Source organism: Nostoc sp. CALU 1950, from assembly GCF_051172895.1.
Classification (GTDB): Bacteria; Cyanobacteriota; Cyanobacteriia; order Cyanobacteriales; family Nostocaceae; genus Nostoc; species Nostoc edaphicum_A.
This window is the reverse complement of sequence record NZ_JBDNJQ010000009.1, coordinates 1-57,671: the sequence shown is the minus strand read 5'-3', so window position 1 is coordinate 57,671 and position 57,671 is coordinate 1. Positions and strand designations below refer to the sequence as shown.

At 42.2% G+C, this 57,671-nt stretch carries 47 protein-coding genes and 1 pseudogene (1 of these 48 running past the window's edge); 26 read left to right on the top strand and 22 right to left on the bottom strand.

Translation table 11 applies throughout. The features are described from left to right. From ABF638_RS04770 to ABF638_RS04755, 4 genes are all read right to left on the bottom strand, one after another. Nucleotides 1-744 carry the 5' end (the start) of an SDR family NAD(P)-dependent oxidoreductase gene (locus ABF638_RS04770; RefSeq protein WP_435020687.1) on the bottom strand. It extends 6,099 nt beyond the left edge of the window, so the window shows 744 of its 6,843 coding nt (coding positions 1-744); it begins with the start codon at nt 742-744; its stop codon lies off the left edge, out of view. A gap of 193 nt (nt 745-937) precedes the next feature. Next, nucleotides 938-1,438 (bottom strand): DUF302 domain-containing protein, encoded by a 501-nt coding sequence (locus ABF638_RS04765; protein WP_435020685.1) that lies wholly within the window; start codon nt 1,436-1,438, stop codon nt 938-940. Between the two features lie 246 nt (nt 1,439-1,684). Next, nucleotides 1,685-3,610, bottom strand: a complete 1,926-nt coding sequence (gene asnB, locus ABF638_RS04760; protein WP_435020683.1) for an asparagine synthase (glutamine-hydrolyzing) — start codon at nt 3,608-3,610, stop codon at nt 1,685-1,687. Nucleotides 3,611-4,420: 810 nt separating this feature from the next. Further along, nucleotides 4,421-5,257 (bottom strand): helix-turn-helix domain-containing protein, encoded by an 837-nt coding sequence (locus tag ABF638_RS04755; protein WP_435020681.1) that lies wholly within the window; start codon nt 5,255-5,257, stop codon nt 4,421-4,423. Nucleotides 5,258-6,844: 1,587 nt separating this feature from the next. Here ABF638_RS04755 and ABF638_RS04750 point away from each other — a divergent pair. The 4 genes from ABF638_RS04750 to ABF638_RS04735 all read left to right on the top strand — a co-directional run bounded on the left by ABF638_RS04750 (nt 6,845) and on the right by ABF638_RS04735 (nt 10,530). Beyond that, on the top strand, nt 6,845-7,309 hold the full coding sequence (locus tag ABF638_RS04750; protein WP_292725383.1) for a MarR family winged helix-turn-helix transcriptional regulator: 465 nt from the start codon (nt 6,845-6,847) through the stop codon (nt 7,307-7,309). Nucleotides 7,310-7,361: 52 nt separating this feature from the next. Then, complete coding sequence (locus tag ABF638_RS04745; RefSeq protein ID WP_435020679.1) at nt 7,362-8,483, top strand: ABC exporter membrane fusion protein; 1,122 nt, start codon at nt 7,362-7,364, stop codon at nt 8,481-8,483. Between the two features lie 105 nt (nt 8,484-8,588). Next, nucleotides 8,589-9,776 carry an ABC transporter permease DevC gene (devC, locus tag ABF638_RS04740; RefSeq protein WP_435020677.1) on the top strand — a complete coding sequence of 396 codons (1,188 nt, stop codon included), beginning with the start codon at nt 8,589-8,591 and terminating at the stop codon, nt 9,774-9,776. A gap of 22 nt (nt 9,777-9,798) precedes the next feature. Then, nucleotides 9,799-10,530 (top strand): DevA family ABC transporter ATP-binding protein, encoded by a 732-nt coding sequence (locus ABF638_RS04735; RefSeq protein ID WP_435020675.1) that lies wholly within the window; start codon nt 9,799-9,801, stop codon nt 10,528-10,530. Nucleotides 10,531-10,601: 71 nt separating this feature from the next. On the opposite strand, the gene ABF638_RS04730 is transcribed toward ABF638_RS04735, so the two are convergent. Together ABF638_RS04730 and ABF638_RS04725 are read right to left on the bottom strand one after the other, a co-directional pair. Next, the gene (locus ABF638_RS04730) at nt 10,602-10,985 is read right to left on the bottom strand and encodes a beta-lactamase hydrolase domain-containing protein (protein WP_435020735.1); all 384 of its coding nucleotides are present in this window, start codon (nt 10,983-10,985) and stop codon (nt 10,602-10,604) included. 201 nt (nt 10,986-11,186) lie between these two features. Beyond that, nucleotides 11,187-15,452: a PAS domain S-box protein gene (locus tag ABF638_RS04725; RefSeq protein ID WP_435020673.1), complete on the bottom strand. Its 4,266-nt coding sequence runs from the start codon at nt 15,450-15,452 to the stop codon at nt 11,187-11,189. A gap of 564 nt (nt 15,453-16,016) precedes the next feature. Here ABF638_RS04725 and ABF638_RS04720 point away from each other — a divergent pair. After that, nucleotides 16,017-16,268: a hypothetical protein gene (locus ABF638_RS04720; RefSeq protein ID WP_420761151.1), complete on the top strand. Its 252-nt coding sequence runs from the start codon at nt 16,017-16,019 to the stop codon at nt 16,266-16,268. A 453-nt stretch (nt 16,269-16,721) separates the two neighbouring features. On the opposite strand, the gene ABF638_RS04715 is transcribed toward ABF638_RS04720, so the two are convergent. Together ABF638_RS04715 and ABF638_RS04710 are read right to left on the bottom strand one after the other, a co-directional pair. Next, entirely contained in the window at nt 16,722-17,579 is an 858-nt protein-coding gene (locus ABF638_RS04715) for an SDR family NAD(P)-dependent oxidoreductase (RefSeq protein ID WP_435020671.1), read from the bottom strand. A 34-nt stretch (nt 17,580-17,613) separates the two neighbouring features. Continuing rightward, a complete protein-coding gene (locus ABF638_RS04710) occupies nt 17,614-17,844 on the bottom strand; it encodes a hypothetical protein (RefSeq protein WP_435020669.1) in 231 nt (76 codons plus the stop codon). Between the two features lie 588 nt (nt 17,845-18,432). Here ABF638_RS04710 and tatC point away from each other — a divergent pair. After that, nucleotides 18,433-19,227, top strand: a complete 795-nt coding sequence (gene tatC, locus ABF638_RS04705) for a twin-arginine translocase subunit TatC (protein ID WP_435020667.1) — start codon at nt 18,433-18,435, stop codon at nt 19,225-19,227. Nucleotides 19,228-19,300: 73 nt separating this feature from the next. Further along, nucleotides 19,301-19,633 carry a tRNA-binding protein gene (locus tag ABF638_RS04700; protein WP_181929779.1) on the top strand — a complete coding sequence of 111 codons (333 nt, stop codon included), beginning with the start codon at nt 19,301-19,303 and terminating at the stop codon, nt 19,631-19,633. A gap of 72 nt (nt 19,634-19,705) precedes the next feature. On the opposite strand, the gene ABF638_RS04695 is transcribed toward ABF638_RS04700, so the two are convergent. Beyond that, a complete protein-coding gene (locus ABF638_RS04695) occupies nt 19,706-20,014 on the bottom strand; it encodes a DUF3067 family protein (RefSeq protein WP_435020665.1) in 309 nt (102 codons plus the stop codon). Nucleotides 20,015-20,244: 230 nt separating this feature from the next. Between ABF638_RS04695 and petC the strand changes: the two genes are divergently transcribed. The 5 genes from petC to ABF638_RS04670 all read left to right on the top strand — a co-directional run bounded on the left by petC (nt 20,245) and on the right by ABF638_RS04670 (nt 23,735). Continuing rightward, entirely contained in the window at nt 20,245-20,784 is a 540-nt protein-coding gene (petC, locus tag ABF638_RS04690; protein WP_181929777.1) for a cytochrome b6-f complex iron-sulfur subunit, read from the top strand. A 207-nt stretch (nt 20,785-20,991) separates the two neighbouring features. Continuing rightward, nucleotides 20,992-21,993 carry a cytochrome f gene (gene petA / locus ABF638_RS04685; RefSeq protein WP_435020662.1) on the top strand — a complete coding sequence of 334 codons (1,002 nt, stop codon included), beginning with the start codon at nt 20,992-20,994 and terminating at the stop codon, nt 21,991-21,993. A gap of 99 nt (nt 21,994-22,092) precedes the next feature. Then, a complete protein-coding gene (locus ABF638_RS04680) occupies nt 22,093-22,251 on the top strand; it encodes a hypothetical protein (protein WP_435020660.1) in 159 nt (52 codons plus the stop codon). A gap of 79 nt (nt 22,252-22,330) precedes the next feature. Further along, nucleotides 22,331-22,933, top strand: coding sequence for a hypothetical protein (locus ABF638_RS04675; protein WP_435020658.1), 603 nt, complete (start codon nt 22,331-22,333; stop codon nt 22,931-22,933). A 94-nt stretch (nt 22,934-23,027) separates the two neighbouring features. Continuing rightward, nucleotides 23,028-23,735 (top strand): Uma2 family endonuclease, encoded by a 708-nt coding sequence (locus ABF638_RS04670; RefSeq protein WP_435020656.1) that lies wholly within the window; start codon nt 23,028-23,030, stop codon nt 23,733-23,735. 57 nt (nt 23,736-23,792) lie between these two features. Here the strand turns inward: ABF638_RS04670 and ABF638_RS04665 are convergent, their stop codons facing one another. The 8 genes from ABF638_RS04665 to grpE all read right to left on the bottom strand — a co-directional run bounded on the left by ABF638_RS04665 (nt 23,793) and on the right by grpE (nt 33,712). Further along, nucleotides 23,793-25,382 carry a glycoside hydrolase family 57 protein gene (locus tag ABF638_RS04665; RefSeq protein WP_435020654.1) on the bottom strand — a complete coding sequence of 530 codons (1,590 nt, stop codon included), beginning with the start codon at nt 25,380-25,382 and terminating at the stop codon, nt 23,793-23,795. Nucleotides 25,383-25,983: 601 nt separating this feature from the next. Beyond that, nucleotides 25,984-26,553: a Uma2 family endonuclease gene (locus ABF638_RS04660; RefSeq protein WP_435020652.1), complete on the bottom strand. Its 570-nt coding sequence runs from the start codon at nt 26,551-26,553 to the stop codon at nt 25,984-25,986. Between the two features lie 44 nt (nt 26,554-26,597). Beyond that, complete coding sequence (locus tag ABF638_RS04655) at nt 26,598-27,338, bottom strand: Uma2 family endonuclease (protein ID WP_435020650.1); 741 nt, start codon at nt 27,336-27,338, stop codon at nt 26,598-26,600. Between the two features lie 123 nt (nt 27,339-27,461). Then, nucleotides 27,462-28,601: a small ribosomal subunit biogenesis GTPase RsgA gene (gene rsgA / locus ABF638_RS04650; RefSeq protein ID WP_435020648.1), complete on the bottom strand. Its 1,140-nt coding sequence runs from the start codon at nt 28,599-28,601 to the stop codon at nt 27,462-27,464. Next, a complete protein-coding gene (locus ABF638_RS04645) occupies nt 28,598-28,855 on the bottom strand; it encodes a sulfurtransferase TusA family protein (protein ID WP_069070283.1) in 258 nt (85 codons plus the stop codon). The genes rsgA and ABF638_RS04645 overlap by 4 nt, the downstream gene beginning before the upstream one ends. After that, nucleotides 28,855-29,985, bottom strand: a complete 1,131-nt coding sequence (dnaJ, locus tag ABF638_RS04640; RefSeq protein WP_069070215.1) for a molecular chaperone DnaJ — start codon at nt 29,983-29,985, stop codon at nt 28,855-28,857. Before dnaJ ends, ABF638_RS04645 begins: the two co-directional genes overlap by 1 nt. Nucleotides 29,986-30,776: 791 nt before the next feature. Further along, the gene (dnaK, locus tag ABF638_RS04635) at nt 30,777-32,735 is read right to left on the bottom strand and encodes a molecular chaperone DnaK (RefSeq protein ID WP_435020646.1); all 1,959 of its coding nucleotides are present in this window, start codon (nt 32,733-32,735) and stop codon (nt 30,777-30,779) included. Between the two features lie 227 nt (nt 32,736-32,962). Next, nucleotides 32,963-33,712, bottom strand: coding sequence for a nucleotide exchange factor GrpE (gene grpE, locus ABF638_RS04630; protein ID WP_435020644.1), 750 nt, complete (start codon nt 33,710-33,712; stop codon nt 32,963-32,965). Between the two features lie 559 nt (nt 33,713-34,271). Between grpE and ABF638_RS04625 the strand changes: the two genes are divergently transcribed. The 8 genes from ABF638_RS04625 to ABF638_RS04590 all read left to right on the top strand — a co-directional run bounded on the left by ABF638_RS04625 (nt 34,272) and on the right by ABF638_RS04590 (nt 46,515). Then, nucleotides 34,272-36,275, top strand: coding sequence for a GspE/PulE family protein (locus ABF638_RS04625; RefSeq protein WP_435020642.1), 2,004 nt, complete (start codon nt 34,272-34,274; stop codon nt 36,273-36,275). Between the two features lie 152 nt (nt 36,276-36,427). Beyond that, the gene (locus tag ABF638_RS04620) at nt 36,428-37,558 is read left to right on the top strand and encodes a type IV pilus twitching motility protein PilT (RefSeq protein WP_435020640.1); all 1,131 of its coding nucleotides are present in this window, start codon (nt 36,428-36,430) and stop codon (nt 37,556-37,558) included. A 220-nt stretch (nt 37,559-37,778) separates the two neighbouring features. After that, nucleotides 37,779-39,002 carry a type II secretion system F family protein gene (locus ABF638_RS04615; RefSeq protein WP_435020638.1) on the top strand — a complete coding sequence of 408 codons (1,224 nt, stop codon included), beginning with the start codon at nt 37,779-37,781 and terminating at the stop codon, nt 39,000-39,002. Nucleotides 39,003-39,129: 127 nt separating this feature from the next. After that, nucleotides 39,130-39,690: a hypothetical protein gene (locus tag ABF638_RS04610; RefSeq protein ID WP_435020636.1), complete on the top strand. Its 561-nt coding sequence runs from the start codon at nt 39,130-39,132 to the stop codon at nt 39,688-39,690. Between the two features lie 798 nt (nt 39,691-40,488). Continuing rightward, entirely contained in the window at nt 40,489-41,553 is a 1,065-nt protein-coding gene (locus ABF638_RS04605) for a protein kinase domain-containing protein (RefSeq protein ID WP_435020634.1), read from the top strand. Between the two features lie 439 nt (nt 41,554-41,992). Next, nucleotides 41,993-44,029: a protein kinase domain-containing protein gene (locus ABF638_RS04600; RefSeq protein WP_435020632.1), complete on the top strand. Its 2,037-nt coding sequence runs from the start codon at nt 41,993-41,995 to the stop codon at nt 44,027-44,029. Between the two features lie 235 nt (nt 44,030-44,264). Continuing rightward, on the top strand, nt 44,265-45,869 hold the full coding sequence (locus ABF638_RS04595) for a sensor histidine kinase (protein ID WP_435020630.1): 1,605 nt from the start codon (nt 44,265-44,267) through the stop codon (nt 45,867-45,869). After that, nucleotides 45,847-46,515, top strand: coding sequence for a response regulator transcription factor (locus tag ABF638_RS04590; protein ID WP_435020628.1), 669 nt, complete (start codon nt 45,847-45,849; stop codon nt 46,513-46,515). The genes ABF638_RS04595 and ABF638_RS04590 overlap by 23 nt, the downstream gene beginning before the upstream one ends. Nucleotides 46,516-46,623: 108 nt before the next feature. On the opposite strand, the gene ABF638_RS04585 is transcribed toward ABF638_RS04590, so the two are convergent. Beyond that, nucleotides 46,624-47,163: a cold shock domain-containing protein gene (locus ABF638_RS04585; protein ID WP_435020626.1), complete on the bottom strand. Its 540-nt coding sequence runs from the start codon at nt 47,161-47,163 to the stop codon at nt 46,624-46,626. A 77-nt stretch (nt 47,164-47,240) separates the two neighbouring features. Between ABF638_RS04585 and ABF638_RS04580 the strand changes: the two are divergent. Continuing rightward, nucleotides 47,241-47,402: pseudogene (locus tag ABF638_RS04580) on the top strand (two-component system sensor histidine kinase RppB); the annotation flags it as partial. Between the two features lie 389 nt (nt 47,403-47,791). Here ABF638_RS04580 and dnaA read toward each other — a convergent pair. Continuing rightward, nucleotides 47,792-49,183 (bottom strand): chromosomal replication initiator protein DnaA, encoded by a 1,392-nt coding sequence (gene dnaA, locus ABF638_RS04575; RefSeq protein WP_435020624.1) that lies wholly within the window; start codon nt 49,181-49,183, stop codon nt 47,792-47,794. A 311-nt stretch (nt 49,184-49,494) separates the two neighbouring features. Here dnaA and ABF638_RS04570 point away from each other — a divergent pair, with 311 nt between their 5' ends. From ABF638_RS04570 to ABF638_RS04555, 4 genes are all read left to right on the top strand, one after another. Beyond that, nucleotides 49,495-50,742 (top strand): HhoA/HhoB/HtrA family serine endopeptidase, encoded by a 1,248-nt coding sequence (locus tag ABF638_RS04570; protein ID WP_435020622.1) that lies wholly within the window; start codon nt 49,495-49,497, stop codon nt 50,740-50,742. 101 nt (nt 50,743-50,843) lie between these two features. Continuing rightward, a complete protein-coding gene (def, locus tag ABF638_RS04565) occupies nt 50,844-51,371 on the top strand; it encodes a peptide deformylase (protein ID WP_435020620.1) in 528 nt (175 codons plus the stop codon). 155 nt (nt 51,372-51,526) lie between these two features. Then, a complete protein-coding gene (locus ABF638_RS04560; protein WP_435020618.1) occupies nt 51,527-52,603 on the top strand; it encodes a D-alanine--D-alanine ligase family protein in 1,077 nt (358 codons plus the stop codon). 357 nt (nt 52,604-52,960) lie between these two features. Next, a complete protein-coding gene (locus ABF638_RS04555) occupies nt 52,961-53,455 on the top strand; it encodes a hypothetical protein (protein WP_435020616.1) in 495 nt (164 codons plus the stop codon). An 843-nt stretch (nt 53,456-54,298) separates the two neighbouring features. Here ABF638_RS04555 and ABF638_RS04550 read toward each other — a convergent pair. From ABF638_RS04550 to ABF638_RS04540, 3 genes are all read right to left on the bottom strand, one after another. Then, nucleotides 54,299-55,231: an alpha/beta fold hydrolase gene (locus ABF638_RS04550; protein ID WP_435020614.1), complete on the bottom strand. Its 933-nt coding sequence runs from the start codon at nt 55,229-55,231 to the stop codon at nt 54,299-54,301. Nucleotides 55,232-55,417: 186 nt separating this feature from the next. Beyond that, nucleotides 55,418-55,924 carry a DUF4112 domain-containing protein gene (locus ABF638_RS04545; protein ID WP_181929757.1) on the bottom strand — a complete coding sequence of 169 codons (507 nt, stop codon included), beginning with the start codon at nt 55,922-55,924 and terminating at the stop codon, nt 55,418-55,420. Nucleotides 55,925-56,011: 87 nt separating this feature from the next. Next, nucleotides 56,012-56,911, bottom strand: a complete 900-nt coding sequence (locus ABF638_RS04540) for a YihY/virulence factor BrkB family protein (protein WP_435020612.1) — start codon at nt 56,909-56,911, stop codon at nt 56,012-56,014. Between the two features lie 203 nt (nt 56,912-57,114). Here ABF638_RS04540 and ABF638_RS04535 point away from each other — a divergent pair, with 203 nt between their 5' ends. Beyond that, the gene (locus ABF638_RS04535; protein ID WP_435020733.1) at nt 57,115-57,594 is read left to right on the top strand and encodes a hypothetical protein; all 480 of its coding nucleotides are present in this window, start codon (nt 57,115-57,117) and stop codon (nt 57,592-57,594) included. Nucleotides 57,595-57,671 lie beyond the last annotated feature (77 nt).

Genomic DNA, 57,671 nt, shown 5'->3' with positions numbered 1-57,671 from the left:
GTCTAGACTAATATCTACACCACCAGCCAGAGCCAAATCAAGGTCGCCGTTGCTTAAAGCGTTAGCAGCAGTGGCAACCGCAATTAGGGACGAAGAACAAGCTCCATCTACTGTATAACCACCGCCATGAAAGTTAAAAAAGTTACAAATTCTCCCAGCAATAGTATTAGAAAGGTTGCCGGATAATGTGTCTTCGGTAAATGGTGAGAATACTGACTTGTAGTATTCTTCCATTGCTATTGCCAGTTCATCTATGACTTGCAATGGTAAACCTTTCGCCTTTGCCGCTGCATGTATTACCCGTTGGATAAATGGCCAGCGTAGTCGCATGTTGTTAGAGCGTGTTTGTTCTCCTGTTAAGGAATTACCGAGGATTACACCTGTACGTTCGCCCGGAATATTTGCTCGTGTATAACCTGAATCCTCTAAAGCTGCGATCGCTACTTCTAATGCCACCCAGTGAGCGATATCTGCTGTCTCTACTACAGTTTTAGGAATGCGTTTACTTGCCCAATCGAACTCAAAACCCTCAATCACAGCCATACGTTTACCGTAGGTCTTGTCTGGAACCGTCGGGTCTGGATCGTAATAATCTGCAAGTGGTAGCCGCCGATCTGGGGATTCCCTAAATTGTCGTCGTCGCGAAAGTATGTTTTCCCAAAGCTGTCGTAAATCCCTTGCACCAGGATACCAACACCCCATACCAATAACCGCAATTCTAGGTTGAGATCCTTCTATGTACATATCTTTAATAACTTTGCTTCAAACACAAAATTGAATAAATTAAGAAAAATTTGATTCTGATGCTCAAATTTGATTGTCAAGTTAATGCTATTGACTTGGAAGCAGAAAGTAGAAATCTTGTCTTCCCTACTCCCAACTCTGTAGTTACTTTTTCATGCGTTGATCGCAGTTTAGGATGGTTACACAATACTTACTAAGTAGCTATCCTGACCATTTCTTCAAACTTTTGATCGAGCATTTGCATAATTGTTGAAATCTTTTCGTTGGGGAATTGCCCAAGCAGCGATGATGGTTGGTCGTAAGCAACATGGGTCTTGCCATTGTAGTCATCGTAGACAAATAGTCTTAATGGGACATAAAGACCAACGGCAGGATTTTGTTCAAACATTTGGTTAGCTATTAATGGATTACCAATTATGTAGAGCTTGGCCTTTTTGTTTTTGCCGGCAAGAGACATGAGTTTGCCATGTTCAACTTGTGAAAATATCATAAAACCACTTTGACCAATCATCGATTCAATTCCACTTTTGATTTGTTCAAACGATTGCTTGGCACCAATCATTTGCTGAAAAACTGTGCTGTCACTTTTACCATTAATGGTTTCGATCTTATTGGTTACTTCTTCAAAGGACTTTTCGGAAGTAACAATTACACGAGTTGCTGTGAAATTGACAGTTTCTATTACGGTTTCCATGACTCTTTCTCTTTCTCTACTCTATAAATGTGCAATCAATTCCTACAGTTCCCAGGTCAGATTACCAGTACTTTATTCATTTGTATAAAAGGTACTGGTAGCTTTATGATGAAGCGATTAGCGTAGTAAGGTTTTAGACAACAGACCTAATCTTAAAACATCCTCCTATATTAGTTTTCAGCCTCTCTAAGATCGATTATGCAAAAAACCTGATATTTTTTGTTTATCACAGCCTCAAACAATACTTTATGTGAGGCTAAACCGCTCTTGGAGAATACAAGTACTGAGCATCTTCATCAATGTGGGATCTATAGAAGCAAGTTGGTGTTCATTCATCTCTGGTATTTGGTCAAGGAATTGAACTACTGCTGGTTGGTCATAAAAGGGAACAGAAGCGAATGCTGAACTACGTAGGGTGTCTTGAATGAGTTGGTGTAGAGGTTCACTCTGCTTCAATGTAGAAGGCGGTGCAAAAAATGGATGCTTTTTGCGGTTATAGACCATATCTGGAAGGTAAGGTTTGACTGCTTCTCGCAATATATACTTGACATTCATGCCGCGAATCTTGAATGAAACAGGAATATTACGGACTGCTTCCACAACTAAATGATCTAAAAATGGCAGTCTCCCTTCGGTAGAATGGGCCATCTCTGCGCCATCTCCCAAAATTCTAAATAGGTAGGGTAGAACAGTTTTAGACCACAAATAAAGAGATTGATGAACAGGCTCTCGCTTTGCAAGTTGTCCTTGTACATCAATTTCATTGAAGAACATGCGATATGCATCTTGCTGGCCAAAGTGAGCCATAAATGCGGGCGAGTATAGAGAAAGGGATTTAGCATATCCTTTGGCATTAGCTTCAATCCAGGTGGGTACAAAGCCTAAAAGGCGTTCGACATTAGCTAAAGGTTTAGATATTTCTTCAGGTAAGAAACCTGCTGCGGCAGAGACTTGGTTGTTACGCTTTAATTCTTCTAAGATATGCTTGATAGTCTGCTCATCTTGACCCTTGGTGTTGTAACGCAACATGTCCATCAGCGAATGCACATAGCCTCCAAAGATTTCGTCAGCGCCTTCACCTGTGAGGACAACTTTGTAACCTGCATTCTGTACTGATCGGCTCAAAAGGTACTTAGCAGCAGCACCAGCATTGATACAGACCATTTCACAGTGCCAAATAGCATCTGCAAAATGTTCAGCTAAGTCAGATTGAGTAATGGGAATAATTTGATGGTTTGCTCCAGCTTTTGCTACTGCTTCACGAGCGAAAGCTTCTTCGTTGTAGTCTTCGTGATCGAAGGCGAGGGTAAATGCTGTAATTGGTTCTGTTGTATGAGTAGCTGCAATTCCTAACACCGCAGATGAATCAATTCCTCCACTCAAGTGACAACCTACAGGTACATCTGCTCTTAAACGCAGTTTTACAGACTCGTTTAAGCTATGGCGAACTTGTTCAATGTAATCTTCTACGCTTTGTTGGGGTTGTGCATCCCCAGTGATGGGGTAATCAAAATCCCAGTAACGATGCAGTTGGATATTGGTATCGGACGCGAGTAAAAAATGTCCAGGTGGTACTTGATATATGTTCTTGAAGAAAGTCCGGTCTGGGCTAAAGAGTCCGAGATCGGCTCGAAACCAAAATTCATGATCCCAGTTAGCCGGAACACCGGCAGCAAGCAAAGCTTTGACTTCTGAAGCCAAGTAGAGTGTATCACCATGCATGGTGTAGTAAAGAGGCTTGATGCCAAAGCGATCGCGAGCGGCAAAGAGTGTTTGATTGCGCTCATCCCAGATTACAAAAGCAAACTCACCCCGTAAATGATGCAGACATTGAGTCCCAAACTCGTTATATAAATGAATAGCAATTTCGCTGTCGGAGTGTGTTCGCAGGTTATATCCTTTTTGCTTCAAGTCCTGCTGTATCCGCTCAAAATCATAAAACTCTCCATTAGCAATAATATGCAGTGTGTCATCTTGATTGCTAATTGGTTGGTCTCCACTAGTAAGGTCAATAATACTAAGTCTTTTATGTCCTAAGCCAACTCTGCCATTATCAGAAATCCAAATTTTCTGTGCATCGGGCCCTCTATGATGCAGGCTATCGATTCCCCGCTTCAAAGAAGTCTCGGAAATTGGTTCTTGTCTTGAGAATAATGCCACAATGCCACACATTTGCTGGTTCTCCTTTGAAAAGTTTTGAGATATTTTTAATGTTTTGGTGTCAAAACACTATTAGCTGATGAAATTACATATTCACAAAAACATCGGGTGTTAAAACGATGGTTTTGCAAGGCTCTGGTAAAAGCTTTAGTTTTTGTGAAATTTTATGGCTATGACTGAATCTAGAGTTATTGTGTTTACGGTATCGAACCGAGATAAGTAAATTTGCACAATAAAAGCAAACTATGTGAAGAAAAATAAACTAGACTAAAACTTTCTTCACTCCTGCCTCATTCCTTATCCCAAAAACAAATTTTTACGCCGATCTACTCACGTGTAATTTTAGGAAACATGGTCTGGAAAAACCTGCCCTGTATAGATTTTACCGATTTTAATAGTTTCGCATGATTTGAGAATGAGTAGAAATTGGATTAGTAATCTTTTAACGTGATTTAGTACGTCTTTGTATTGACGATTTTCATATAGCTTGAGAGCAAAATATTGCTAACAAACGTAATGCTCACTAAGAGGGCATAGATAAATAGAAATGTTAATAGCTAATAGCTAATGCTAAAAATATAGTTGCCAGAAACGCAACTTATCGCACCTTTACATTTATTTATGCCCACACACTTAAGAATAGGTAAAACGCATTTTCCCCATCAGCAGAACTGTAACTTACTACCAGTTTATAAGACTTAAAACGAGGTAACAATAACTTATACTTTGATAGAACTATAAGACTCCTGTGTAATTTATGAACAATATTTCAAATTAAACCCTGATAAAACGGGCTTTTCAGCCTCAGTATGTTTGCAAAAATCAAATCGGAGTCCTATAACAATTACTTCGCTCATGGTTCTGAAGTGAGCTAGTTGCACCAGTCTTTCTCCAGGCTTGGGGAGTTGTACCGTGATGTTGGCGAAACTGGCGGAAGAAATGAACCATACACTGATAGCCTACCAATGTAGCGATCGCCTCAATTTTCTGATCGGTTTCTAAGAGCAAGGAACGTGCTGCTACCATTCGGCGTTGAATAATCCAATTTTGCACAGTTTGTCCCGTTTGCTTTTGCACCAAGTTAGTCAAGTAAGTTGGGCAGTAACCAACTGCAACAGCAACGTCCTTCAGGGTAATCGGGCGGTGATAATTGGCCTCAATGAAGCTGAAGACCTTATTTAACTGGTGGTCGGATGGAAACATGCGCTCAAAGGCAGTGGGTTGTATTATGTCAGGTACTGCTGGTTCTGCGACTATCTGGGGCTGTACAGCGTAGTGCTGTTGGAGGGAGGCTCGTTTTTCTAAGCAGACGGCGATCGCCCTCAATAATTCCTCTACTGTACAGGGCTTAGTAAGATAGTCATCTGCTCCCAATTCCATACCTTTGCGAATATCAGTCCGTGTCATTCTGACAGTGACAAAAATAAAGGGGATAGTTGCTGTAAGAGGATTTTGGCGCAACGTGGTCAGGACGCCATAACCATTGAGTTTTGGTATCATAATCTCGCTGACAATCAAATCGGGTAACTCTTCGTTTGCCCGCTGGACACCAATAAGACCGTTTTCAGCACCTATAGTATAGAAACCTTTAGCTTTTATGCCTTCTAAAAAAAGGTTTCGGGTGGAGGCTGTATCTTCAATCACCAGAATTTTTTTCATACTCTTCTCCGAAAATATTGTAATTAGTAATGCTGGCTTTGCTTGACATAGGGTTATACAGCAGATTTCAAGTTGGTGAGGTACACAACGATTCGTCTGTTACCCAGGTATAAAGCGTGTTTTACTCCTGTTAGCGCAGCAGGACGTAGCCATTCTGAATTCAGAATTCTGTTGTATGTCATCACTAATTGCACTTGTGCAGTTATGATGCAGGCAAAAGTTAAGTGTTATGGGCTTAATCTGCCATGCCTATATGATTAATCAGTTCCCTCCATTAGTTTTCCGCAAAATCAGTAGACCAAAAATAATACAGAGATGGATGATTTTATTTTTAAAATAGATAAATTCCTTTCAAATGAACAATTATTTTGGCTATTTGAATCCGATTTTTAAAGCATTATCCAAACATAAATAAAACCGGAATAAATTCAACTCCGGTCGAGTTTAGGAAAATATTAGCTTGCCAAAAAAATCGATTAAAGAATTGAAATTGTACTTTGCTATAATCATATTTATGTATATTTTGATTATTCGTCAAAGTTTTTGTGTGTTTCCCTTAAAGCTTTAGCATTGCCAATTGGTTTAATAGATAGGTATTTTTCTGTATAATTTAATTAGATTGTCGGACAATTTGATGTGCTTATTGCATGTATTTTAAATACTTCATCAAATACGGCTATATTAGAAATATTTAGAACGGTTAATGTATCTGCAAGCTTTATATAGAAGGCTTTTCTTCTTGTTATACCGCACAAAGCTCAAGCAGGATTACTATAAAAAAAGGTTTAGCATTAATAGTAAATTTATGAGAGTGAATAATGACTAGATTATCTTTCAAAAGGACGATTTTGAATCAATTCTATCTATTTATTTATTAAAGTTTTTCCTCATTTAACTTTTGCAATTGAATAATACGACAGTTTTAGGCTTAGTAAATTTAGGAAAGGTTAACATTAAGTAAATTTTGGTTGGTTTTTTATAAACAAATCTAAACTAAATATTAATTTATGTAAATTTTTTAGTCTCATCCCATTTTTGACAGGTTCATGCTTAAAAAATAGCCGAAAATGAGCGTGTAAAATATAATTTTTGTGTTACTAATCGCGTTATGTTAAAAACATTACTCATTTTTGTCTTTAAACTACCGTATACTATTTAATTGCGATAGTAATGACCACAACATCGACAATTACAAAGTATCAATCAATACCTAGTTTTTACGTAACTTAATTTTCTTTCCTGAGTGCATACCCAGTTTCCTTGAATACCATTGTTGTCGCAAGGAACTATAATACTTGAGTAGTTTTTATACTTGCAGGATACCAGCACACAAGCTTTCTTACTTTTCAGATATCTTCTAAGCTCGACTTTATCCAAAATTAAGAACTCGGTTTTCTTTCTCCGGCGAAAACCCTGGCTTTTTGGCAGATATTTTTTCCATGTCACAGATTATGTGATGAAGTTAAAAAGTACAACTACTGTCCCACAAAGGTTTCATCTGAAGCGATCGCGTTGCAAAGTAAATATTAACTTGACAAGCTAGAATTAATTGTATATACACTTAATTTATGATTAAAAAATTCATTTATGGAAAAGCAAGCTACTGAGTTAGATTTGACTCAGTTGATTACTATTGAGGATACCTGCGCCTGCTTTAACCTTCGTAAAGCATCTAGAGCGGTTACACAACTTTTTGATGAAAAGCTAGAGCCAAGTGGTCTGCTGGTTACTCAGTTGACAATTCTAGTTGCCATCTCAATTCTCGGCTCAGTAGCAATCAGTGATTTAGCTGAAGGTTTAGTCATGGATCGAACTACGCTGACGCGAAACCTCAAGCCTCCCGAAAGAGAAGGATTGATTCAAATTAATCCTGGTGAGGATCGACGGGTGCGAGTAGTAACCTTGACGGATAAAGGACGCTCTGTTTTGGCGCAAGCCTTACCATTATGGCAACAAGCGCAAGCTCATATAGTGGAAAGCTTAGGTCAAGAACGCTTTAATCTATTGCTTTCAAGCTTAACTACTACGGTTTCAATAGCCCGAAACAGCTAAATTTTTTTGAAAAAACGTGTATATCCACCTAATAATAAAGTGGGGTATTTTTATGTTTGAACAAGAAGTTTCTTTAATTACAGAGAAAAAGCATAGACCATTGATTAAATCTATAGTTCAATGGGCTGGCATATTGGGAGCGACAGCAGCAGTGGGAATAGGTGGATTTGTGGTTTGGAAACAGGTGAGTTCCCAAACCGGGGTTGAGAATCAGACTGGCATACAGATCCCTTTACCTCAAGCACAAAAAGTTGTAGAGACGATAACTGCTTTAGGACGCTTGGAACCTCACGGAGAAGTAATTCAAGTTTCAGCGCCCACTTTCTTAGAAGGCGCACGAGTTGAGAAACTATTGGTGGAAGACACAGATTGGGTGAAATCTGGTCAGGTGATCGCAGTTCTCGATCGCCGCGAACGATTGCAAGCTGCTTTGAAACAGGCTCAAAGACAAGTTGAAGTAGCCCAAGCACGGCTAGCCAAAGTCAAAGCCGGAGCGAAAGAGGGAGATTTAGGAGCGCAAAAAGCAACAATCGCTCGCTTGGAGGCAGAATTACGAATTGCCCAAACAGAACATCAACGGTACAAATATCTACAGGAAACTGGAGCCATTTCTGCTTCACTCCTAGACTCAAAACGCCAAATTGTCGAAACAATTCAGGGACAACTCAATCAAGCTAAATCTACCCTAACTAGTATTGCAGAAGTTCGTCCGACTGATATCCAGGAAGCTGAAGCAGAAATTGCTAGTGCTGTAGCATCTGAGCAGAAAGCCAAAGCAGACTTAGAAACTGCCTTTGTCACCGCACCCCAGAATGGTCAAGTTTTAAAAATTCATACTCGTGCGGGAGAGATGGTTGGTACTAAAGCGATCGCAGATATTGGACAAACTAGGCAAATGGACGTAATCGCTGAAGTTTACGAAAATGATCTTGCCAAAGTGAAGATAGGGCAAAAAGCTACTATCACCAGTCTTAACAAAGCCTTTGTTGGAAAACTACAAGGAACTGTATACCGCATCATTCCCCAAATTGGTAAGCGGGATGTCCTCAATGACGATCCAGCAGCAGCAGTTGATGCCAGAGTTGCGGAAGTCAAAATCAGTTTGTTACCGAAAGACAGTCAGCGAATTATGAGTTTGATCAATCTCAAAGTAGAAGTAGCAATCAATCCTTAATTTTGGAATGGGGAGTTGGGAGTGGTATATTTTATCAATTTAGAAGAGTAGAAGTTATCAATTTTAAGTTCTAAACATTACACTCAACTTAACTTATGTGATGCAATGATAGGTTTTAATTTATCCTTTCTTGGTGGTAATAAAATTCCCCTGGCATGGTTGCAATTGATCCGGGAGAAGACGAGGCTATTCGTGGCCATTTCAGGTATCAGCTTTGCCGTGGTACTAATGTTCATGCAGATGGGATTTCTAACTGCTCTATTTGATAGTGCAGTTGGTATGCACAGCAGTCTACAAGGCGATATTGTGCTGATTAGTCCACGCTCAGTGGCCTTAATTGCCATGAAACAATTTTCCCAACGGCGGCTATACCAAGTATTGGGCTTTCAAGGAGTAGAATCTGTCAGCCCTATCTATGTAGATTCTGGAATCTGGAAAAACCCGCAAAATCCTAGTATTACCCGCAATATTCGGATCTATGGAATTAATCCTGACAATCAAGTATTCAACATGCCAGGGGTAGCTGAAAATCTAGATAAGATTAAAAAGCCTGATGTAGTTTTATTCGATTGGGGTTCACGTACTGAATTTGGGCCGATTAGCACTTTGTTTAAGCAAGAAAAAAGTGTAATTACAGAGGTAGAGGAACGCCGAATTAATGTTGGTGGTTTATTTGAATTAGGAGTTACTTTTGGTTCTGATGGCACTTTAATCACTAGCGATTTGAATTTTTTAAGGATCTTTGAAGAGCGTAGAACCGCAGGATTAATTGATATTGGTTTGATTAAATTAAAACCAGGTGTAGATGCAGTAAAAGTGTTGCAAAATTTGAGGGCAAACTTACCCAAAGATGTAAAGGTACTATCTAAACAAGAATACAAAGACTTTGAAGTAAACTACTGGAGTGGCAGCACGCCTATTGGTTTTACTTTTATACTTGGTACAGTTATGGGCTTTTTTGTCGGGACGATTATCGTCTATCAAGTACTTTATACTGACGTTAACGATCATCTACCTGAGTATGCCACACTCAAAGCGATCGGATACAAAGATTCCTTCTTCTCTGGTGTTGTATTTCAAGCAGCAATGATTTTAGCCACGCTAGGATTTTTACCTGGAGTACTAATTGCTTGGGGTTTATATGAACTCACTCGCACTGCCACACTCTTGCCGATGTTTATGCAGCTTGATAAAAACTTGCTAGTGCTAGTTTTGACGTTTGTCATGTGCTTTGTCTCTGGTAGCATCGCAATACGCAAGCTTCGAGAAGCAGACCCGGCTGACATATTTTAATATCCTTTCCTATAGTTTCATTATGCGGTCAGAACCTCTTGTCAATATTGAAAACCTCAGCCATTACTACGGTCGAGGAGTCTTGCGTAAACAAATTCTGTTTGATATTAATCTAACAATTCAACCAGGCGAAATTGTAATTATGACCGGGCCATCAGGATCTGGTAAGACTTCTTTACTAACTTTGATTGGTGCTTTACGTTCAGTCCAAATGGGTAGTCTAAAAGTTTTTGGGCAAGAGCTATGCGGAGCTACTCAAGACCAATTAGTGCAGGTGCGACGTAATATTGGCTATATTTTTCAGGCACATAACTTGCTGAGTTTTTTAACAGCTCAACAGAATGTCCAAATGTCGCTTCAAATCCAGCCTGGGATGACTAAGCAGAAGGCTCAACGCCGAGCAAAATCTATACTTGAAGCTGTTGGATTAGGACAAAAAATTAATAGCTATCCAGAAAACCTCTCTGGCGGACAAAAACAGCGGGTTGCAATTGCTCGTGCTTTGGTAAACTCTCCTAGTTTAGTTCTGGCTGATGAACCTACTGCTGCTTTAGATAGTAAGACTGGTCGCGATGTCGTAGATTTAATGCAAAAACTAGCCAAAGAACAAGGGTGTTCCATCTTGCTAGTGACTCATGATAATCGTATTTTAGATATTGCCAATCGTATTGTGTACATGGAAGATGGTCGAATAGATAGAAGTCGGACAGGAACTTTTATTGGGGAAAATGCTGTACATTTCCGCAATCCTTGAAACTCCAAAATTACGAATTACGTTAGCGCAGCGTTAGTGACGTAGAAGCGTCATTACGAATTACGAATTACTTATATTAAACCTAAGCTAATAATTTTTTCTAGTGCTTTTTCAAATGTCATTCCCTGTTTGATGGCGATATACAACAATACTATTGCGGCTGAACGAATTGAATTATCACAATGTATCAGAATTGGTTTGGGTAATTCAATTATGGTCTGATATATCTGGAGCGTACCTTGATTATTAATATCTTCAGATTTAGTTGGGAGATTAACGTAGTACAATCCCAAAAGCTCAGTCTTCTCCTGTTCATCAACCAGTAAGCCTGTTTCGTCGGGCAAGCGTAGATTAAGTACAGATTTATAACCCTCATCAGCTATTTGTTTTAGCTGATCTAGTGTAATTTGCCCTGCGATCGCTAACTCATCATTAATTTTCCTAACAATATTCATCAGCCGGATTAACCCCATTTTGCCGACGTTGCCCACATTTTAATCTTAGGAAAACAATTTGAGGAACTTGTGAGGGATTTGTCATTTGTCATTTGTCATTGGGCATTGGGCATTGGGTAAAACAGTTCCGAGTAAAGAAGTGAGATTTCCCACTCAGCACTCAACACTCAGCACTCAGCACTCAGCACTCAGCACTCAACACTACCCTCTGAATAGATTGTGTAAACTGCTCAATAATTCTCTGGCCGTATAGGGTTTTGATAAAACTGCTTGCACATTAGTATCAGTGGCTTGGGCAAACACCTCCATTGAGTTCAGTCCGCTACAAGCAATAATTTGAACCTGGCTGTTCATTTTTTTCAAGGTGCGAATAGCGGTAATTCCGTCCATCTCCGGCATCATTATATCCATCAATACAGCATTGATTTGATGCTTGTGTTGGGCATAAAGTGCGATCGCTTCTATGCCATTACTGGCAGCCAGTATCTTATAGTTATGGTTTTCTAAGATGATTGTGGCAATCTCCCGAATTTGCGCTTCATCATCTACAACTAAAATCAATTCTCCCTGTCCTGGGAGCAGTTCCATCTCTTCTATCTTGAACTCTTGGATTGCTTCCACAGCTGGTAAGAACAGGTTAAATTTGCTGCCTTTACCAACATTGCTAGACACTTTGATAAAACCATCGTGGCTTCTAATAATACCCAGCACTGTTGAAAGGCCGAGTCCCGTACCTGCATTGACTTCTTTTGTGGTGAAAAATGGCTCAAAAATTCTATCTAATATTGCTGGTGGTATGCCAATTCCGTTATCAGCAACGGTAATCACAATATAATGCCCGACTTTGGCATCGAGATTCATTCTGGCATAAGCTTCATCTATAAACTTATTTTCCGCAGAAATTTTGATTTTACCGCCATCTGGCAAAGCATCGCGGGCATTTACTACCAGATTCATCAGCACTTGATGCAGTTGTGTGGTGTCCCCAGCGATCGCCCGAATGTCTTCTGCAATAACTGTGGAAAATTCAATCGATTTGGGAAATGTTTGTTGAGCAATTTGGATAATTTCTGAAATCAGGTACTCGATTTGGATAATTGTCCGCTCTCCTTTATATCCTCGCGCAAAAGACAAGACTTGCTTTACTAAAGCTGCTCCGCGTCTGGCATTGCTTTCTACAAGTGCCAGCAGTTGCCCAGAACGCTCCTCGTCTTGGAAAAATTTTCCCTGTACCAATTGAGCCGCTGCCAAAATTGGTGTCAATACATTGTTCAAGTCGTGGGCAATACCCCCTGCAAGGATACCAAGGCTTTCCAATCGCTGGGTACGAAAAAACTGTTCTTCGAGTTGTTTCTTTTGGGTGATGTCAGTATCAACAGTCAGGATAGATTTGGGTTCTCCCGCAGCATCGCGCATCAATGTCCAGCGGCTTTCCACAATAATTTTTTGACCGGATTTTGTAATTTTATGTAACTCACCTTGCCACGAGCCACTCTCAATTACGCTTTTTAGCGGTTCTTCTAGTTGCTGCTGAGTTCCTGCTGGATATAAAATCTCCTGGATATCTTGTCCTATAACCTCTGTAGACAGCCAACCGTACATCCGCTCTGCACCTTGATTCCAGAATAAGATTTGAGACTGGAAATCTCGAACCAAGATGGCATCGGTGGCGATATCAAGTAGAGCGGCTTGTTCAAAGATTTTTTGTTCCGCTAGCTTGCGCTCTGTGACATCCCGATTTGTGCCGATCATCCGAATCGGCTGACCGAGTTCGTTATAGTAGACTTGACCTTTGGAGTTTAACCAGTGCAAACTGCCGTCGGGCCAGATAACTCGATACTCTGTAGATCCCTTTCCTTGCTCAATCATGCGAGCGATATTCGCAGCCACAGATTCGCGGTCTTCTGGATGGATGAAATTGAAATAGTCTTCAAAGGTTGGACACAAGGTGTTGCTCGGCAGACCATAAAGTGGCCCCATATTGGCAGACCAAATACAAGTATTGGCGATCAGGTTCCGATCCCAGATGCCCATTTGGGCTGCTTCGGTAGCTAAACTCAATCGCGCTTCACTTTCTTGCAGTGACTCTTCGGACAGTTTGCGCTCGGTGATATCTTCGGCGATGCCACCATAGTGCTGAACTTTTCCTTGGTGATCATAGATAGCAAAGCCTCGATCCCAGATCCAGCGCATCGATCCATCAGATCGCAAAATTCGATATTCTATTGAAACCGACTCACTAATAAGCTGTTGCTTTGCTGTAAAGGTTAAGCGATCGCGATCGTCTGGATGAATGGTGTCTATCCATAACTCAGGTTGCTCTAATAGACTTTGGCAAGAACGACCCCAAATCTTCTCATAGGCAGGACTAACATATAAGGTTTGGAATGAATCTATGCTGGCAATCCAGATAACTGCCTGGGTATTTTCGGCAAAAGTGCGAAATTTCTCCTCGCTCTGGCGCAGTGACTCTTCGGCGAGTTTACGCTCTGTGATATCTTCGGCAATGCCACCATAATAGTTAATTTTTCCTTGGTCATCATAGATAGCAAAGCCCCGATTCCAAATCCAGCGCACTGATCCATCAGGTCGCAAAATCCGATATTCTGCTGAAGTAGTTTGACTACCACTAAGCAGTTGCTCGATTGATTGGGTAGCGCGATCGCGATCGTCTGGATGAACGTTGTCTATCCAGGAATCTTGCTGCTCAAATAAATGCTGGGAAGAACGACCCCAAATCTTCTCATAAGCAGGACTAATGTACAAAGGATGAAATGAATCTGGGCTACCAATCCAGATCATTGCGTGGGTGTTTTCGGCAAAAGTGCGAAATTTCTCCTCACTTTGGCGCAGTGCTGCTTCGGCAAGTTGGCGTTCGTGTAGCGCGGCTTGCTGTTCGGTAATATCTCTACCTACCCCTTGGATTTCAATAACCTCTCCTTTGTCATCATGAATTGCGATCGCATTCCATTGAAACCAGCGGATACCATTGACTGTAAATGCACGTCGCTCACGATTAGTCAAGGGATGGAATGAAGATCCTAAAATTGCCATATCTTCCATCGCTTTAGGCAAGTCATCTGGATAAATAAACTGGAAAAATGACTGGCCACAAAACTCATCTTCTTTCCAGCCGAAGGTTTGACAAGCAGCCACATTGGCAAAGGTAATCTGCCCCTGCAAATCAAGGCGGATAATTATGTCAGTTTGACTTTCCACGAGTTGGCGATAGAGGTTTTCGCTGTGTCGTAATGCAACTTCTGCGCGTTGGCGTTCGGTAATTTCTTGTTGCAACAGAACGTTGGACATGACAAGTTCTGCTGTCCGTTCCGCCACTCGTTTTTCTAATTCCTCGTAAGCTTGGCGCAGTGATTCCTTTGCCTGTTGGCGATCGCTAATATCGCAGATTAACCAGCGCCAACCAACAAGATCCCCCTTTGAATCGTACATGGCAGCAGCTCTAATGCTAGCCGGGAAAATTCTACCTCCCCGTGGTTTGAGGTAAACTTCCCACTCCTGTATCTGCTGCCAATTATTCAGTCGGGTGGTAAAAGTCTGGTGATCTTGGCGAGAAATAAATAAAATTAATGGTTTGTTGACTAAATATTTTTGGCGGACAGCCAGCAACTTTGCTGCTGCTTGGTTAGCCTCTTGGATAATTCCTGCGGCATCAGTTACCAAGTAACCATCTGGAGCGAACTTAAACAAATCTTGGTAACGCTCTCGTTCCAATTCTATTTGCTCACGGGCAACGGCTAACTCTTCGTTTTGTTCGCGCAGTTCTTCTTCTATTACCTGGAGTTCTTCAAGGGCTTGCTGAAGTTCCTGATTAACTTCCATGATTTCAGTCGATTGTGCCTCAACCCATAGTTTTAAGTTATTTTGAGTTTGGCAGCGGACTTGCTCTATCTCAATTGGCTGATTAACCGGCTGGAATTCATCTGTGGATTTTTGTAAATATTGCTGTAAACCGTCAACCACCCCAACCATTTTGATCAGGTCAAAGGCTTGTAGCAAGCTAGTCTGGGTAATAATCCCCAGCACTTGCCCGCGATCGTCCAAAACTGGCAAATAGTGAGTTTGATGCTGACGCACTAACGATAAAGCGGTGAAAATATCTTGAGAATCTGATTGTATAAGGGTAGCTACTGGCTGTGTCATCACTTCAGCCATTGTCATCGTGGATAGGTTTATTCCCGAAGCTATAAGACTAATTACATCTTTTTCAGTAAAAATGCCTAATAATTTCCCTCTCTCCAGAACCAAGACACAACCAGTTAATGTTTGATTTCTGGGGTTTAAATCCAATGAAAAGTTGAAGCTTGTAGGGGCATAATTACTACATCTTTCCTGACTCATCAAGATAATAGCTTCAATTACAAAACTATCAGGGCTAATCGTTAATGGAGAACGATTAATAACATGATTTAAGCTAGGTAAGTTAATCAGTTGATCGTTGAATCGCATGGTTAATTTGTCAATTCTAATGATCTTTTTGATATCAGGACAAACTAGTAGAAGCTAGCGTTCGCTAGAGGAAGTAAATTGTTGAAAATAGGGAACTATTCGGCTCTAATAGAGAATAAATCACTTATATTGATAAATCTGCCCTGTAAATCTTATAAGACTAAATACAGGGTATATAGAACAAGTTAGTAGCTAAACCAGGAAGTAGATAGAATTTTAGAGTCGCCAAACTCATTCTATTGTCAAATTAGAGATAGATGATCTGTTATCTCAAGAGATTACCTTAATTCATAGTCTTGTTAGGATGAAATCTTTGAAATTAATCGATGATACGAAAAATAATTTGAGGATCTTGTGAAGAGATAGATCAATAAGCCTGAGAGCATTACTTAAGAAGTGTGTATAACTTTTGTATAAATATTAAGTATTTTAACTTTCCTCACAAGTTCCTCATATTCAAAGACTATAGTCAAAATATAGACAGATTGTTTTAGATATCTACGGGCTTCTCAACTGGCTCTCTAATTTGCAATAACACTTTTATTCACAGGATTTGAGAAAAATATGAATTACTGTCCTTGCTGTTCAAGCGTACTTTTAGAACATATACGCGGTGCAGAAACTTACTGGTTTTGTCGCCACTGCTGGCAAGAGATGCCTATTTATAAATGGAACGAATCTAGCTCGTTCGCCGATGCTGTCATGGGAAAACTACCTAAAAAAGCTCAAAAAGAAAAACGTAGAAATACCACTGTTTACGTAAGCCAATGGCAATCTATCACTGAATGGATAGGGCTAGAAGAGTTGTCTACCTAATACCAATTAGCTGGAATAGGTTAGTATAATTATTGTTTCTTGATTTCAGTAATAAATTGCCATAGAATGCGAGGCTGTAGCCCACTAATTAAGTATTAACTGACACAAAGATAGGAATCCGCTTTGATTTCTGAACTCATTTGCGTAGGCAGGCAATAGGCAACAGGCAACAGTCAAGAAGGCTTCTTAGTTGTACTGAGTTTTTTCAGAAATCAAATATGAGTCCTATATCAGGACTTACACAAATAGCAGTCGCAAAGAATGATTATCAGGTAGGGGCAATTCATGAATTGCCCCTACAGTGCTGATATATTTACCATCAAAGAATAAATAAAACCCTAAAACAACCTATTTTGGTGAGATTAATTCGTACAGTGCGTAAGTCCTGAACTTGTCTTGAGATGGTGGTAGTATTTACGCCGTGCTGTACTTGTGAACTGACAAACAAGTAATTTACAAACCCATTGAGTATAAAATTATCCGGTCATGCAGATGAACGGGCAAAATGTGCTTCAGCACAGCTCCAAGTTTGGCATCTTGTCCAACGAGATAGCGTGTTTTGGGTTGTTTTGCAGTGAGCGCGTGAACAACAGCCTGAGCGACAATATCCGCAGAAATTCCTTTAGATGCGAGAATCTGCATTTTCTTACGTACAATATTCATCGCCTGACCATAAAGATTTTGTGCTGATTGTGGTAGATCCTGCTGTGCTATTTCAGATTGACTTAGGGACTTTTCCCAGATTGGAGTAGCGATCGCACCAGGTTCGATAATAGAAACTGAGATTCCCCAAGGTCGTAATTCCATCCGCATCACATCAGTGAGTGCAACGAGGGCAAATTTTGACGCATTATAAGCTCCCATGAACGGCGCAGGACTTCTACCAGCGATGGAACCCATATTGACAATTCGACCCCGACTTTGGCGTAATAGACCAAGAAATCCTTGTGTCACTGCTAATTGTCCGGTGACATTCACGAGCATTTGTTGTTGAAATTCTGCGATCGCTAATAATTCTAAGGGGCCAGGGACGGCAATTCCGGCATTATTCACTAAACCTAAAATCCCCGCACCACCGACTGCATTTGTTACCGTATCAACCGCAGCTGCGATCGATTCAGCGTCGGTAACATCTAAAAAAATCGGAATGAGCCTTTGTGATCCCTTCTGTTTCAGTGTTTGAGCATCAATCTCTTGACGTACACCAGCAAAAACAGAGAAGCCCAACTGGTCTAAAAGCAAAGCACACGCCTGACCAATTCCTGTCGAGGCTCCTGTAACCACTACTGTACGTTGATTTTTTACAACCATTAATTTTCTTTGATAATGGGACTGCCTTCTTTTATCAATCCTTGCAAATGCCAGCACGAAGGCAATCTTCGGTTTGGTCATCTCTAGCCGATATTTGCCACGGCAAGATGTATGACTGAGCATTTGTACTGTAACCAATTAGAGCAGTTATTATGGGAAACTGGTTTTTGACAATTGGCACGTCACTACTACTTGTAGTACTTAGCTCAACATTGTATAAATAAACAGGCAATGCCATCAGGGCAATGCAAATTGTCCGGTTCATACCCAACCTCAGCTAAAAATTTCCGATTGCGCTATGTATAGATGAGATGCCACCTTGATGAACCGGATTTTCAAAACTGAGTATTATATGTTGATGTTGTGTGAATTTACTCAGCGCTACTAGCCGCAGAGACGTGATTTTTAAATTATCGGTTCCACCCTTTTTTAGGTTAGGCATTGCCTACAAGATGGCTTCCTACTAACTTATGCAGATGCAAGCCCAAAAAACAGGAAAAAAACCCACAGCACCCAAAAACATATCTTGGGTAGCTGCATTCCCCAGATAAAATAATGAAGAGTGCTGAGTTAAAATACTGCTCACAAAAAACAATTACAAAGAAGGCAGGAGGCAGAGGGCAGGAGGCAGAAGGAAAGAAGTATGAATAAAAACTAAAGTTGCTGGGTCATTGCCCAGTTTAAAAGAAGAATTGTATCGAGATGCGTAGCACGACTTGCATTGCGTCCAAGATCAATGCCACGTTTTAAAACGTGGGTTCCTCCTGCCTCCTGCCTCCTGCCTCCTATCTCCTGCCTCCTGAATCCTTACTCAGCAATCACTCAATTATAAATGTTGCCTACTAGCTGACTCATGACGCCTTCACAAGACGTAGATACTGTAAACGTTCCCAATCTCGATTCAGAAGGATATGGCAACTCAGACAATGATCCTCTTAATGAGTTGCCAGGTGAAATCGAAATGTCCCTTTTCGACCACCTAGAAGAGTTGCGACTGCGGATTTTCTATTCGCTGATTGCTGTAGCAGTGGGCATTATCGGCTGTTTCTTTGCCGTTAAGCCAATTGTCCAGCTACTTCAGGTTCCAGCACAAGGAGTAAAGTTTCTCCAACTTGCACCCGGAGAATATTTCTTTGTCTCCCTCAAAGTTGCAGCCTACACTGGCTTGATACTTTCTAGTCCTTTCATTCTTTACCAGATTATCCAGTTTGTAGTTCCAGGACTAACTCGCCGCGAACGCCGTTTACTGGGGCCTGTGGTTTTGGGTTCAAGTGTGCTATTTGGGGCGGGGTTAATATTTGCCTATTTACTTCTTATCCCCGCAGCTTTGAACTTTTTCATCAGCTACGGAGCAGATGTAGTCGAACAACTTTGGTCAATTGATAAATATTTTGAATTTGTGCTGCTATTGTTATTCAGCACTGGTTTAGCGTTTCAAATTCCCATCATCCAACTTTTGCTCGGTAATTTGAACATTGTCTCATCTGAACGCATGATTTCTGGTTGGCGTTACGTAATTATGGGAGCAGTGGTTTTAGGAGCCGTCCTTACACCTTCTACTGATCCCCTGACTCAAAGTCTTTTAGCTGGAGCAGTTTTAGGGCTTTATTTCGGTGGTGTTGGACTGGTGAAGCTCACAGGTAAATAACAGATGGAATAGGTTACAGGTTACAGGTTACAGGGAATAGCTAAAAAGATGTTCGTGCTGAGTTTTTGACCAAATGTTTAGTAGCTATAGTGACTTTGAAAAAATTGAGATTCATGTTGGCAAAGTCATCAAAGTTGAAGAGTTTCCTAAAGCGAAAAAACCAGCTTATAAATTGTGGATAGATTTTGGTAATTTGGGCATTAAAAAATCTAGTGCCCAAATTACTAAACTTTATGAGCAAGAGGAATTAATCAACAGATTAATATTAGCTGTTACTAACTTTCCACCCCGTCAAATTGCCGATTTTATTTCGGAAGTTTTAGTCTTGGGAGTAGTGCTAGACGATGGAGAGGTTGTATTAATTCAGCCAGATAGAGATGTAGCAGTGGGCAAAAGAATTCTATAGCATACTATGGTATTTTTGGAATAGAAATACTGTAGATATTCAGAAATTTATTAACATTAATGCAATAGCAGGTCATAATATCCATTCCGAAGTGCGTTCACCCAAATCTAGAGGAATGCTAACAGCCTTGCCGAGCCGGGGGCGATCGCGTGTTTGAGCAATAAAAGATTGTACCTGTGTTGACCCACCCAAGGCATGAAGATAATTGGCAATGCTATCGAGATGTTCTTGGTACTCCACCTCACTCAAGGGAAAAGAAGCTTGCTCTAGATATTTCCACATTACTTGCAAAAATATCTTCCCCTGTGCCCGCCGGAACTGGACATCGTAAGAATATCCCCACTTATCAAGCAACATCTGGCGTAATTCCTGTCCTGTCATAGCTTTTCTCAATCAGATTTTACATTTAGTTATGATGTTAAGTTCCGTGACTCCAGTATGATAAGGATATAAAGAAATGTAATGCTAACAGAAAAGATGCTTTTTATATCTTGCAACAAAGAAGTATGGCATCGTTGTGAGCGCTAGCATTTCGACTTAGACAAGAGTTCCTCAAGTTACTAGTACTTTTGTCAAAATGCTTAACAAAATACACAAAGAGCGCGTAGATTATGGCTCAATTTTCTGAATCAGCAGACGTGCCCGATATGGGGCGTCGTCAGTTCATGAATCTGCTCACTTTTGGGACTGTCACTGGAGTAGCTCTGGGTGCATTGTATCCCGTTGTCAACTACTTTATTCCACCCGCCACTGGTGGCGCTGGTGGCGGTGTAACGGCAAAAGACGAGCTAGGTAACGATGTTAGCGTCGCTAAATTTCTAGAAAACCGGAATGCAGGCGATCGCAACCTAGTCCAAGGACTAAAGGGAGATCCTACCTATATTGTGGTAGACAGCAAAGAAGCGATCAAAGATTATGGCATTAACGCCATCTGCACCCACTTAGGTTGTGTCGTCCCCTGGAACGTTGCTGAGAACAAATTTAAATGTCCTTGTCATGGTTCCCAGTATGACGAAACTGGTAAGGTTGTTCGGGGCCCAGCACCTCTGTCTCTGGCTTTAGCCCATACCAGCGTCAACGACGACAAAATCGTTTTAACCCCTTGGACTGAAACCGACTTCCGCACAGGTGATGCACCTTGGTGGGGTTAATCAGTGCTGAGTGCAAAGTGCTGAGTGCTGAGTAAGGGAGTGAGGAAGTAGAGGGGCAGAGGGAGAGGGGCAGAGGAGAGTAGATAATAGTAACTCCTAACTCAGCACTCAGCACTCAGCACTCAGCACTCAGCACTCAGCACTCAGCACTCAGCACTCCTAATGCCCAATGACTAATGACTAATTCAATCGTTGCCCTTATTAGAGATGAGAAATGTTTTCTTAAGAGCGAGGTTAACTCGCAGTGCTAGAGCGATTGTAAAAACATTGCTCATAGCGATCGCTACTGTGACATTTTACTTCACCAGCGATCTAGCCCTTCCTCAATCAGCTGCCGCCTATCCATTTTGGGCACAGCAAACCTATCCCGAAACCCCCCGCGAACCAACAGGGCGAATTGTTTGTGCCAACTGTCACCTAGCCGCCAAGGTTACAGAAGTGGAAGTTCCCCAATCGGTGCTACCTGACACTGTATTCAAAGCTGTGGTGAAAATCCCCTACGATCTGTCCGCCCAGCAAGTTGGTGCCGATGGTTCTAAGGTTGGCTTGAACGTCGGTGCAGTACTGATGCTACCCGAAGGCTTTAAGATTGCTCCTGAAGACCGTCTTTCCGAAGAACTTAAAGAAGAAGTTGGCGACACTTTCTACCAACCCTACAGCGAAGGCAAAGATAACGTCGTCATCGTCGGCCCTTTACCCGGTGAACAGTATCAGGAAATCGTCTTCCCAGTTCTTTCTCCCAACCCCGCAACCGACAAAAACATCCACTTCGGTAAATATTCAGTTCACGTAGGTGGTAATCGGGGACGCGGACAAGTTTATCCCACAGGCGAAAAGAGCAATAACGCTGTTTACAACGCTTCCGCTACTGGCACAATTACCAAGATTGCCAAAGAGGAAGATGGAGACGGTAACGTTAAATATTTAGTAAACATCCAATCTGAATCGGGTGATGTTGTCGTTGATACGATTCCTTTAGGGCCAGACCTGCTTGTTTCCGAAGGGCAAGCAGTTAAGACTGGTGATGCTTTGACCAGCAACCCGAACGTCGGTGGATTCGGTCAAATAGATGCAGAAATCGTACTGCAAGACGCTTCCAGAGTCAAATGGATGATTGCGTTCATCGCTCTTGTAATGTTGGCTCAAGTTATGCTTGTGCTGAAGAAGAAGCAGGTTGAAAAAGTTCAAGCTGCCGAGATGAATTTCTAAATTCTTTGCGAAATCATTATTTGTAAGACAGGCAAGATGCCTGTCTTTTTTATATGTTATGCTTCCAAGTCTATTTCTTAGTTAGATTAGAAACTGATAATGAATGTTAATCTTGATGAAGATGAGGGCATTATAATGAGACTTTTCCTTGACTTTTTGATGAATGATGTTATGCAGAAACCTTATAAACTAATTCCTTATACTCAAGAAATGAGCGATGAAATGGATGAGTTACTAGCTGATGTAATTATAGATTAATGGCTTTTTTATCAATTAATTAGATTAGTTAATTTACCAAACGCTAAATGATTAGTAGCTGTATTTGAAAGTTATAAATATGGGGACAGATATACATCTTTACGCAGAGATTCATAGAAATGGAAAGTGGGAACCCATTCCCGAACCTGTAAAAAAAGAATGGTCTAAAGGAAAAACTGTACCTGTAGAATCTACTAAAATTGGACGACCCTATAAATTATTTGCGGCACTTGCTGGCGTTTGTCAAGATAATCTACGCCGAACAATGTACGCTGTCGTTGAGCCGATTTCAGAACCACGAGGTTTTCCTGAAGATATGAATGATTTCTACAAGAAATCTTTTTCAGAAAACCAATGTGGTTTGGATTTTGGACATTCTTGGTTATTGCTTCAAGAGATTATTGGTTATGATTGGGAAAATCAGTATGTAACTCAATGGGCATACGTAAAACATCAGTATGCACACTTATTTCAGGATAATGCTTCGTTTCCGGCTGAGTTTCCAGCAGGAGAAAAGCTCTATTTTGTGCTGCCAAACTGGAAACAAGAACCTGAAACAACTGAAGTATCTTGGGTGACAAGTTATAAAGAATATGTAGGTTGTTCTGAACAGTTTATTAAAGAACTTCTCGAATTAGGATCTCCTAATGAGATAAGAATAATTTTCTGGTTTGATGCATAAGTTAAAGTCTGATAATTAAATTGATGTGCGGGTACCTACAACTTAAAACAAGGTTAAATTAAATCTAGCCCTAGTTGAGTTGAGGTATCCGACCATGACAGCCTCAGTAGAGTATATCCCCGTTACCCCGATTGAGTACCCAGATGAGGATGGTAAGCCGATGGCTGAAGGAGATATCCAGTTCAGTTACTTGGCTTATGCAATAAATGCGCTACGGATTTATTTTCAAAATCATCCAGATGTATACGTCGCTGGTAATCTATTTATTTACTACGAAAAAAATTATCCAGAATCAGTTGTCGCACCAGATGTATTTGTAATGTTTAGAGTGGAAAACCGTGACAGACGCTCTTACAAAACCTGGGAAGAAAATAATCAAACCCCAGATTTTGTTCTAGAGATTACCTCAAAAAACACCCGCAGCAAAGACCAAGGTGCAAAGAAAGGAATTTACACCTTTCTGGGAGTGCGTGAATATTTTCAATATGACCCCACTGGCGATTATCTCAATCCCCAACTCCAGGGTTTACACTTGGTAGATGGGAATTATTTCCCAGTGGCAACCAATATCTTGCCAGATGGTACAGTATCCCTACCCAGTGAAGTTTTGGGTTTAGAGTTACACTTGGAGGCGGGAAAACTGCGCTTTTACAATCCAGCTACAGGTCAAATACTCCTAACTCATGAAGAGGAAGCAGCTGCACGACAAGCCGCAGAAGAGGATCGACAGCAAACGGAGCAAAAAGCGCAAAGATTAGCTGCTAAACTCCGAGAATTAAATATTGATCCAGATAGCCTTTAGCTAATAATATAGGGTGAGCAATGCCCACCCTACTGCTGTTAATTATTTTTTGTGAGACTATAGCGGACGGTAGACGCGATAGTTGATTTCGGGGAAGATATTATCCATTAACTCGACTTTTTCCAGCCAACCACTGTCAACTTTGCCAACTTTAACGTCTTCATAGAGCTTATTGAACCGCATTAGGTGCGATCGCGTCCGTCTAACTGCATAGGGTACCATCGTTCCCGTCCGCATAATAAAAGCCCAGTCAGAAGATTGTGCTAATAACAATTCCCGCGCCGCTTGGTTCAATGCTTTTTCCCCCAACTCATCCTCTGGTTCTAGGTGCGAAATTTCAATCATCCGTTCAGCAGCTTTGTGCAAATGCGGATAAATCCATGCATTCGTTTCATTCAACCAATACTCATGGAAACCCTTGAAACCCCAGCTTGATTGCGAAGGACGACAGACTTGTTGCGTTGGCTGTTCTCGCAAATAGTCTGCTAAATGGGTCATTTGATATGTTCCTTGGTCATGCCACGACTTGCGGAATAGGTAATCGATAAACCAAGGGCCTTCATACCACCAATGTCCAAACAACTCTGCGTCATAAGGCGAAACGATAATTGGCGGACGTTGCATTATCCCATAGAGATGCTCAGATTGCTGCTCTCGATTATACATAAAATTAGCAGCGTGTTCTGCGGCCTTTTCCCTAGCCCAATACGGATCGTAAAGCGCCTTATCTGACAGCCCTAAGCCACGCCCAGTAATTTTATGATACTTAATACCCGTATTTTTCCGCTGGCCATTGGGCATAATATAGGGCTTAATATACTCATATTCTGCTTCCCAGCCCAAATCTTTGTAAAATTCCCGATATTCCGCCGCCCCAGGATAGCCCACCTCAGAAGACCATACCTGTTGGGAAGATTCATGATCTCGGCCAAATACAGCAACACCAGTTTCTGTATAAATGGGGGCATAAGTGCCAAAGCGTGGACGGGGACGGGCATAAAGGATGCCATGTCCATCAGTGAGGAAGTAGCGTAACCCAGCATCAGCTAGCATCCGGTCTAAACCTTCATAGTAGGCACATTCAGGCAACCAAATGCCTCTGGGTGCTTGTCCAAAGGTTTGTTCGTAATGTTCGCAGGCTACCTGAATTTGCGCCCACACTGCTTGTGGATACATTTTCATCAACGGTAAATAGCCGTGAGTAGCGCCGCAAGTGATGATTTCCAGGTTGTTGCTGTCTTGGAACTTCTTAAAAGCTGTCACCAAGTCCCCGCCGTAGCGTTCCCATAGCTGACGTGCTTCGCTAAACTCAGTCGCGTAATGTTCGGCTAAATAACGAAGATGTCCGTTGTTGACATTATGTTCTGCTTCTAGTGCTATAAGTTCTTCTAGTTGAGCTAAGTGTGCTTCGTAGCGTTCTTGAAGCAAAGGATCACGAAGCATCGACACTAAAGGGGGTGTCATACTCATCGTGATTTTAAAGTCGATACCGTCTCGCTTTAAGCCTTCAAATACTTTCAATAAGGGGATGTAGGTTTCTGTGATGGCTTCATAGAGCCATTCTTCCTCCAGCACGTAGTCACTTTCCGGGTGACGAACGAAGGGTAGATGTGCGTGGAGTACAAGCGCGACGTAGCCGATAGCCATAGTGATTTTGGGGTGATACTTGTAAGTTGAAGGTCGAGAGGTTTGGCTGAAATTAACAATATTTTAAGACTTTATGGGGATCGTAAGAATAGTTTTCAATTGAGTTAATTACAGTGCTTGTGAGGGTACAACATTTGTTATGCCTTCACTGCCTTTTGTTATTAACTAGTTGTAATATGTGCCTATTTGTTTATTGTATAATCCTGCACTGAAAATATTTACTCTGGTTCAAGACCTTTGGCTCGTAAGCGTTCTGTCAATTTTTCAGCTAACTCGCCTCAACAATTCAAGGTGCATTAGCCTACGGCATAACACACCCTACTTCAAGTTTATATTTCTTCACATACATTGAATTTTGATCGCCGACTTACTCAATTGCGGGTTTGCTTCTTCTCCCGGCAATATTCTGGCTTAACGTGTGCTTCTATAGGAGACTCACGTTGGTTTAAAAAAACGTCATTTATAACTGAGTCTTTTGAAAAGTTTGGCAGTATTTTTTACTTTCTAACTTTGGTTTGTACTGACTCTGACCTTTGCCTAGCTAGTTGGTGCAGCTGAGTTTAATGAGCGATGCTTACTGCGGGCTACGCCTACACCAGAATTATATAAAAAAATGCTGAACTCTAACGCCGAAACCTGGTAAAAGTGGTGATGTGATTTCGTCATCAGCCAGCAAGGTTGCGATCAGTTTTAATTGAGCAGCTTCTCGGCGATAAACTTCTAGCTGCTGTAATTGCCAATTTGCAATCCAATATTCTTGGACTCCTGTGGATGAGTATAGTTTTAGCTTGGCTTCTCGATCTCGACGTTCGTTAGTTGTCCCAGGAGAAAGCACTTCTACAATCAATTCTGGCGCTCCTCTCAAATGCCCTTCTTCATCTAGTAATTGTGCTAAACGCTCATGACTAATCCAAACTACGTCGGGTATGACATTATCAGCATCTGTAAAAATTATGGCGGGAGTTTGACGGGTTTCCCCTAGCGCACTAGAGCGAGACCAAATTTGTAATTCTAAGCATATATTGCCCGCAGTGCCTTGATGTCTCCAGTGAGGCGCTCTAGTCACAAATAGCTCTCCGTCAATAATCTCATAGCGCTTCCATTCGTCAGTTGCAAGTAATTCTAAGTCTGAAGTTGTCCAACGGACTTTATCAGATATTGTTTGGTTCATAGCACTATTTTTCTATGCCTAGTTTAGAGATAAAATTCTATTTTTCAGAATATTTGCTCAGGATCAATACCTGCGGCTCGCAAGCGTTCTGCTAATATTGCAGCCCGTTGACGTTCTTGTTCTAATTGTTGATTTGTTTGCTGTAACTGTTGGTTTACCTGCTCTAACTGCTGGTTTGATTCTTCCTCTGGCAACATCACCAGCTGTCCATCTGGGGTAAAAAAGCGTAATTTCCCTAAATATACTACCAAATAAAGCCCTAACTGCTGACTCCACAACCAACCCGACTCAGTGGGTACAAGGTCTTGATATTGCCCATCAACTAAGTGAAATCCCTGTAGCTCTAGGTTATTTGGGTCAAACCAAAAGTAATCTGGAGTGCGAAATGTATTCTGGTAAATTTGCTTTTTTAAACCTTTATCAACCGAGGCAGTGGAATTAGATAATAGCTCAATAATCACATTGGGGTATTTGCCGTCTTCTTGCCATACAACCCAGCTTTTGCGGTCTTTTTTCTCTGTATCTAAAACCACAAAGAAATCCGGCCCTCGAAATTCTTCTGACTTTTTCTGATTGGGACTGAAATAGATCGTCAGGTTGCCGGTAGCATAAAAATCTTCGCGATCGCGCCACCACCATTTAATCAAGCGAATGAGTAAATCAATTTGTTCTCGGTGTAAGTCAGATTCCAAAGGGGGTTCGTCACTATAGATATCACCTGGTGGGAAAATTATACTCTCAGTGACATCTTCTAAACTAGGGGTGGCAGCAAGGGGCTGAGACATAGAAGATAGTTTTTATGTTTGTATCTATGCTATCGTGACCAACCTTTGCATAGAAGTGCTACACCGATAGCGTAGCGGTAGCGAGTCCGCGAGCGTCACAGCCCATCGTAGACATTGCACTCCTTATTCTTCATCCCGATATAACTCCTGCAAGTCTTGTAACTGAGTCTTTCGGGAAATCCGGCGATATTTTTTACTTTCTAGTTTGGGTTCGTATTGACTCTGCCCTTTGCCTTTGCTTTTACTTTTTAGCTTCATGGTGGATTCTGGATCAGCTTGTTGGTGTAGCTGTGTTTGATGAGCGATCGCAGCGTCCAAAAATTCTAAATAATGTTCATATCGTTCCCAGTCTCCCCGCACCGCACATTCAGGCTCGTCTCGATGCAGACAATCACTAAATCGACAGCTAGCAACTGCTAACCGCTTTCTGGCTTCTGGGAAATAGTGGATTAATTCTTCTGGGATACAATCCATATCCGGCTGATTAAAACCGGGAGTGTCTGCCAGCAAACCACCGCTAGGCAACTCAAATAATTCTATATGGCGAGTGGTATGACGACCACGAGCCAGTTTACCAGAAACTTCTCCAACTCGCAGCTTGGCAGAGTCAATTAGCGTATTAATCAGGCTGGATTTGCCAACGCCGGAAGGCCCAGCGATTACAGTAATTTTATTGCTCAGGTATTTGGCTGCTTGGTCAGTATTAATACCATCTTTAACACTGATAAATATTGGTTCATAGCCCCAACCGAGAAGGCGATCGCTAACTTGCTGCTGTTCCTGCAATGAAACTAAATCACTTTTATTCAAACATAAAAGTACATCCAAGCCAGTAGACTCAGCTTTAATTAGAAACCGACTGAGTTGATAAGGTTCCAAAGGTGGATCGGCAACGGCAAATACCAATAGGATTTGGTTAACATTGGCGATCGCCGGACGATCTAATTCGCTTTGACGGGCTAGAACATCAGCGATCGCACCCCGTCCTCCAGCCCAATCTGGTTCTTCTACCACAACGCGATCGCCTACCATCACCTGTTGTCCGATTTTTTTCAGACGTGTTCGCCGAGTACAGAGAAGCAGGGGAGGCAAGGGGGCAGAGGGGCAGAGGGGCAGAGGGGCATTTAAATTCAGTTTCTCCTCTGCTCCCCTACTCTTCTGCTCCCCATCCTCTTGATCCAGCTGTACTCGGTAAAAATTAGCCTGTACAGCGACCACCGTACCCAATAACTGTCCAGTTACAGCAAAATTTTCCCCTGTCATTGGCCAGCAAGTGGACGGCGCACTAACAGAGAAAAATAACCAGCACAATCTGTAATTTGTTCCACCTGATAACCTGCCATTGTCAGACTATCGGGAACTTGCTCAATCGGCTCACCAGGGTCTAGCCAGACTTCTAGCAAACCTCCCAATGGCATTTTTTCCAGACGTAATTTTGTCCGTACAAAATTAATTGGGCAAGGAGTGCCGCGTAAATCAAGTTGAGCATCGGGAGTTGAAACAGAAGAGGGCTTGATCACTTAAATAAATTTCCCAAAAATCCTTCTAGACCGCCTTTACCAGTGCGATCTCCCTTAATTTTAGCCAGCTTCTCCAACAGTTCCCTCTCCTCTGGGGTGACTTTATTGGGAATATCAATTAATACGTTCAGCATGTGATCCCCACGACTTACGGGATTACCCAAGCGGGGTACGCCACGATTTTCCAACTTCATCACCGTATTTGGCTGGGTTCCAGCTGGAATGATCAGTTCCACTGGGCCATCTACCGTATCTACCTCTAACCGACAACCTAAAATTGCTTGCAGGTAGCTAACTTTGATTTCCGAGAGAATATTAATCCCATCCCGTTGGAATTCTTCGTCCTCATTGACGAACAAGTAAACATACAAATCCCCAGGAGGGCCGCCGCGCTGACCGGAATCTCCTTCACTAGAAATCCGTAAGCGTGTGCCATTATCTACCCCAGCCGGAATGGTAATTTTGAGTTTCTTTGTGACTTGATTTGCGCCCTTACCATCACAGGCATCACACTTATCTTCAATGACCATCCCAGTGCCATTACAGGTGGGACAAGTCGAGACTTGGGTGAAACTGCCAAAGGGTGTTCTCGTGACACGGCGGACTTGACCAGAACCGCTACAAGTTGAACAAGTCCGAGGGCGGGTTCCAGGTTTAGCACCAGAACCGCTACAGACTTCACAATTTTCTAAATGTGAAATGCGAATTTCTTTTTCGCCACCAAATACCGCTTCCCGAAAGTCTAACTTCAGGTCTAGCCGCAGGTCATCGCCCCTCGCAGGCCCACTGCGCCGTCTTTGTTGCGTGGGATTACCCATACCGCCAGCAAAGCCACTAAAAATGCTTTCAAAGATATCGGCAAAACCACCCATATCGCCGACATCTTGAAAGCCCGAGCCAGCAGCACCCGACACACCCTCTGGCCCAAAGCGATCGTAACGAGCGCGGGTTTCGGGTTCCGAGAGTACCTCATAAGCGCGGTTAATTTCTTTAAAGCGATCCTCCGCCCCCGGTTCTTTGTTCACATCTGGGTGATACTTCCGGGCTAAACGGCGATAGGCTTGTTTGATTTCTTCTTTGTCGGTGTCACGAGAGACACCCAGGATTTCATAATAGTCGCGGGCCATATAGCAAAGGTAAAAGTTAGAAGGAAGAAAGCAGAAGTCAGTAGAACGTCACTCACGGTCGCTTGCTACTTTACGGGAAGGCGTTTTGCTTTACAGAATATGCAAGAGCAACACAGTATCCTTTAAAGGGAAGCTTGCCGGAGTCCAGGCAGAAGATAAAATTAATTTTTGTTAATAACTGATTTTACCCTTTACCTTTTACAAAAATCACCGACAAATCTTGAGCACAGGTGCTTTCCTCGTGGGAGACGACAAAAGCTATAGAAGTTAGGAACAGGGGAAGCCTCTGCTCAGACTTCTCACTGCCGAGTCGGCTGTCTCTTTTACAATTGTGCTACTTAGGAGAGGAAAACCCCGCCCATCAACCAGAGGAGCTAGCCGCACCATTAGGTGTGGAAAACCACCCTTATGCAATGGAAGTACATTTGAACTGGCACACTGCCTAGCTCAAAGTAATTTGCTTCTACAATCTAGCAAACTGCTGGGGTCTTGTGAAACTTCGCTAAATATTTAGATATAGCTAAGTGCTGAGTGCTGAGTGCTGTTAGCGGTAGCGGGGCGTTTAGCCCGTGCTGAGTAAAAACCCAGTTGTTTCAAGACTTTGAGCAATCAACACTGTCCTAATCTGTGTGACTACGGCTATATATTAAAATGTCTTAATGAAAATTTGCAACCTAGGGGATTGGGGAAGAAGCAGGGAGCAAGGGAGAAGAATTTTCCCCTCTCCACCAATGCCCCATTCCCAATGCCCAATGCCCAATGCCCAATGCCCAATGCCCCATTCCCAACCCTTAATCTATCGCCTCATAATCAGCCTGTGCGGTACTTTCTTCGTCAAAATCAAAATTGAATTGTGGTATTAGTGTGCCATTCATTGGTGAGTCTACTTCTGGGGTAAAGTGACTACCTGAAGACTCCTCAATCTCATCACTTTGATTGTTAGCTCGATTGTAGACATCAGCACCAATTGCAAACAGGGTTTGTTGGAAGTCGTCTAAGCGCTGCTTAAATTCCACTGTGGAAATGCTGGAGTCAATCATTGCAGCTTGGAGTTGTGAAACTTTTTCACTAGCCAAGGTTTTCATCTGGTCGCCGATAAAGTTGCTATTATCCTTGATGGTGGATTCATAGCTGAACAACAGATTATCTGCTTGGTTTTTGAGTTCAACCAGTTCTTTACGTCTTCTATCTTCTTCGGAAAACAGTTCGGCTTCTTGGCGCATCCGTTCGACTTCGTTGGTACTCAAGCCACCTGTATTGGTAATTCTAATACTCTGTTCTCTACCAGTACCTTTGTCTTGGGCAGAAACCTTCAGGATGCCATTAACATCGATTTCAAAGGATACTTCAATTTGCGGTACACCACGGGGCGATGGGGGAATTCCTGCTAGCAGAAATTTGCCGAGACTCTTGTTATCTCGTGACATTGCCCGTTCACCTTGGAGGATATGAATTTCTACAGAGGTTTGCCCATCAACCGCTGTGGAAAAAACTTGTGATCTACTCGTAGGAATTGTGGTGTTGCGCTCAATAATTTTGGTGAATACTTCACCCAAGGTTTCAATTCCCAAAGATAGAGGGGTGACATCCAATAGTAAGAGATTATCGACTTCGCCACCCAATACACCTGCTTGGATAGCCGCTCCCAATGCTACAGCTTCGTCAGGGTTGATGGAGCGATCGGGAGCTTTGCCGTTGAAAAACTTAATCAGGGCATTTTGGACTGCGGGAATACGCGTAGAACCACCTACCAAAATAATCCGATCTATGGCTGATGGTTTAAGATCCGCATCTTTGAGCGCTTGGATCATCGGTTCGATGGTACCTTCAATCAATTTCCCTGCGAGTTCTTCAAATTTAGAGCGGCTGAGTTCCATCTCCAGATGCTTTGGCCCGCCGTCATCAGCTGTGATAAATGGCAAGTTGATGGAAGTACTTACCATATTGGAGAGTTCAATTTTTGCCTTTTCCGCTGCTTCCCGCAGGCGTTGCAATGCCATCTTGTCTTTGGAAAGGTCGATTTTCTCTTGTTCCTGAAAGCGTTCCATCATCCAAAGGACAATCGCATTATCAAAGTCGTCTCCACCCAAGTGGTTGTTACCACAAGTCGCTTTAACTTCAAAAACGCCATCCCCAAGTTGCAGGATCGATACGTCGAAGGTACCGCCTCCCAAGTCAAATACTAAAATTAGCTGCTCTTGGTCTTGCTTTTCTAATCCGAAAGCTAAAGCCGCAGCTGTTGGTTCATTGATGATTCGCAGGACTTCTAATCCTGCGATCGTGCCAGCATCTTTAGTGGCTTGTCTTTGAGCATCTGTAAAATATGCTGGTACGGTGATCACTGCCTGAGTGACTTCCTCACCCAAGAAATTTTCTGCATCCTGCTTCAGCTTTTGCAGGATCATAGCAGATAGTTCTTGTGGCGTGTAGTTTTTTGAGCGAATTTGGACATCAACGGTATCATCTCGACCTTTGACACAGTTGTAGGGGACGCGATCGCGTTCTACTTCAGTGTCTTCCCAACGTCGCCCGATAAATCGTTTAATACTGTAAATTGTGTTTTCAGCATTGGTTACGGCTTGGCGCTTTGCCAATTGACCAACCAAGCGATCGCCACTCTTCCCAAATCCCACAATACTTGGAGTAGTTCGTCCACCTTCAGAATTGGAGATCACCAGTGGTTGACCGCCCTCCAAAACTGCGACGCAACTGTTAGTAGTGCCTAAGTCGATCCCAATAACTTTTCCCATATTTGACAGTATTTTTACTGAGTCTTTCTGCTGTAATGTGTCGCGGACTAACTTTTTTTGCTCCGAACCAAGGCTAGCGGATAACGTCTGTGGAACCCCTGTTACTGGTAGCAAGAGAGAAGGTGAAACACAGAGAGTTATCCAAAGCCTTGTCCTTGTATAGGTACGCGATGCTTGTTCTTGCTAGAACCCAGGCACTTGAGGTCAGCGAGGCGAGCGATTACAGCTTAACTGTTGGCTGAACTCGACTGATCTTCTGATGCCGCAGGGCTATCTTCCTTGGGAGCAGCTACCTTGACCATTGCATGGCGTAGCACGCGATCGCCTAAGAAGTATCCGCGCACTAACTCTTCTAACACTGTTCCTTCAGGATGTTCATCCGTAGGTTCCCGCATTACTGCTTCATGCAAGTTAGGATCAAATTCTTGACCTTCAGGACGCATTGGTGATACACCCAAGCGCTTCAGGCTATCTACTAATTGTTTGTAAACGCCTTGGTAACTTTTGTGCATGGTCATTTCGCCATCAGATTGAGGTTTCAGGTGCGATCGCGCCCGCTCAAAATTATCGACCACTGGCAGCAATTCCAAAATCGTATTCCGCTTCACCTGCAACTCTAGGTCTTCTTTTTCTTTACTAGTGCGTTTCCGATAATTCTCAAAATCAGCGGCAATCCGCATATATTGAGTACTACGCTCCTCTAGTTGCGTTTTAACGGATTCGATTTGTTGAGTTAGTTCTGCCAAAGCTGCCGTTTCCACTTCAGTTTTCTCAGTTGCAGCGACGCTATTTTCGGAATTGAGAGTAGCAGTATCCCCTGACATATTTGTTTGGGCTGCCACTTGCTCTGTCACCTCGCTTCCAGATTCATTGAAATTAATTTGGGCTGGGGAGTCACTCTTCATTGCTTGCTTTACCTCTGTTGGTTCACCCAATTGCTGGCTTGTATTGTTTATCTGTTTATTTTCATCCATCATTATCTACTCATTCCAGATCCTATTTATGGCAGTGTATCTCTACAGCTTGCAACCGTCGTCATCCACGACGTGCCGCTGAGGCTGATTTTGTTGCCGACAAGTTCCTGGAACTGATATAACCGTCATCTTATTGTGACAAATGGTGAACACGTTAGCCCAGACGCCACTAAGGCGGGAACCCGAACGAGTAGGACTGGGGACTGGGTATTAGGGACTGGGGATTGGGGAGATTGGTCAATAGATCCGCGCTATAGGGGTTTAGCAATGCTTATTTGAAATCTTTTTTTCTTTTTCCATAGCTAAAGGCATTGGCTTTGGGATTTTTTATGCTGTTAGCTATAGCGCAATAAGCTTGGGTTAAGGGCTAATAGTAGAAAATTGTGGGTTTTGAGACGCGATAAATCGCCGTCTCTACAAGTATTTTGGTCTTATCTGAACTGTATTGAGCTATCGCTAACAGAACTGTTTCGGAGACTTATGACTTTTTTGGCAAATGAGAATTCTGTCTCACAGCCTGGGAATACTTTAAGCAGAGGTTTCCCTACTCATTCGCTCATTTATGAACTCGTCACCACAACGGCGCAGTACCGCTCTAACTACCAGAACAGAGTTTTCGCCTTTTGGCAACAAGCTAGTGCAATCTGGCTATGTCAATACCGAACAGATGAGGCAGGCATTAATTGAAAGCCGCAAATCTGGCAGACCCTTAACGGAAGTCTTAGAGTCAATTACTGGGCAACAATTATCGCCTGAGTTACTCAGGCAATACAAAAAACAACAGCTATTTGAACTGAAAATACTATACGGAGTTGAATTCCTTGATCCGGAAGTCAACTCCGTTGGCAACACGATGATGGGGAACCTGATTGAAACCCTCATCCCAGTGGATATCTGTCGTCGCCATCGTTTAGTACCACTATCAAAACACGAAGACCAAACCCCACCCTCAGTTTTAGTGGCGATGGTCGCTCCAGATAATCTAGAGGCTTCCGATGACCTGAACCGCATTTTGCGCCCCCAAGGCTTGGCGTTGCAGCGCATGGTGATTACACAGGAAGACTATCAACAGCTAATCAACCAATATCTGGATGAAATGGCTGTTAAGCAGAAGCACCTGGAACAAGAAAAGTTTACAGATATTAATCAGGATTTAGAAAACCTCGGAAATCTCGATCTTGCAGATGCTCCTGAAGAAATGGAGGCTGATCTAGGGGCAGCGATGAAGGGTGCAGAGGATGCCCCAGTCATCAACTTAGTTAACAGAATCCTGGCTAAAGCTTTGCATGAGGGCGTTTCTGATATTCATATAGAACCGCAAGAAGAAAACTTACGCATTCGCTTTCGGAAGGATGGCGTATTACGTGAAGCTTTTGATCCCCTACCGAAAAAAATCATTCCAGCGGTGACAGCCCGATTTAAGATCATCTCCAATCTAGACATTGCTGAACGCCGTCTACCCCAGGATGGACGCATCCGGCGGATGTTTGAGGGACGCAAAGTGGATTTCCGGGTGAATACCTTACCCAGTCGCTACGGGGAAAAGGTGGTGCTGCGGATTTTGGATAACTCCTCCACCCAACTGGGATTAGATAAGTTAATCACCGATCCAGAGACTTTACATATTGTCCAGGATATGGTTAGCCGTCCCTTTGGGCTAATTTTGGTGACTGGGCCAACTGGTTCTGGGAAAACAACCTCGCTATATTCTGCATTATCAGAAAAGAATGATCCCGGTATTAATATCAGTACTGTGGAAGACCCAATTGAATACAGCCTTCCAGGGATTACTCAAGTACAGGTGATTCGGGAAAAAGGGCTAGATTTTGCTACCGCATTGCGGGCTTTCTTGCGGCAAGATCCAGATGTGCTACTGGTGGGTGAAACGCGGGATAAAGAAACGGCAAAAACAGCCATTGAGGCTGCCTTGACCGGTCACTTAGTATTAACTACCTTACATACCAATGATGCCCCAGGTGCGATCGCTCGTTTGGGAGAAATGGGGATTGAGCCTTTCATGGTTTCTAGCTCCCTAATTGGCGTTCTCGCTCAACGTCTGGTGCGGCGTGTATGTTCTGAATGTCGTGTTCCCTACACTCCTACAACCGAGGAACTAGCTCGTTATGGTCTATCAGCTTCCTCTGATGTGGGAGTCACCTTCTACAAAGCTAACACCTTGACATTAGATGCGATCGCTGAGGCCAAAGGCAAAAATCAGCTTTGCTCAAAATGTAATGGTATCGGCTACAAAGGGCGTTGTGGTGTTTATGAAGTTATGCGAGTCACCGAAAACCTGCAAACTCTCATCAACGAAGATGCACCCACAGAACGCATCAAGGAAGTGGCAATAGAAGAGGGCATGAAAACCTTGCTGGCTTACAGTTTGGACTTAGTGCGTGAAGGTTCCACCACTCTAGAAGAAGTAGAACGAGTGACGTTTACTGATACTGGTTTGGAAGCAGAGTTAAAAGCCAAACGCAAGACTGGTCTTACCTGTCGGAGTTGCGATGCCACATTGAAACAAGAATGGCTGGATTGTCCTTACTGTATGACACCTCGGTTTTAAGACTAATAGTCATTGGTCATTAGTCATTGGTCATTAGTCATTAGTCATTAGTCATTAGTCATTGGTGAATGCTTAATAACTTTAAACAACTGACAAATGACAACGGACAAAAGACAAATAACAAATAACAAACATTAAGAGGAAACATAAATATGGAAATGATGATTGAAGACTTGATGGAGCAGTTGATTGAAATGGGTGGCTCGGATATGCATTTATCCGCAGGTTTGCCTCCCTATTTCCGCATCAGTGGCAAACTCACCCCCATAGGTGAGGATGTATTGACAGCAGATCAATGTCAAAGGCTGATTTTTAGTATGCTCAACAACACCCAGCGTAAAACTCTAGAGCAAAACTGGGAGTTGGATTGTTCTTATGGTGTTAAGGGTTTGGCTCGCTTTCGGGTCAATGTCTATAAAGAACGTGGTTCTTATGCTGCTTGCTTACGGGCATTAAGTTCTAAGATTCCTAACTTTGAAAAATTAGGTTTGCCAGATATCGTGCGGGAAATGACAGATAAGCCCAGAGGGCTAATTCTGGTAACAGGCCCTACAGGTTCCGGTAAGACAACTACTCTAGCGGCAATGATTGACTTGATTAACCGCACCAAGGCAGAGCATATTTTGACGGTGGAAGACCCAATTGAATTTGTCTACGAACCAATAAAAAGCTTGGTTCACCAGCGGCAACTGGGTGAAGATACTAAGAGCTTTGCTAATGCCTTGAAAGCAGCTTTGCGGGAAGATCCAGACATTGTTCTGGTGGGAGAAATGCGCGATTTGGAAACGATTTCTTTGGCAATTTCTGCTGCGGAAACAGGACACTTGGTATTTGGCACGCTACACACCAGTTCTGCTGCACAGACAGTTGACCGGATTATTGACGTTTTCCCTCATGAAAGACAAACCCAAGTGCGGGTGCAGTTGTCTAACTCCTTAGTGGCGGTATTTAGCCAAACCTTGGTGTCCAAGAAAAACCCTAAACCTAATGAATATGGTCGGGTGATGGCTCAAGAAATTCTGATTGTCACTCCTGCTATTTCCAACTTGATTCGAGAAGGCAAAACATCTCAAATCTACTCAGCTATTCAAACTGGTGGCAAATTGGGAATGCAAACTCTGGAGAAGGTTTTAGCCGATTTTTACAAAGCAGGAACGATTTCTTTTGAAGCGGCGATGTCTAAAACTTCTAAGCCAGATGAAATTCAACGTCTCATTGGTAATTCTACACCGCAAGCAGCTGCCGCAGGTGCGAAACCTAGTGCGACTGCCAAAGCGCATTAAAGAGACTGGGGAAATGAGGAGGATGAGGGAGTAGAGAGGAAGTTGCAGTAAGTCTTTCCCTTATGCCCCATGCCCCTCTAGAGTGCCCAGTTATGAGTACTGAGTGCTGAGTTGGAAATCTCACTTCTTTACTCAGAACGGGATAAACGCCCCGCTACCGCTAACGAAACTGTTTTGCCCCATGCCCAATAAATAACGACTATTTTGAAAAAATTAATTTATGCCAAACTACGTTGCCCGTGTTCGGGATTCTCAAGGAAAATCCCGAACAGAAAAAATTGTTGCAGAATCCTTGACGCAAGCTCGTACTAATCTCAGAGATCAAGGTTTTGTAATCCAAGAACTCAAGCAATCTCAAGGATTTCAGCCAGATGTTGCCTTCAAAAAATTCCAGAATTCCTTAGTGAAGGTTTCTGTGAAGGACAAAGCCGTTTTTTCTCGTCAATTTGCCGTTTTGATGAATGCGGGAGTTGCGATCGTTAGAAGTTTAGGGGTACTTTCCGAACAGTGTAGTAATCCTAAACTGAAGCAAGCTCTTGTAGACATTAGCAACGATGTCCAAAGCGGAATGAATCTTTCAGAGTCAATGCGGAAGCATCCTGACTGCTTTGATGGATTATATGTGAGTATGATTCAAGCTGGTGAGGTTGGTGGTGTTCTAGACGAAGTATTAAATCGTTTAGCTAAGTTGTTAGAAGATGTTGCCCGCTTACAAAACCAAATTAAATCAGCATTGTCTTATCCAGTGGTCGTGGGTTTCATAGCAGTTGCTATCTTTCTCGGTATGACCATTTTTCTCATTCCCGTTTTTGCGAAGATTTTTACAGAGATCGGAACTGAATTACCAGCTCTAACGCAATTTTTGATGGATGCTAGTCAATTTTTGAGAAGTCCGAAGGCTGTGGTACTTTTCGGTGCTCTTGTAGGACTGAAATTTGCCTTTACACAATACGGTAAAACTCCTGTTGGTCGCATCACAATTGACCGTCTTTCCCTCAAAATGCCATTATTTGGTGACTTAATTCAAAAATCTTCGGTTGCCCGCTTTAGCCGGACTTTTGGTTCTTTGACTCGTTCAGGTGTACCAATTTTAACTTGCTTGGAAATTGTCCGAGATACATCAGGAAACCAAGTAATTGCCAATGCCATAGACGCAGCCCGCATGGAGATTCAACAAGGAGGAATGATTAGCCTTGCTTTACAAAAAGATGCCGTTTTTCCGGCTATGGCAATTCAGATGATTAGTATCGGAGAAGAAACTGGAGAATTAGATGCCATGTTGATGAAAGTTGCAGATTTCTATGAAGATGAAGTCGAGCAAGCTGTAAAAGCAATGACTAGTATTTTGGAACCGGTGATGATTGTAGTTCTAGGGGGAATGGTTGGAACCATTTTGCTAGCGATGTATCTACCGATGTTTGCGGTATTTGAAAAGATGGGATAAAAGATTAATAGTTAGGAGTTATAAGTCATGAGTTAGGAATTAAATTTTTCATTCCTAACTTTTAACTCTTAACTGATTAATTTTATTCTTAACTCCAAACTCTTAACTCCGAACTATTTAATAAACTATGACTGTGCAAAAATCTCAGTACGAGGCGAGTTTGGCAGAGTACAGCAATCATCTAGCTGCGATCGCCTTACTAAAGCAATATCGGCCATACTTGGAGATGATTCCCAGTCTGCGCCGTCCTGATGAAAGTGTCATCACTATCCCCTTGCCAATTGTTCGGCTTCGCAACACTGCTACAACAGTCTCACAAACGATTTGCTTACCCTGTGATGTGGCAATTTTGATGTGCGATCCTGAGTGGAAAATCAAAACTGGAGCCGAAATTTTAGTCTTTATTCATCGTGCTCACGAAGACTTTTCTGATTTGTTGGGACGTTGGCGACAAACCCAAGTTTTCCTCGATAATGATTATGAGTGGCTGATGCCTCTCCGGCACAGTCATATTTTGAGTGAGGGAGCGAATACCATATATCCTTTGTTTATCGTTTTTAGTGAGACTTTAGAACGCATCCAAAGGGGCCTTGTGGGAGCCGAACTCCCATTTATTATCCAAACACCAGATTTGCTACTTGACGAAAATTTCACAGATATTTTCTCTCCAGAAATTCCACCAGCTTAGAAAAAGTTAGGAAATATATAGGAATTCGCTTTGATTTCTGAACTAATTTGCGTAGGTAGGCAATAGGCAATAGGAAAGAAGGCTTCTTAGTTGTACTGGGTTTTTTCAGGAATCAAATATGAGTTTTATACCAGTTTTGTATTAAAAGACATATTAGTATTTAAGTACAAAATTGAACTTTGGACACAAATATTGAATCTGCACTCTAGCAGTAAAGTGGCAGACTTAAAGACAGCGACATAAAAAGAGTCACAAGTAACTTGAATTCAAGGTTTGTAGTGATGGCTGAAGCCATCATTACAAGCAAATATTAATATTTTTATTTATAGCAATACGATTTTATATTTGAAAAAATTTAAGTATACGTAGGGTGCGTTAGGACTTTGTTCTAAGAGGATGTTTTAAAAGTCCTCTGGTTGGTAGCAAAACGTTTTAGATCCCCCTAAATCCCCCTTAAAAAGGGGGACTTTTAGAGACTTTGCCCCCCTTTTTAAGGGGGGTTGGGGGGATCAACAAGTGCCTAAAATTACAGCCAACCACTTTTAAAACATCCTCTAACGCACCAAATTCTTTGGACGGTGTGTTACGCAACTTTTTCACACCCTACGTGTATTTCAATAAAATAACATAGTTTGATTTATCCTTGCCGACTTAGCTAGTTATACAAAAATTTATTTTTACTTTTTGAATTTTTAATAGGAGAGTAATGAGGATTTGGCAAAGATTCAGTAATCTTACTGTTGCCAATAAATAATTGTCGTAGAATTAGAGACATTTCAGAGCAGATATTTTATACTAATGAATCGTTTTTCTCAGAAAATAACGAATTCTCAAGATAGCATTTCACAACAAACTCAGTTGGGTCAGATGTGTGGTTCTAAACGTCTATTTCGCGATCGCTATGAAATACTGCAAATTTTGGGTAGAGGTGGTTTTGGCATTACGTTTTTAGCCAAAAATGCCGTATTACCAGGGAATCCTCTATGCGTCATTAAACAACTTTCTCCAAAAGTGACTAGTCCCCAAAGTTGGCAAAGAGCATGTACGCGCTTTGAAAAAGAAGCAAGAACTTTGGGCCAACTCGGTAGTCATTCGCAAATTCCCATGCTACTAGACTACTTTCAGGCAAATGGGGAGTTTTTTTTAATTCAAGAATATGTGCCGGGTTTGACTTTGGCACGAGAAGTGCGGCAAAATGGCCCTAAAAGCGAAGCCTCTGTCAAACAGTTTTTGCAAGAAATATTACCTGTATTACAGTATCTTCATAAACATCATGTGATTCATCGCGATATTAAGCCTCAGAATTTATTGCGGTGTGAGTATGACGGGCGGGTAGTGCTAATTGATTTTGGTGCAGTGAAACAGCACTTAGTTAATGCTTGTGAAAACTCTATCAATCAAGCTGTAAACACCAACTTTATCGGGACTAGAGGATTTGCACCACCAGAACAGTTTTCTCTACGTCCAGTTTATGCCAGTGATATTTATGCACTGGGTGTAACTTGTATTTATATGTTGACAGCTAAAAGTCCTTTAGAATTTGACTACGACCCAAATACTGGTGAGATATGTTGGCAAAAACAGCTAAATATTAGCGACAGTTTCGCCCAGATTTTAGCAAAAATGGTGAAACTTACGTTAGATGAACGGTTTAAGAGCGCTGATGAAGTGATGAAAGCCTTAAGTTATGAAAGCTATTTGCCTACTTTGGCTAACTGTCTAACTACCCAAAAATTAAATAATAAAAGTATTACGCAACACGAAATTACACAATACGAAAATTATGATGTATACGTGCCACCTGTAGCCAGAACTGCAAGTGCCATTCGGAAATGGAGATCAAGGCTTAAGGAAACAAGGTAGCATAGTTTAGTTGAAGCCTTTTTTTACCTAAAGTATCAAATGAATAATTAATCATGGGCAATTTAAAATAGCTAAAACAAATTTAGTAAGCATTTTAACTATATCTGCTCGTCAGTGATGATTAATTAATCAGGGTTTATCTTTAATACTTAGTAAGTTATCGCTTGCCAATATACAAGCAAAATTACTAGGTTTAACAGTTCAGAAAAATATTTCTATTCAGATTAATATATAATCGATAGAATAATTAATCTTATGGCTCTCGTAGTTTTCCACAGATGAGGAAGACTGACTACTATTTACAAACGCTAGCTATATAAGTAATTCCCCAATCCCCAGAACAGGGTTTTCTACCACAAGTAAGCGAGAGTCAATATTCTTAAGGGAAAGTTCGGGGCAAACTTAGCCTAAGTTGTCATGCAGTCGCGCCTGTCAGATCATGATCTGCTGCTTAAATCCCGATTGCCCAAATCCCCTGAATCCTAATGGAAAGAAGTTTTGCCAAAGTTGTAGCACCCCGTTGGTGTCACTTTTAAGAAATCGCTTCCGTGTCATCCGAGTCCTTTCAGATGAGGGGGGATTTGGGAGAACCTATCTATCAGAAGATGTCGATAAACTCAATGAACGCTGTGTTATCAAGCAATTAGCGCCGAAATTTCAAGGAACTTGGTCGCAAAAAAAGGCGATGGAGTTGTTTGCTGAAGAAGCGCAGCGACTACAAGACCTTGGGGAACATCCCCAAATTCCGACTTTGCTAGCCTACTTTGAACAAGATGGCTGCCTATATTTAGTGCAGCAGTTTGTCAATGGAGAAAATTTGTTAAAGGAGTTGCAACAACGCAAGGCATATAATGCTAGGGAAATTCAATCTCTTTTGCTAGATTTACTGCCCATCCTGAAATTTATCCACGATCGCAAAATCATTCATCGCGATATCAAGCCAGAAAATATTATCCGCAATAAAAGTGATGGGCGATTAAACCTGATTGATTTTGGCTCCTCAAAGCAATTTACCGCCAAAGTCCAGCAAAAATCGGGCACATCCATTGGTTCGCATGGTTATTCCCCCCTAGAACAGATTAGAGATGGTAAAGCTTTCCCCGCCAGTGACTTGTTCGGTTTGGGGGCTACCTGCTTTCATCTGCTTACGGGAAATTCTCCCTTTCAATTGTGGATGGAATCTGGGTACGCCTGGGTGAGTAATTGGCGGGAATATTTACGGAGTCCATTAAATCCTGAGTTAGATTTTGTCATCGACAAGCTTTTGAAAAAAGATGTCCATGAACGTTACCAGTCAGTCGATGAAGTTCTCAGAGACTTGACTCCCAAACAACTCCTCGCACTACCACCAGCGGGTAAGTCATCTGGGAAAATACCACCAACTAAAGCTCCATATTTACCAAAAAGTTATCCCTTACTGAAAACTTTCATCTTGGTAAGTGCTTTCATTCTGTTGTTCGGATTTCAAGAATCTTGGTATAAACATTTTCGCCGGATTCAGACTAGTTTAGTCTCTAGGCTGAGTCAGCATAATAGTTCTACCAAAGATGAAGCGTTTTTAGGTCAGTCACTAAATATTACTTTGGGAAAGGCTTCCTTAGCCAATACCCTTCAAGGACATGAAAATTCGGTTTTATCCGTCGCCATCAGCCCCGATGGCAAAACCATAGCCAGCAGTGGCGACGATCGCAAAATTAAACTTTGGAATCTCGCAACCGGAAGCCCAATCTCTTCATTTAACACCTATTCTCAGCAGGTGAATGCCGTGGTAATTAGTCCAGATGGCAAAACTCTGGTGAGTGGTAATGATGACAACACCATCAAAATTTGGAATTTGGGCACAGGAAAACAAATTCGCACTCTTACAGGGCATTCTGACTCAGTTCATGCCCTAGCCATCAGTGCTGATAGCCAGACCCTACTTAGTGGTAGTGATGATAACACCATCAAAATATGGGATTTAGCAACAGGAGAGCAAATTCGGACACTGGTAGGGCATACATTCTGGGTGCGATCAGTGGCCATCAGCCCTGATAGCGTGATTCTTGCTAGTGGGAGTTTTGACAAGACGATCAAAATCTGGAATCTCACAAAAGGGTACTCAATCCGGACACTAGAAGGAAATTCTCAAACAGTAACAACAGTGGCTATAAGTCCAGATGGTAAAACTTTAGCCAGTGGTAGCCGCGATCGCACCATTAAACTTTGGAATCTAGCTACCGGAAAAGAAATTCGCACACTGGTGGGACATGTAAACACTGTCACAACCGTAGCCTTCAGTGCCGATGGTAAAATGATTGCTAGTGGTAGCCGCGATCGCACCATCAAACTTTGGAATCCAGCCACAGGAGAAGAAATTCTCACATTGGCGGGGCACACTAACACAGTGACATCCGTTACCTTCAGTCCTGATGACAAAACCCTTATCAGCGGTTGTGAGGATAATACTATTAAGATTTGGCGTTTATCTCAGTGAGTAGGGATTGGGGACTGGGGATTGGGGATTGGGGATTGGGGACTGGGGACTGGGGATTGGGGACTGGGGACTGGGGATTGGGGATTGGGGACTGGGGAGAAATGACAAATGACAAATGACAAATGACAAATGACAAATGACAAATGACCAATGACAAATGACAAATGACCAATGACAAATGACAAATGACAAATCCCCAATTGCGATAGACTGTCTCAAGTGAGTAGGGGTGAAAATGAGCAGCATCACCAGCCATCGCCGCGATCGCAGGTTTGGGATTAAGATACCGAAACTGTTTTTAGGTTGGCAGCAAGTATTTGGAGAAGCACGCACCCGGATTTTATTCTGGTACTTGCTGATTTTGGGGATAACATTTCTCATCGCTATTCCCGCCTTTCGCTATAAGCTCTACCAGCGCATTGATGAGCGAGTTCGTCAGGATATGGTAGAAGACATGGCGGCTTTCAATGCGTTAATTAAAGGTGAAACCTTTGCTCCAGATGATGCACTGACTGAGGACGACCCAGAAGACATAGTGATTGGGCCAGAGCAATTGAAATGGTTGCTGGCTGGCAAAAAACAAATCGCTCCTCCAGCTTCCAAAGAAGATTTGATCAGACTTTTCAGAGCTTATCTGTTATATCGACTACCAGAGGATGACTCTTATTTCATCACATTTGTTGATGGTGAATTTTATAAATCTAGCCCCAGAGCGCGTCCTAAACCACTTGCCAAAGACTCACCACTCATGGAACGGTGGGCAAAACAAACTCAACCAGAACAGGGAGAAAAAGAATTTTCCGACCCCGATCTTAGTAAGATCCTTTACATGGTGGAACCGATTAAAATTAATGGACAAACGCAGGGTGTCTTCGTTGTTGCCCATAGTGCATCTGGTGAACGCGCAGAAGCTCTAGAAGCAGTTTCGGTAATTATTGAGGTTTCCAGTTTAGTGTTTGTGGTGTCCTTCATCCTGGCGTGGTTGGCGGCGGGACGGGTGCTAGCTCCCCTAAGAACAATTACTGCCACTGCTCATGCAATTAGTGAGTCAGATTTAACCCAACGCTTACCTGCGCGAGGTAAGGGAGAACTGGCAGAATTGGCAAAGACATTCAACGAAATGATGGACAGACTAGAGGCAGCTTTTGCCACGCAGCAGGAATTTGTCAACGATGCTGGGCATGAATTGCGGACTCCCATTACCATCGTTCGCGGACATCTGGAACTGATGGGAGATGACCCCCAAGAGCAACAAGAAACTTTGGCGCTGGTAATGGGAGAACTAGACAGGATGAGCCGTCTGGTGGATGACATGATTTTGTTGGCAAAGGCAGAACGCTTAGATTTTTTGCAGTTGGCGACGGTGAATGTAGCAGACTTAACCCAAGAGTTATTTGTCAAAGCCCAAGCACTAGCAGAGCGGGACTGGCAAATAGATGCGATCGCAAGGGGTCAGATTATAGTTGACCGCCAAAGAATTACTGAGGCTGTGATTAATCTGGCGCAGAATGCGACTCAGCATACAGCAAAGAGTGATACTATCTCCATAGGTTGTGCGATCGCTAAAGGAAAAGTGCGTTTCTGGGTACGCGATACAGGCGAAGGCATTCCCCTTGTTGATCAAAAACGAATTTTTGAACGTTTTGCTCGAACTTCTAACAGCCGTCGTCGCTCTGAGGGTGCGGGATTGGGATTGTCAATTGTCCGAGCGATCGCAGAAGCCCACGGTGGACAAGTGTTACTTCGGAGTCAACTAGGAAAAGGTTCGATGTTTACCATCGTTTTACCCCTCGATCCCCCGCAGGAAATGAGTGCTTATGGCCAACATTCTCATCGCTGAAGATGAACCCCGCATTGCCTCATTTATTGAGAAAGGATTGCGATCGCAAGGTTTTACAACAACAACTGTTACCGATGGGTTGTATGTGCTAGACATAGCACATAGTGGAAGCTTTGACTTACTAATTTTGGATTTGGGATTACCTGGAAAAGATGGATTTCAGGTACTCGAAGAACTGCGGGGACAGGGAGAAGATTTACCTGTAATTATCCTCTCGGCTCGGAGTGATATTCACGATAAAGTTGCTGGACTAGAAGGGGGCGCAGATGATTATGTCACCAAACCCTTCCGATTTGAAGAACTTCTGGCGCGGGTAAAGTTGCGTTTACGAAGTGCTAGACCTGTGAGAAATGCCCAAGAATTTCTCCTCCAAGCGGGTAATGTAGTGCTTGATTTGCGAACTCGACAGGTAAAAGTAGGCGATCGCTTTGTAGAATTACCTGCTCGTGAATTTACAATGGCAGAAATGTTTTGCCGTCATCCCGGACAAGTCATAAGTCGAGAACAACTGCTAGATTACGTTTGGGGCTACGACTATAATCCAGGTTCTAATATTGTCGATGTATATGTCGGTTATCTCCGCAAGAAACTAGGCAGTAACCTCATTGAAACCGTTAGAGGGATGGGTTATCGCTTGCGAACCTGAAAACTTTCTAGATGATGCGCTGGCAAAACTAACCGCTGGTTTCGTCTCCCATCTCCTAAGTTGACTTGTTGTAATTCTTCGCTTAAAGCTTAGTTTTGGCTATGGGTGCTACTTCGGTGTTTTACGCCAACCATTTGTGATCGCTTCTGACTCTGTGCAAAACCATCTTTCTCCACGTGCTGGATCAATTACTGTTGATTCATAATCCTCGGTTCCTGGAATATGGTAAACCTTAGCTCCCCTATCAATAGAGATGTTACCTTTAATTTGACACCCTGGTTTAGTTACTAATTTAATTAAAGAAGGAGAGCGACTACGATTAAATTCTTGTGAAAGAATCGCAATCATAAACATAACCCCAATGCCAATAATTTTTGGCAGTAACCTCCGTTTATTGACATTTTGTTTCTTCTGCCAACTTTGAGGTAAAACTCCTTCAATTGAGGCATTAGAAGCGCTTACTTTTCCATCTGCTTGAGTTATTACCTGGTAAACAATCGTATCTCCCATTTTCGGACGGCGAGATGCTCCCTTCAATGCACTGATATGAATAAAAATTTCTTTACTTCCATGAGTAGGTTTTATGAAGCCAAAACTCCTATCATCCTTCCATGTTGTTAATTGACCTTTTTGAAAACCAGGTTTCATGAGTAACCCTCATTCTCTCTGCCTATTTTTTAGTGTTCCCGTACAAAGGCTAGATGAATCAAAATAAACTGTTTCAGCAAACCCTACATCGTCAGAATCAGCGACTCACAACTCTAGTTACAGATTTACTGCTGCTGACTCGTCTGGATCGTCAATCTGTGCTAATGCAACGTGACATTTGTTGCTTGGATGATATTGTTAATGACTTAATAGAGGAATTTACAGCGTTAGCGATCGCTCCCGTAGCACTGGCGGTTCTTGATTAGGATTAGCGATCGCAAGCAATTGTTTTGGCACACCACCGTAACATAGATGTGCAGAGTGAATTCGGCAAAGGTAGCCCTTTTACTATTAAATTACAAAGAAAAGGCAGGTGCTAGGAGAAAAAATTATTCACAGAAACTACTTTACATCTGTGGAAAACCTGTGGAAAAACTATCACACTTTTCCACAAGGTAATTATACTTAATTAAGTTTTAATAGCAAAATATCAAGTTTTCCACAGTTTTTTCCACAATCTAAGTTAAATTTAATCAATTTTTATACGTTACTTAATATTATTGACTAATTATTCAGCCATCAAGGCTAATGTTCACGGTGCTGGTTGTGGAAAACTTAAAATAAATCTTCACGATGGTTTTTGGGAACGGCTAGTCATATTGATGCGATCGCTCAGTTGGCGTAGAGTTTGTGCTAAAGTGCGATCGCTCTCCTGGAGTTGAGTAATTTTATCGCAACTGTAAATCACCGTTGTATGGTCTTTTCCACCAAACTCCTCCCCAATTCTCGGCAAACTCAAAGCCGTGTGTTGACGCATGAGATACATTCCCAATTGACGCGCCCAGCTAATCTCTCTTCGCCGCGAGTTACTTTTGAGATCGTCTATTGAAACATCAAAATTATCAGCCACAACCTTTAAAATTGCTTCTGGGGTAGCTGCCATTTTTTCATTAGGCGGTTCTAAAACTGGTGTGATATTTTCCACCGTCATCGGTAAACCCCAAATAGAAATATAAGCCACAGCCCGAATTAAAGCTCCTTCTAATTCTCTAATATTAGAAGTATAGTTAGAAGCAATATACTCAATTACATCGCGGGGAAGCCGAATATTTTCATCCTCGGCTTTTTTCTGTAGAATTGCCATTCTAGTTTCTAAATCAGGCTTTTGGATATCGGCAATTAACCCCATAGAAAACCGAGAACAAAGACGTTCTTGTAAACTAGGAATCTGGTTAGGAGGACGGTCAGAAGCAATGACTACTTGTTTGCCAGCTTCATGTAAAGTATTAAAAGTATAAAAGAATTCTTCTTGGGTATATTCCTTTCCTTCAAGGAACTGAATATCATCAACTAATAAAACATCAGCAGCTCGGTAATGCTCTCGAAAACTTTGCATACTATCCTTACGGATTGCTGTAATTAAATCATTAGTGAACTGCTCAGTAGAGACATAAAATATTTTACAATCAGGACAAATTTTCCAGCGATAGTGACCAATAGCTTGCATCAGATGAGTTTTACCCAACCCTACACCACCGCATAAGAATAAAGGATTAAACTCTTTACCTGGAGATTCTGCAACCGCCAAAGAAGCAGCGTGAGCCATCCGATTGTTGGCACCAACTACAAACCGCGAAAAGACATATTTAGAGTTTAATTCAGTAGTTTTATGATTGTGATTAGGAACAGCTTCAGAAATACTGCTAGGATTTGGTGATTCCCAAGAAACCTCTCGTTCACTAAAATTAGAAACTTCATCACCTTGAGCAACGGTAATATAAATTCCCACGGGATGACCGAGAATATCTTGTACTACATGGGCAATGGTATTGATGTAATACTTCTGTAACCAATTACGAGCAAATGGGTTAGGAGTGCGGATAACCAAGCAATTATTTTCTAATCGTTCCGCACTAGCAGTTTTGATCCAAGTTTCAAAGGTCGGTCGGGATAGTTCAAGCTGTAGGCGCTCTAGTACCTGACTCCACAGACTTTCTATGGGAATTTCGGGAATTTCCATTATCCACCACCTTTGCTGCTAATTGTCACAATAGAAGAGAAAGCACCAATTTAGCATTGAGACACGCTAGACCTAGAATAAGCTTTTAAGTTGTAATCATTTTGGGACATACCCAGTAGGCAAGATCCTAACACCCACCGACCAAACTGAATGCTGAGTGCTGAGTAAAGTAAAAATTTCTCAGAGCTTTCGTACCCAGTATATGCCTCATCCCTTATGGGCGGTTTTAACTCAGCACTCAGCACGGGCTAAACGCCCCGCTACCGCTAACAGCACTCAGCACTCTTATTTACACGGAGAAGCAACAACACATGAAGACAACAAACCATCACTCAGCACCCAAAAATATTGATGGCAGGCGTTTGCCCCACAGGTTATGGATGCTCTTATATGGGGTAGGAGTGGTGTTCCTGGGTAGCTGCTCTCTTTTACCTGCTAAGACTTTTGAGACTCGACAAAACCAGACTCAAGCCCAAAATACAGCAGAACCTAATCCGGTAATTGTCCCCCCGCCAATTTTCTCTTCGTCTGGAGATCCTAATTTTGTGGTGAAAGTAGTGCAAAATGTGGGGCCTGCGGTAGTTCGCATTGATTCTTCCCGAACAATCACTTCTCGCCCTCGCGTACCAGACGAATTTAACGATCCATTTTTCCGGCGATTTTTTGGAGGCGCAGCGCCACAGCCTAGACAACGAGTAGAGCGGGGTAGCGGCTCTGGATTTATCATTAATTCTTCAGGTCAAATTTTGACCAATTCCCATGTGGTAGATGGTGCTGATAGAGTGACTGTCACACTCAAAGATGGCCGGACTTTTGACGGGAAAGTACTGGGTGAAGATGCAGTAACGGATGTAGCTGTGATCAAAATTGATGCGAATAATCTGCCAACCCTAGCTGTGGGAAATTCCGATACCTTGCAACCAGGAGAAGCAGTAGTTGCCATCGGTAATCCATTGGGCTTGAATAATACTGTCACTTCTGGAATTATTAGTGCTACAGGTCGTTCTGGTAGCGATATCGGTGCTAGTGACAAGCGGGTTGATTACATTCAAACAGATGCAGCGATTAACCCTGGTAACTCCGGTGGTCCATTGCTAAATGCTCGTGGCCAGGTAATTGCGATGAACACAGCGATTATTCAAGGCGCTCAAGGTTTGGGATTTGCTATCCCCATTAACACTGTGCAAAGAATTTCCCAGCAATTAATTGCTACAGGTAAGGTGGATCATCCTTATTTGGGTGTTCAGATGGTGACACTGACACCAGATATTAAAGAAAGAATCAAAAGTAGAGCCGGCGATCGCTTAAATCTTACAGCAGATGAGGGCGTTTTGCTGGTTGAGATTGTGCCGCGATCGCCTGCTTCTGAGGCTGGACTACGAGTTGGTGATGTGATTAAAAGCATTAGTAACCAGCCTGTGACTAAAATTGACCAAGTACAAAAGCTAGTAGAAAATAGCAAAATAGGTACTACCTTACCAATAGAAGTAGAACGCAATGGGCAAATTGTTCAAGTAAGAGTTCAACCTGCTCCTTTGCCAGTAAGACGTGAAGGATGATGTTTGTCATTTGTCATTTGTCATTGGTCATTGGTCATTGGTCATTTGTCATTGGTCATTTGCCCAATGCCCTATTCCCCATTGCTTAATGGAGTTTTATCATGAGTGAGTTAGCGCCAATAATTCAATTAGGCAATCCAACATTACGCCAAAAAGCTGCTTGGGTTGAGAATATTCAAGATGAGCATATCCAAAAATTAATTGAAGACTTAATCGCCACTGTTGGCAAAGCTAACGGTGTGGGAATTGCTGCACCTCAAGTAGCGCAATCCTATCGTTTATTTATTGTGGCTTCCCGTCCTAATGCCAGGTATCCCAATGCCCCGGAAATGGAACCAACGGCGATGATTAATCCCAAAATCATTGCTTATTCAACGGAAGTTATCAAAGATTGGGAAGGTTGTTTAAGTGTTCCAGGAATTAGAGGGTTAGTTCCTCGGCATAAATCTATTGAAGTAGAATACACTGACTCTCAAGGAAACTTACAAAAGCAAGAATTAACCGATTTTATCGCTCGGATTTTTCAACATGAGTATGATCATCTCGAAGGCATCGTATTTGTTGATCGCCTAGAGAACACTCTCGATATGATTACTGAGCAGGAATATCAACAAAGAGTAGTTAAATAAATGGGAATGGGGAATGGGGAATGGGGAATTTTTATAACCTCTACCTCCTGCCTCCTGCCTTCTGCCTCCTGCCTTCCTTGATAATATAGAAAAATTATGGCAACTTTTGTAGATTGTGATAGGCTATCTGCTTTAGGAGTGTCGAGGAACCGAAAATGAGTAAGCTACGCGTGGGGTTACTGTTTGGCGGTCGTTCGGGAGAACATGAAGTTTCGATCAAATCAGCACGGGCGATCGCTAAAGCTTTGAGTGCAGAGCAAAATACTAGTAAGTACGAAATACTGCCTTTTTACATCCAAAAAGATGGACGCTGGCTGGCGGGAGAAGCACCCCAAAAGGTTTTAGGAACCGGCAGTCCACTACTGGAATCAGAACAGTCAATTTCTGAAGCCCAAACTCTAAGCAAGTGGCAATATCCCTCTCAAGTTGCGGAAGTAGATGTTTGGTTTCCCATTCTCCACGGCCCCAACGGTGAAGACGGGACAATTCAAGGGTTACTCACCTTGATGCAAGTCCCCTTTGTTGGTTCTGGGGTGTTAGGTTCGGCAGTGGGGATGGATAAAATTGCCATGAAAATGGCCTTCGAGCAAGCGGGACTAGCACAGGTAAAATACAAAGCCGTAACTAGAGCGCAGGTTTGGTCTAATCCTTGTGTGTTTCCAAAATTGTGTGATGACATTGAGGCAGCATTAGGTTATCCTGCTTTTGTCAAGCCTGCTAATTTGGGTTCATCAGTGGGTATTGCCAAAGTGCGATCGCGCCAAGAATTAGAAGCCGCCTTAGATAGTGCTGCCAGTTATGACCGTCGGCTAGTTGTAGAAGCTGGTGTCGTAGCGAGAGAAGTCGAGTGTGCCGTTTTGGGTAATGATCAACCTCAAGCCTCTGTCATTGGAGAGATTACTTATGACAGCGATTTTTATGATTATGAAACTAAATATACTGAGGGTCGCGCAGATTTACTGATACCTGCACCGCTTCCAGATGCGATCGCCCGTCAAATTCAGGACATGGCTTTGCAAGCTTTTGCAGCTGTTGACGCTGCGGGTTTGGCAAGGGTAGATTTTTTCTATGTGGAAGCGACACAAGAAGTTTTGATTAACGAAATCAATACCTTACCAGGCTTTACTGCGACGAGTATGTATCCCCAACTCTGGGCCCATAGTGGAGTCTCTTTTCCAGAATTAGTTGATCGGTTAATTCAACTTGCTCTTGAAAGGCATTCTCCTAGTTAAGGGAAAAATAGACTAACAGACTTTTAGATAATCACAGCAAAAAGTCACAATAAATACAGAATTTTGGCAAAAGTTAGCCCGGTTTTGTAGCCTATATTTTACAAAAAAGCTACTAAAATCTGAACTTTTGTTACGGATACCTGATGATTAACTCCTCCAGTACAATTTATTGACTAGAGGGGTACAAATCTGAAAGTAATCATGGAAAAAAGTCAGAGTGTACAGCGCGAGCGAACCCAACTAAGAAGGGCTACTCCAGAGCTGACAAACAGGAAATCGAGATTAAAACAAAGCTCGAATGTTCTGATATATCTGGTCACACATCATCCTTGGCTATTGTTAACTGGGTGTTTAGCCATGTTTCTAGGAGGTGGTGCTTTTGCCCTGTATAGCTTAGGTAATGCTGGCCAGGTAACACAAGAAGAACCAGAAAAAATCCCAGTTATAGTTGAAGAACCAATCAACGTGCCCTCTGAGAATAGTAATCCTACACCTTTATGGATGGTAGCTGCGATCGTCCTCAGTTGTGGTAGTGGTTGCTTGCTCATTTTCCGAACGCTTAACCGGACAACGCAACCGCAAAAAGTCCAAAAACAGGTTAACCGCCATCAGGCACGCTTGGCACAGAATCATTACCAAAGATTGGAACCACGTCTTCCCAAGAACCAACCAATTTTTGTGCCACAGCCACAACTGATGCCCCTTATGCAGATGCAACCTAAAACAAAGCATCTGGTAACGGTTCTACCAGCAGAACACAAGCACCACCTGGATACGCGCACAGAACCTTTAGCAGACCTGATGGATCTTCGTAAAAATAGTTCATTGTCTGCAATTTTACGCCAGTATTAATACTACCGTAAAGTAAAACCCGGTTAAATTAACACTTTTTGCCAATTAGCTTGGCTAAGATTCCCGACTTCTCTAAGAAGTTGGGAATCTTGTTATATAGCAGTCATAAATCATTCGTGAACAATAAGATCCCCGACTTCTTTGAGAAGTCGGGGATCTTAGTCTCTCGATTTTCACAACTCATTTAGGATTGCTATATATGATTGATCAAAGAAGACAGGAGGGTGTTCGCCGAAAATCCTCCTGAATGCTACATAGCTGATTAACTGCTTTTAAAAAGTGAGATATGAGCAATTAGAAAATTTAAAAACATGCCAAAATGGCAACCAGCTTTTGATTAACCAAGTTAAATTGTATGAAGATAAACGACTTCAAGGGTTTTGTTGTCAGGGACTACCACGTAAGCAAATTCCTTTTGTAAAACACTATTTACTAAGTGATTTACAAAAATAAAAAACTATCTCTACCAATTATTTACAGAGTATTTTTCTCAGTAAATAAACATCAATAATCAAGTTTGGCATTTGCTGCGACAGGAATATTAAATGCGTATGGGCGTTGTTGTTGAAATACGCATTAGCCCCCAAATAACGGGCAACGTCTGTATACATTCCTGTTCACTTCAGCAGCAAATGGCAGAGTGGGAGTTTGAAGCTAACGGATATGCCTCCTCCCACTCTCTTTTTATCGGAAGAGAATTTAGGAGTCAGGAGTCAGAATTCAGAATGTGCTAAACCTTAGCTATCCGCTAACAGAATTGAAGTTAGTGAACAAGAAAGTAGTAGGTTTGAATTCCCTACTAAAAAATTACTGAATTCCGAATTCTGGCTTCTGAATTCTTCTTTAGAAGTTAGTCTCTCGTAAAAACTTAAGAATCGCTGCATTTAGTACCTCAAAAGCACCAGTTGAAGCATCATGACAGCAGTCAGACAAAATCTGTAATTTGGAATTGGGGATATGCCGATGCAATTTTTCACCATGACTAGCAGGAAACCAACTATCTTGTTCACCCCATAAAACTAGTGTAGGACACTCAATTGCACTCAGTTTATTTTGAATTTTGGTGAGCATATTTGGCTTATTTGCTTGCCAATTCTCAATTTCTAGCGCTGCTATTTGTAACTCTTCAGCAACTTTTGCGATCGTACCAGGCAATTCAATAAACGGGTAAGTTATCCAATAGACATCTTCCTTTGTCAAGATTGAGGGATCAAATAATACCCCACGTCTTTCTATTGCCATGATTTCTCTAAATAGAGGTGCAAACAAATATGCCAGACGTAAAGAGTCAATTGTTTGCATTACTTCCAAAGGCGTTTGGGCAAGTAACCACATAGCCCAATGGGGTAGTTGTTCTGCAAAAACAGGTACATTTACTACTACAAGCCGCCCGATTAACTCCGGGTTTTCTTGAGCAAGGGCAAGGGCAACTAATCCCCCCAGAGATTCAGCCACAATTACCGCCGGTTCATCACATAATGCCTGAATAATTCTTTGAAACTCAATAACTTGATGACCATTGTGTTCTTTACGAAATGATGGTTTTTCAGAAAAACCAAAACCTTTGGCATCAAAACAAATTACCCGGTAATGTTTAGATAATTGTGCTATGCTGTGGCGCCAATTATAGCTCCAACTACCCATACCATGTAATAAAATTAGCGGTTTACCTCTACCTTTTTCGCCATAAGCAATTTGTACAGGATACCCTTTAGCATCAGTAATAATTAAACTTTGCCGTCCTTTAGGAAAAGTAGCTTGCCACCAATCTTTCATTCCGTTATCAATAAATAATTTCAGCAATTATGGGTTTCAAGTTGCATAGCAACTAACAACAAGTTCGGCGAACGCTAATTACGAATTACGAATTACGTTAGCGTAGCGGTAGCGAGTCCGCGTACTCTTACAGAGAAGCAAGCTACGCTTTTAGTGTCTCGTAGAGAACGTCATTACGAATTAATTTTAACCGCCTGTTAAGGCGTTCCACAGGATTCTAATTAGTATCACGGGCAACGCTACTAAAACAATAGAGATTAGCAACAATCCAGCCAAAACGGCAAGGATAAACCACTTGTCTGCACTCTTTTGCTCGCTGGGAAACTTTAAGTACTCTTCTAATAGCTTGATATTATTAGTGTTAGCTCTCCAAGCAAAATCAAAAAAGTCTCCCAAAACTGGGACAGTACCTACCAAGCCATCAATGATCACGTTCACAACCATCTTACCTAAAGTGGCTCTAGATACACCTAGTCGCGCTGCTTCTAGGATGATGTAGCAAGAAAACATAACTCCCAAAAAATCACCACCAATCGGTATGAGTCCTAAAATTGGATCTAGACCAAAACCAATCTTTGTACCAGGAATGGTAATAACATTATCGAGGAGCCGACTTAACTGACGCAGGCGCTTTAAGGTGGGTGCTTTGGCATCAGGTTCAATCATCGAAAATCGAGGCGGAGAATCAGGCATGAAGGCGATCGCTAACTTTGTATTGAATCGTTAGACATTTTACTCCCCTAGTGAGCTTTTGCAAAAATTTTCTCAGGGATTTACTAATTAATATTTTTCGTGAGATTGCGACTGCGCTTTTAAGCGGATATCATCACCCACAGTCACGTTCAACTGATCGCCGATTAGCATAACAGCAGCGCTCATCGACAGCCAGAGCATTAAAACTATTACAGCCCCTACAGCACCATATACTTTATTATAATTGCCAAAATTCGCCACATATAGCCGAAATATAGCAGACAACATCGCCCAAAAAACAGCTGCTAAAATTGCTCCAGGCATCATTGGTGTGCCTGGGTTCCACTGACTTGGGCCATAGCGATAGACAAAGCCAAAAGCGACAGCAACAATACCTAAAGCTAAAGGCCAGCGTAACAGTTGCCAAAGATGCAACAAAAACATCAAAGAACCATTTCCGCTCACTACCATTCCCAACAACCAATCGCTGGTAAACACTGACAAAGAAGCCAATACTAAAAGCAACATAGTACCGATTGTTAATCCCAGAGAAACTAGCTTGGCTTTCCAAAAGGGGCGGATCTTTTCTGGAGGAATTTGATGGATTTGGTCGAGGGCTGTCATCGCAGTACTCACCGCTCCAGAAGCAGTCCAAATTGCTAATATAAAGCTCAGAGAAAACAAACCACTATTTCTAGAATTGGTAATTTCTGTAGTTGCAAAATCACGAATCAGAACCAAGGCTTCTTCAGGTAAGACTTGACTTAGTAGAATCGCCAGTTGTTTAAAGGTGTTTTGTAAAGATTCTGCCAATAAGCCAATAGCTGTGATGATCGCAAGAATTGCTGGAAATAGCGATAGCATGGCATTGAAGGCGATTTCCGAGGCGAGTCCTAAAAGTCGTCTTTCCATTGTCCGGGAAAAAGTTTTTTTGAGCGTGCGCCAATTGAGGTGGCGAAAAAAGCGGAAAAAACGAGGCTTTGGCATGATTTAGAGTTAAAACTGATTAGGTTTCTTAACTACTTTGCCAAATTTTGCGTAGCGATCGCATCTATCTTTTTACCGCAATAATACCGAGTGGGGAATGGGAGAGAGTTCCTAACTCTTGTACAGACGCGATTAATCGCGTCTCTCTTGACTAATGACCATTGACTAATGACCATTGACTAATGACTATTGACTATTTATTTATGAATCAAGATTTAACACAACAGTGGTTGACAGAAATACAGACAATTAAAGAGCATCTGGCAGAGTTGCAACACGAGCGCGATGCAGCTTGGGAAAGTGCCCAAAAATGGCGTCAGCTTTACAACACAGAAGCAGAACAACGCCGCACAGATGCCCAATTATCCCAACAGGCGATCGCATCTCTCAAGGCAGATTTGCATAAAATTAAAGGTTTTGAAGCAGAGACACTGGCTGCTGGGACATCAGTTACAGCTATCCAAGAAGAAATAGAACAGCTAAAATCTGTGGAGGACTTGCAAGCTAAACTCATCGCGGTAATCAAAGAACGCGATCGCTTTTTCCAAGCCTTGAAAACTGAGCAAGATAACCACGCCCAAACCCGCAATAGCCTTACTACTGCCTTGGGCGATGCTATTGATAGCTTGACACGTGAGCGATCGCTAGGAGTAGAAGATAAACAAACAGTAGGGGATGGGTAGAAACTCCTAACTCTTTACTCAGTATAGGAATCCGCTTTGATTTCTGAACTAATTTGCGTAGGCAGGCAATAGGCAAT

Coding starts and splice junctions, on each gene's coding strand:
- ABF638_RS04585 (WP_435020626.1), bottom strand. CDS start 47,163: ATGAAACCTGGTTTTCAAAAAGGTCAATTAACAACATGGAAGGATGAT.
- tatC (WP_435020667.1), top strand. CDS start 18,433: ATGACGCCTTCACAAGACGTAGATACTGTAAACGTTCCCAATCTCGAT.
- devC (WP_435020677.1), top strand. CDS start 8,589: ATGATAGGTTTTAATTTATCCTTTCTTGGTGGTAATAAAATTCCCCTG.
- petC (WP_181929777.1), top strand. CDS start 20,245: ATGGCTCAATTTTCTGAATCAGCAGACGTGCCCGATATGGGGCGTCGT.
- ABF638_RS04745 (WP_435020679.1), top strand. CDS start 7,362: ATGTTTGAACAAGAAGTTTCTTTAATTACAGAGAAAAAGCATAGACCA.
- ABF638_RS04680 (WP_435020660.1), top strand. CDS start 22,093: ATGAATGTTAATCTTGATGAAGATGAGGGCATTATAATGAGACTTTTC.
- ABF638_RS04675 (WP_435020658.1), top strand. CDS start 22,331: ATGGGGACAGATATACATCTTTACGCAGAGATTCATAGAAATGGAAAG.
- ABF638_RS04540 (WP_435020612.1), bottom strand. CDS start 56,911: ATGCCAAAGCCTCGTTTTTTCCGCTTTTTTCGCCACCTCAATTGGCGC.
- dnaA (WP_435020624.1), bottom strand. CDS start 49,183: ATGGAAATTCCCGAAATTCCCATAGAAAGTCTGTGGAGTCAGGTACTA.
- ABF638_RS04655 (WP_435020650.1), bottom strand. CDS start 27,338: ATGTCTCAGCCCCTTGCTGCCACCCCTAGTTTAGAAGATGTCACTGAG.
- ABF638_RS04615 (WP_435020638.1), top strand. CDS start 37,779: ATGCCAAACTACGTTGCCCGTGTTCGGGATTCTCAAGGAAAATCCCGA.
- ABF638_RS04545 (WP_181929757.1), bottom strand. CDS start 55,924: ATGCCTGATTCTCCGCCTCGATTTTCGATGATTGAACCTGATGCCAAA.
- ABF638_RS04700 (WP_181929779.1), top strand. CDS start 19,301: ATGTTTAGTAGCTATAGTGACTTTGAAAAAATTGAGATTCATGTTGGC.
- ABF638_RS04715 (WP_435020671.1), bottom strand. CDS start 17,579: ATGGTTGTAAAAAATCAACGTACAGTAGTGGTTACAGGAGCCTCGACA.
- ABF638_RS04750 (WP_292725383.1), top strand. CDS start 6,845: ATGGAAAAGCAAGCTACTGAGTTAGATTTGACTCAGTTGATTACTATT.
- petA (WP_435020662.1), top strand. CDS start 20,992: ATGAGAAATGTTTTCTTAAGAGCGAGGTTAACTCGCAGTGCTAGAGCG.
- dnaK (WP_435020646.1), bottom strand. CDS start 32,735: ATGGGAAAAGTTATTGGGATCGACTTAGGCACTACTAACAGTTGCGTC.
- ABF638_RS04550 (WP_435020614.1), bottom strand. CDS start 55,231: ATGAAAGATTGGTGGCAAGCTACTTTTCCTAAAGGACGGCAAAGTTTA.
- ABF638_RS04605 (WP_435020634.1), top strand. CDS start 40,489: ATGAATCGTTTTTCTCAGAAAATAACGAATTCTCAAGATAGCATTTCA.
- ABF638_RS04695 (WP_435020665.1), bottom strand. CDS start 20,014: ATGACAGGACAGGAATTACGCCAGATGTTGCTTGATAAGTGGGGATAT.
- dnaJ (WP_069070215.1), bottom strand. CDS start 29,985: ATGGCCCGCGACTATTATGAAATCCTGGGTGTCTCTCGTGACACCGAC.
- grpE (WP_435020644.1), bottom strand. CDS start 33,712: ATGATGGATGAAAATAAACAGATAAACAATACAAGCCAGCAATTGGGT.
- ABF638_RS04535 (WP_435020733.1), top strand. CDS start 57,115: ATGAATCAAGATTTAACACAACAGTGGTTGACAGAAATACAGACAATT.
- ABF638_RS04555 (WP_435020616.1), top strand. CDS start 52,961: ATGTTTCTAGGAGGTGGTGCTTTTGCCCTGTATAGCTTAGGTAATGCT.
- ABF638_RS04670 (WP_435020656.1), top strand. CDS start 23,028: ATGACAGCCTCAGTAGAGTATATCCCCGTTACCCCGATTGAGTACCCA.
- ABF638_RS04755 (WP_435020681.1), bottom strand. CDS start 5,257: ATGAAAAAAATTCTGGTGATTGAAGATACAGCCTCCACCCGAAACCTT.
- ABF638_RS04595 (WP_435020630.1), top strand. CDS start 44,265: ATGAGCAGCATCACCAGCCATCGCCGCGATCGCAGGTTTGGGATTAAG.
- ABF638_RS04625 (WP_435020642.1), top strand. CDS start 34,272: ATGAACTCGTCACCACAACGGCGCAGTACCGCTCTAACTACCAGAACA.
- ABF638_RS04600 (WP_435020632.1), top strand. CDS start 41,993: ATGATCTGCTGCTTAAATCCCGATTGCCCAAATCCCCTGAATCCTAAT.
- ABF638_RS04570 (WP_435020622.1), top strand. CDS start 49,495: ATGAAGACAACAAACCATCACTCAGCACCCAAAAATATTGATGGCAGG.
- ABF638_RS04765 (WP_435020685.1), bottom strand. CDS start 1,438: ATGGAAACCGTAATAGAAACTGTCAATTTCACAGCAACTCGTGTAATT.
- ABF638_RS04735 (WP_435020675.1), top strand. CDS start 9,799: ATGCGGTCAGAACCTCTTGTCAATATTGAAAACCTCAGCCATTACTAC.
- ABF638_RS04610 (WP_435020636.1), top strand. CDS start 39,130: ATGACTGTGCAAAAATCTCAGTACGAGGCGAGTTTGGCAGAGTACAGC.
- ABF638_RS04710 (WP_435020669.1), bottom strand. CDS start 17,844: ATGAACCGGACAATTTGCATTGCCCTGATGGCATTGCCTGTTTATTTA.
- ABF638_RS04730 (WP_435020735.1), bottom strand. CDS start 10,985: ATGAATATTGTTAGGAAAATTAATGATGAGTTAGCGATCGCAGGGCAA.
- ABF638_RS04560 (WP_435020618.1), top strand. CDS start 51,527: ATGAGTAAGCTACGCGTGGGGTTACTGTTTGGCGGTCGTTCGGGAGAA.
- ABF638_RS04725 (WP_435020673.1), bottom strand. CDS start 15,452: ATGCGATTCAACGATCAACTGATTAACTTACCTAGCTTAAATCATGTT.
- ABF638_RS04660 (WP_435020652.1), bottom strand. CDS start 26,553: ATGAACCAAACAATATCTGATAAAGTCCGTTGGACAACTTCAGACTTA.
- ABF638_RS04720 (WP_420761151.1), top strand. CDS start 16,017: ATGAATTACTGTCCTTGCTGTTCAAGCGTACTTTTAGAACATATACGC.
- ABF638_RS04620 (WP_435020640.1), top strand. CDS start 36,428: ATGGAAATGATGATTGAAGACTTGATGGAGCAGTTGATTGAAATGGGT.
- def (WP_435020620.1), top strand. CDS start 50,844: ATGAGTGAGTTAGCGCCAATAATTCAATTAGGCAATCCAACATTACGC.
- ABF638_RS04590 (WP_435020628.1), top strand. CDS start 45,847: ATGGCCAACATTCTCATCGCTGAAGATGAACCCCGCATTGCCTCATTT.
- ABF638_RS04665 (WP_435020654.1), bottom strand. CDS start 25,382: ATGGCTATCGGCTACGTCGCGCTTGTACTCCACGCACATCTACCCTTC.
- rsgA (WP_435020648.1), bottom strand. CDS start 28,601: ATGACAGGGGAAAATTTTGCTGTAACTGGACAGTTATTGGGTACGGTG.
- asnB (WP_435020683.1), bottom strand. CDS start 3,610: ATGTGTGGCATTGTGGCATTATTCTCAAGACAAGAACCAATTTCCGAG.